The organism is Ruegeria sp. BB7 (genome assembly GCF_056539365.1).
The window spans coordinates 1-57,263 of sequence record NZ_JBQFUV010000004.1; the positions used below are offsets into that span (position 1 = coordinate 1).

A 57,263-nucleotide genomic window follows, 5' to 3' on the forward strand; every position below is an offset into this window, starting at 1 on the left:
GCCAGTGCGTGGCAGTGAAGCTTGATGTCATGCCAGGGTTGGTTCCGCCGGTCACACCGGCAATACGATGATCTTCGGCGGAAATCACAGAATCCGTTGAAATATAAGTCGCTACGGAAAACCAAGACACGTCCATATTGGATGCATCATGAATGACGTAGTCCATCTCGATCTTACCGCCGCCTTCAAGGTCAAGATCGGAATTGCCTCCGATTGTAGCGGATACCAACTGCAAATCAGCGGATGGAGCCTCAACCGTGATCTGAACCCATTCGGTTAAATTGTCCGCTTCATTCTCCTCGTTAAGGACGTCATTGCTGTCGACACGTGCGGCAATCCAATATGTTCCAGGCTCAAGCGTTGCCGGATCAAACGTAAATGTTGCTGAACCAGATGTACCGGTTGCCGTCGCGGTAAGACTTGTAGTGCCAACGGCATTCATGACCGCGGTTTCATCTGGCGCAGATGCAATCAATAGCGCTACCGTCGAGTCAGCTGCGTCGATCACGCCATTGGATGCGATACTTACGTTAACATTGGTCGTCTCGCCGGGGGAGAGGCTGATATCGTCCACCTGAATGGTTTCCGCCATCAGATTGGCGAAGCGGGGCATAACGACTTCAGCCGCAGTCTGCGTCATATCCGCAAATTCGAACAGTTCGACGCCAGAAATGGTGTCTGTACCTTCGGGGCCAGAAACTTGGATTTGCCCGTCGCTCAATACAACAACGTCATAGTCGTCACGAGCATAGGCAAACACAGCAGTGTCGACACCACTTCCGCCGTAAATCGTGTCATTGCCGCCGCCACCAATCAGCCTGTCATTTCCGCCTTTCCCGTCCAGGATTTCATCGGCGCTTGTACCGACCAATGTGTTATCCCGCTTGTTTCCGGAAATGACGTTGCTGTCACCGCCACCTTTGTTTGGTTTGGGCATCATATAACTCCTTGAATCAAAATCCTTGGAGATTGACTTGCAAAGAAATGCGTCAACAATTTGGCATTGAATTATCAGTCATTTATTTAACTTTGAGTTGTGTGCGAGGCCACATTTCAGTGAGATTTGGAGGTCCTCTCGCTTTCTGCTGTTTACGTTTCCCATTCCCACGCATAATCCATCGTTCAGCCAGAATCGCAGGCTCTTAGGTTACTTCTGCGGAACTTTCGGCCCTCTCGCCTCCACAGCGGCTCGATCACATCGGCAATCAACCGATCCTCATCTGCTTAAGCTTGATCTTGTAGACCTTTCTTGGCTCTCCGTTACGAATAACGTCGGCATTCCGCGATACTCTAACCACAGAAAAGCACATCGCTGCCTATCGGATGGTGTGGGCAAGTTTCCGCGTCGGTGACAAATCCCCAAAAGTATGATAAGAATAGACTGTATTTTTCTACTTTTACGCTTAATGCCCAACAATTCGTTCTTACAAACGCATTGTTTTCAAACCAACATTAGAGATCGTGATGGCGGATAATTCTATTCAAATTCCATCTATTTCTGAAGCGCAATTATACGAAATGCTGCGGGATCCCGAATTTCCTGACGAAGAAATTGCGCCCTATTTAACCGAAAACTCCCATGCGAGCACGCCGTTTGCGCCGGTGATCCAGCCTAATCCTGCTACAGTCGAACCAAGCCTCGAGCAAGGTGCGGTCCTTCTAAGCAATGCCAACTCCTTGGCCCGGTGGCGGCGTAATCAACGCTACAAAACCCGAATAAAAAATTGGGACGGTCCCAGGCTGGTCAGCGAAGGGGACAGCTGGTTTCAGTATCCCATCTTGTTGAAAGATGTGATCGATCAACTGGAACCGGACTACGCGATCCGTAGCCTTGGGGCGGCGGGCGATCTGGTGTCCGACATGGTGACCCAGAACGAACTTATTGCAACGGTAATGGCAGAAAAGCCTGACGGTGTTTTGCTTTCAGGGGGAGGGAACGACCTCTTGGGTGAGGGCCGCCTGGTGCGGGCGCTGAAGCATTTTGACCCGACCTTAACTGTGCAAGATTATGTAACACAGGATTTTGAGAATACACTGAATGAAACAATTCAGAACTACAGAACCCTTCTGACCCGACTGGTGCGGGGCTTTCCGGGCATGCCGGTCTTTTGCCATTCATATGATCACGCGATCCCCGACAAGGGACGCTGGTTGGGCAAACCAATGGAAAAACTGGAAATCCGTGACCCTGAATTGCAGCGGGACCTTGTCGCGCATTTGGTGAACAGATTTCACGCCGCAATGACGGCTTTGGTTGCCGAGCCTGCGCTTGGTGGCTCGGTTCATCTTGTGGATTGCCGCAGTTCCGTCCAAGGAGATTGGTTCGATGAACTGCACCCCAAGAATGCGGGGTTTAAACGAGTCGGTAATCTGTTCCGTGAGGCCTTGTCCAACAACCTGACAGGCGGTCACGCAATGACCGCGTCCCCGCTCCTGAGCCTACCATCCGGAGCCACCGAGGCAGCAGACGAAGTCGTATTGCTGGCATCCGCCCTGAGCGACGACGCGCTAATTGCCGAAATCGGTCGGCGGTCAATGCTGTTGTCTGCTGAACCCGAGCTGAACCTGGTCGGATCTGAGGCGGCGATTTCCGTGGCAGCATCCGGTGTTGAACCAGGTTTCAAAACACTGGGGCGGCGCATCCTGCGCCGTTTGTCTCGTGAATTGCACGGCTTGATCTGTGGCGACAATCCGGATGACGAGGGGGAACGTAAGAAAATCCTAGATGCATTGGGAATCGGAGGATCGGCCCTTGCTGGCGCGTTGGTACAACTACTGGTTGGCGCGTTTGGGTTGGCTCCGGCAGTCGCAACCGTGCTTGCAGCCTTCCTGATCCGTCGAGTGTTGCGCCCGACGCTTGCGGAAACCTGTGCTGTCTGGGGGGATGCACTGAGCTGACGGGCGGAAAGGAACAACCCTGGAAATCGGAGGCAACAATGACAAAATCGAACATAGGCCACGTTGACCGCCGCACCTCATTAGGGGTGCTAGCCGGGGCTCTCGTTTTGCCACTGACTGCAACTATTCCGGTCGCCACCACGGCCCAGCCCATTTCGAAAACCAGAATCTCACTGGCTGCGTTTATGCAAGATACAGGTCGCATGAATAGCCTTATGCAAGGCATCGCAGTCATGAAGCAGCGACCGCCCTCTGACCCGACAAGCTGGTTCTTCCAGGCTGCGGTACATGGAGTGACCACTGACGCAGTTCAGCAGGCGCTGGCTATGGATTCGAATGTGGCCACTGTTGATCAGGGACGGTTTTGGAACCAATGCCCGCATTTCGGCCAGACGTCCGCGAATTTCTTAATCTGGCATCGGGCTTATCTGCATTATTTTGAGCAGATATTGGCGCAGGCCGCCGGCGACCCATCGCTGGCTCTCCCTTACTGGGATTACACAGATCCGGGGCAGCGAATGTTCCCTCAGCCATTTGCCGCACCATTTCTAGACGCCGCGCAAACTATTCCCAATCCCTTACATCATGAAGAACGTGACCTGCCATTTGCTTTCGGATTGTTCGAACTCAGCCAGGGTGCAGTTGACGCGCAGACAGCTCTTTCAGAAACAAGCTTTTTCGGGGTGCAGGACAATCAAGGCTTCGCCGGTGGAAACGCTGATACCGAGCCCGGAACTCAGGGCCTGATCGAGCGCAGCCCGCACAATATGATTCACTTTGCCGTCGGTGGCAGCACTGGATCAGCAGCCGGGGCGATGGGCAGCGTTCGAACTGCAGCATTCGATCCGATTTTCTGGATACATCATGCGATGATCGACAAGCTGTGGGCAGACTGGATGTGCTTGGCGGGTCGAGATTGGGGCGCGCTGCCGGATGATGCGTGGTTTGACGCCCAGCCTTGGGCCTTCCACGACGCCAGTGGTGCGGTAGTTGAAGACACACGCCGTAGCTTGATGGATCACCGTGCCCTTGGCTACGCATATGACAGCGATGATCCCACGTGTACGCCCTTGCAATTGCCTGTTTCTCCGATACTCACGGCGGGGACTTCAGCCGACACTGCCACAACAGAACCAGAGACATTGATCCAGATCGATGGGTCAACCACAGTGGCACAAGACGCTTTTGAGATAGCGATCGCCGAAGATCTCGACCTCTCGGTCTTCGAATCTCCTACGGCTTCTACAGAAAGTTTCTCGATTGAAATTAGTGGACTGCACATCAACGATACACCGTTAATGGGGTATGATCTGTACCTTACCGATCCGGATTTGTTTGCTGGCCCTGATCGATCGGCTCCAGGGTATTTGGGGGCTTTGGCCCTGTTTGGATTGGATCATGGAGACGAGGCGCATGATGGCGCGGGGTCTCAAAAATTCGATGCCACGCGCGCATTGGCGGCTCTTCCCGACCCATCGCGGGCAAGCCTGATCGTGCTGCCTTTTGATCTTTTGGTCCCATCTGCGAACCCAGCAGCTGGCGTTGACCCTTCGCTTGCCACCGACCGAGCCGAAAAATTGGGGTCCATAACCTTTTCAACCTTGCGGCTGGTTAAGAATTGAAAGGAGTGAAAACATGCAAGTTCCCGTAATCATGTATTTGCCCCGTCAGGAGGCACTTGAAGCTTCGGCTGCAAGCGCCCGAGCTGGCAATCCGCTTGGAATCCTTGACGGAACCAGATCCCCATCCGGCGTCGAAGTGGACCGACAATTTTCGGCAATACCCGTCGGCTCAGGCCAGTTTGATATCGAGACCATGGACAGCTTGACGCCAGAAAGCTCCGAGAATTTTGCTGTGCGCGGGACGGTTCAGGTCGACAATATCAAAGATGTCCCCGAGACGGCAGAAGGTGTTCCGCTGTTCGCCGATCCCGAGATCGCTCCGTTCCTGACCTGTATCGGCAATCCGCCGGTCGGGACGGCAAGCGACGTTGCCACCAAGCTCAACGTTGCCTCATTGCACAGCGACGGCTTGGATGGGGATGGTGTTGCGGTCGCAATCCTAGATACCGGGATCAACCTAAGTCATCTGAATACTCAGTTTGGAGCACCCGCGCGGGTCGATCCGGCAAACTCGTGGACACCCCCCGGCATGACTGTGCAGCCGTTTCAACACACAGTTGGACATGGCACCATGTGTGCCTATGACACGCTAATAGCGGCGCCAAAGGCAACCTTGCTTGATTTCCCCATCTTGTTGGGAACGGCCCCTGGAGCCTCGGCAATGGGGCGTAGATTGAGCATAGCTTTGCTTGGGTTTTCCCAACTTCTTGCTTTCTGGGCGATCGCTTTTGCCCCCAGTGGGGCAGGCCGCTACAAGGCGCTTGTGGTAAACAACAGTTGGGGCATGTTTCATCCTAGTTGGGATTTCCCTCCTGGGCATGCGGGCCGTTATTCGGACAACCCCAACCACCCGTTCAATGTCGTGGTATCGACTTTGGCGCGTTCCAATGCTGACATCATTTTTGCGGCAGGTAACTGCGGCGCAGACTGTCCTGACGGGCGTTGTCAGGGCCTGTCGACCGACGTGATAAACGGCGCCAATGCGTTGCAAGAGGTCTTTACGGTCGCCGGGTGCGACATCGATGACGACCGGGTCGGATATTCTTCGCAGGGGCCAGCTATTAGTGGAATGGCCGCCAATAAGCCGAACATAACCGGTTACACGCATTTTTTAGGGTCTGAGGCGTCCGGGGCTGGCCAACCCGACGGCGGGACATCAGCCGCCTGCCCGGTTGTCGCAGGATGTGTTGCAGCGCTGCGCACGTCGGCGGATCCTACGGCTATCCCGCCAACGTCGTTGTTCTCGCAACTGCAGCTATCGGCAAAGCAGGTTCAGGGAACGGGTTGGAATGCCGACTACGGCTTTGGAATCATCAACCCGGTTGCAGCCGCAGCCGGCATGGGATTGGTCTGAGCGGAGGTTCTGAGGCGATGGGTGAAGCCCAAGACAGGTTCGTTTTGGTTCAAGTCTTTCTGCCGCGCGAACTCGGGTTGAACCCGACCATTGATAGCGTTGCCGCAACTCTAAATCTTTCGCCAGAACACATAGATCAAAGGTTTGGCCTAGCCCTTATCAACCCTGAACGCGGGCAGTTTGCGATGCGACTGACGCCGCAGGGTCTGTCCCTGGCAAAGGAAGTTTTGGGCGATGCAATTAAAGGGCCTTACGAAGACCCTGAAATCGGGCCGTTGAATGACTAGTACAGCATTTCAAAGAACGGATTGATGCGATGAATGAAATTTTAACCAACACCAACCGACGAATTCGTGTCTTCGCGTTTGATCCCAGTTTGGGGCGCAGGCTGGAAACCCTGAAAATCAATGAAATCAGCCTGACCATTCCAGTAGAAATGGATGGAAAACGGTTGGAAGATACCGGTCCGGGCCCGGTTGGAGAGTATCTGGAAGTCGTCGACATCGACCCCGCCAGCAATTTGGCATACCCGCCCATCGATCTGAACGACTCGATGCTATTGGCGCGGGACGGGCTTCGCCCGGATGAAGCCAACCCAAATTTTCACCAGCAGATGGTCTATGCCGTCGCCATGACCACGATCGCGCACTTCGAGAAAGCCCTGGGCCGCGTCGCTTTGTGGGCACCAAGGATTCATTTTGAACATGGGCGGATAACTGAAGAATACGTGCAGCGGCTGCGGATATATCCACATGCGCTGCGTGAGGCTAACGCCTTTTACAGCCCGGCCAAAAAAGCGTTGCTGTTTGGGTATTTTGAGGCCGATGACCAGCATCCGCTGATCGTTCCGGGCTCTATCATTTTTACGTGCCTTTCTTACGATGTCATTGCCCACGAAGTGACCCATGCCTTGCTGGATGGTCTGCATCCCAGATTTTCGCAGGGCAGCAACCCGGACATGCTGGCGCTGCACGAGGCGTTCGCCGACATCGTCGCGCTGTTCCAGCATTTTTCACATCCTGAGGTGTTGCGGGACCAGATCGCCAGAGCCCGCGGTGATCTGGAGACAGAAACCTTGCTGGGACAGTTGGCACAGGAATTTGGATTGGCCCTCGGGCGCGGCGGCGCGTTGCGTGACGCGTTGGGGGAAAGTGATGTGGCGGGCAATTGGCGACTGCGAATTCCAGACCGCAACGCCATCAACCGGGCAAAAGGACCGCATGCGCGGGGTGCAATTTTGGTTGCCGCCGTTTTTCAGGCCTTTGTGAACATCTACAAGACTCGCACGGCCGATATGTTCCGGATCGCTTCTAACGGAACGGGTATCATGCCACCCGGCGCACTGCACCCGGATATGATCAACCGCCTTGCAAATGAGGCCGCAAAGGCCGCTAAACACATCCTGCAAATATGTATCCGGGCACTGGACTACTGCCCGCCCGTGGATGTCACCTTCGGCCAGTACCTCAAGGCCATAATCACTGCAGACCATGACCTGTACCCCGACGATGAACGCGGCTATCGCGTTGCCATCCTTGAGGCATTCATCGCCTGGGGTCTTGTGCCCGAGGCCAAAACATACTCGCCCAGATCACTGGTTTGGCCCACATTATCCGAGCTTGTCGCCGACCAAATTGATGACGGCATGCAAGACATCAAGGATGAGTTGGAAACGGCATTTGGCATTCTGGTTATGGACCCCCAAAGTGTTCGCAAAGTTCTGGTGGATCGGGCTGATGTCAGCACCGACATAACCGACGCGCTGGACCGACACGCCTATCGCATAATGGATCTGTGGAACGAGAAACACGATATTCACAAGATGTCTGCACAACAAAGCGCACGTCGGCAGAGGTCGCTAAGCAAACTGAATTCGAAATTCAAACTGGAAGCTCGCCAAAGCCGCTTTACCCTGGAGAACGTATTGGCATTGGACCTTTTGACCAAGGGTCTGGGGATTGATCGTGAAATCGTATGGAACGCGCAGAACTTTTATTGCCGTTTGTTCTGGGGCCTTTTGAGCGACCCCCAGAATGGACGACTTCTGGAATATCTGGGTTTGGATTGTTCGAAGAATGCACCGGGAACGGTCTATCGCAGTGAATTGACGGAATTGCCCTCCTTTGAGGTCCACTCGGTACGTATGGCCAATCGCCGTGATGCCCGAGGTCAGGTTGAACGAGAATATGTGGTCGAAGTCATGCAACGTCGGCGGGGTTATTTCGACCCCGAGAAACAGCGGGAGATGGATGCCCGAACCAATTTGCCCGCCTCGGAACGTGGTGATTTCACTTTCCGTCGGGGCTGCACATTGCTGATAGATGCGGGGCCCTACCGGATTCGGAGGGTGATCCGTACCGAAGGCAATATCTCTGACTCTGAGGCTTTGGAGCGTATGAGGGTCTTTCTTGTAGAACGCGATGAAACTCCGCGCAACGCTTTCGCAGGAGACACACGCTCGGATGGGCGGGAAACATTCGCGAAGCTGCATCAGCAATGTGGGGAGTATTGAGATATGCCACGTATGAATCCCCCCGCCTCTGGAATGACAGTTCGTATGTATCGACATGGACACGGCGACTGTTTTCTTCTGTGCACCCCAAAAGCCAACGGCGATCCGTTCTACATGCTGATCGACTGTGGGATGAAAAAGAAATCCGAGATAAAGCCAGCGAACACCATAGATGTCATCATTAAGGATATCGAGACCGCAACCGGTGGGAAGCTCGACATCGTGCTGATCACTCATGAACATGAGGATCACGTGAATGGGTTTTTGGCAAAGCCACCCAGGGCCAGAACACGCACGTATTGGAGCGATGTCGACGTCGACATCCTTTGGTTGGCGTGGACCGAAGATGGTGACGACGATTTTGCCAATGAATTGCGCGACAGGTTCGACGATACTCTTTTGGGTCTTGTCGGTTTGACCGAAAAGCTGACCGGCCAGCAGGGTTTTGAGAAATCGGTAGGCGAAATTGACGGGTTGCTTGGCTTTGAAATTGCCGAGGAAGATCCAAGGGGGTTTTTGAAGGCCGCCGCAGATAAGTTGCAGGCCGGCCGCCCCGAACTTAGTCGCGATCAGGCCATGCGCCTTGCCTTGCGTGGGCGAAAAAATAAGGAAGCAATTCGCGCCATGCGCGACAAGGCCGGTGGGCGCATTGAGTTTCTACGGCCTGACAAGGGACCATACACCCTGAAAGATGTAGATGGCGTACGCGTGTTTTGCTTCGGCCCGCCGCGTTCTGAGGCGTTGTTGATGTCTCTGGACCCCAAAAGCCACGAAGAATTTAAGATGGCGGCGGGTCTGGACGGTGCCGCACGATGCCTCTTTGCGGCGACGGCGACAGGTGCAGGCGACATGAACGGTAACCCGTTCCCCGGGCGGCATGGCATCCAGCTAGACGCGTCCGGAAACCCGGGTTGTTATCCGGGCGGTAGCCCGGAAATCTGGGAATTCTTTGAGCAGACTTATGGGGACTCACCCGAACAATCAAATGATTGGCGCCGCATAGACGGAGACTGGTTGGGACAGGGTCAGGAACTGGCTCTTCGGCTGAACAGCGAAGTTAACAACACCAGCCTTGTGGTCGCGATCGAATTGATCAACAGCGGCAAAGTTCTGTTGCTCACCGGTGATGCACAGCGCGGAAGCTGGGTTTCTTGGGCCAATCTGACGTGGGACCTCGGGTCCGGACAGCATGTGACGTCACGCGAATTGTTGGCCCGCACTGTTCTGTACAAAGTCGGCCATCATGGCAGTCACAATGCCACGCTAAAGGGAACACCTCAGGACGATCATCCAAACCTGGATTGGATGGCTCAGGGATCCTTTGCTGATGAGTTCATCGCAATGATTCCGGCAAATGAGGATTGGGCCATGAAACGGCGACCGTGGCCGTGGAAACACCCGTTAAAAGCCATTCGCGAAGCGCTGGACCACAAGGCGCGTGGCAAGGTGTTTCAATCTGACATCAACGATGTTGAAAGGCCAGCCCATGTCACCGAGGCCGAATGGAAGCGGTTCACAGACCGACGTAAAATCACGGACATTTTCTTTGAATGCACAGTTCTGGACGAGTGATGTCCGGTTAAGGGCCTGAAAATAGCATCAGGCCGGGTTTGGCGCGAAAAGTTTTGCCGCAAGCTAGGGCTCAGCGATGCGAGAATCAATAAGTGGCGATCCCGGAAGGACTCGAACCCTCAACCTGCTGATTAGAAGTCAGCTGCTCTATCCAGTTGAGCTACGGGACCGCTGCGCCCTTCTTGCGGTTTTTACGGGCGGGGTTCAAGACCCAAGCGCATGAAGGCGCTGTTTAGATCGGCCTCGTATCCGCAGATCGGCCCGCAATAGGAATATCCAAGCGTCTCATAGAGTTTGCGCGCCGCGTCATACTCTGGCAGATGCGCGGCGCCTGTTTCCAAAACCAAGGCGGAAATCCCTTCGGATCGCGCCAGATCGGCCAGATACCCCATCATCGCCCGTGCTAGGCCACGCCCGCGGGCCTGAGACAAGATATGCACCGATTTAACTTCTGCCGTGCCATCCGGCAGCGTTTTGAGAGCACCACACCCGATTGGCTGATCGGCTTCATACATGGCCCAGAACCGAATCTCCGGCCACGCCAGCGCCTTGGCATCCATGGTGTGATTGCTTTCCGCAGGACCCGCGGTTTCGCTATGGGCAAAATGCGCCTCGACCACCGGGCGCAGCGCGTCCGAGGTCGGATCGGCCTCGCGGATGTCGATCAATTCAGTGGGTCCAAGGCGCGCGCCGGTCGGTGGCGAAGTTTTCGCCATAGCCACGGGCACGCAGGTTGGGCTTGCGCTTGTGCGGTTCGCTGACCTGCGCGTCGATCCCGTTGTCTTTGGCGTAGTCCAGCGCCTCTTCCTTGGTGTCGAACTTCAGGCGCACCTGGGTTTGCGTGTCGCTGGACGACGTCCAGCCCATCAGCGGATCAACCTCACGCGCAGATGCAGGGGCGTATTCCAGAACCCACTTGCGGGTCTTGGCCATCCCCGAGGTCATCGCGTTTCGCGAAGGCTGGTAAATCCGTGCGCGCATGTCGCCTCTCCGTACTCACTTGGCTGGGCATGTTTATGCGCCAGACGCACGGCGTGGACAAGTCCACAATTGTCGCAATTAAAGGCTTTGGAAATGCCCCCTTGAACAAGAACAAAAACAGATCAAAATCAGGTGCGAAAGGAATCTCCCCTGATGGCTTACGCTCATTCCGACAAGACCCAGCTGACCGCCGAAGATGTCCGCGCCCGCCTGAAACTTGAGGGCGGAAAGGCATTCGTCATGCACACCGAGTTCTCCCCCGCGGGCGACCAGCCAACCGCGATCAAGGAACTGGCAGGCGGTGTTCTGGACGGTGAACGCGATCAGGTTCTGCTGGGCGCGACGGGTACAGGTAAGACCTTCACCATGGCCAAGGTGATCGAGGAAACGCAGCGCCCCGCCATCATCCTTGCGCCCAACAAGACACTGGCGGCGCAGCTTTATGGCGAGTTCAAGGGCTTCTTCCCCGAAAACTCGGTCGAGTATTTCGTCTCCTACTACGACTATTACCAGCCCGAGGCCTATGTGCCGCGCAGCGATACCTACATAGAAAAGGAATCGCAGATCAACGAACAGATCGACCGGATGCGCCACTCGGCCACGCGGGCGCTGCTGGAGCGGGACGATGTGATCATCGTCGCCTCGGTCTCCTGCATCTACGGTATCGGTTCCGTGGAAACTTACGGAGCGATGACGCAGGACCTGAAGGTCGGCAAGGACTATGACCAACGGCAGGTGATGGCCGATCTGGTGGCCCAGCAATACCGCCGCAATGATCAGGCGTTTCAGCGCGGCTCGTTCCGGGTGCGCGGAGATTCCCTTGAAATCTGGCCCGCCCACCTTGAGGATCGCGCGTGGAAACTGTCCTTCTTCGGTGAGGAACTGGAACAGATCACCGAATTCGACCCGCTGACGGGCGAAAAGACCGACACGATGGAGCAGATCCGGGTCTACGCGAACTCGCACTACGTGACGCCGAAACCGACCATGCAACAGGCGATCATCGGCATCAAAAAGGAACTGCGCATCCGGCTGGACCAGTTGGTCGGTGAAGGCAAACTGCTGGAAGCCCAACGTCTGGAACAGCGCACGAATTTCGATCTGGAAATGCTTGAGGCCACCGGCGTCTGCAACGGGATCGAGAACTATTCGCGCTACCTCACGGGCCGCGCACCGGGCGAACCGCCCCCAACCCTGTTCGAATTCATCCCCGACAACGCCATTGTCTTCGCCGATGAATCCCACGTCTCCGTCCCGCAGATCGGCGGCATGTATCGGGGCGACTACCGGCGCAAGTTCACGCTGGCCGAACACGGGTTCCGCCTGCCGTCCTGCATGGACAACCGCCCCCTCAAGTTCGAGGAATGGGACGCCATGCGCCCGCAATCCGTCTTTGTCTCGGCCACACCTGCCAAGTGGGAAATCGAACAGACCGGCGGCGTCTTCACCGAACAGGTGATCCGTCCCACTGGCCTGCTGGATCCCGAGGTCGAAATCCGCCCCGTATCCATGCAGGTGGACGATCTACTGGACGAGGTGCGCAAGGTTGCCGCCGATGGCTACCGCACGCTGGTCACGACATTGACCAAACGCATGGCCGAGGACCTGACCGAATACCTGCACGAACAGGGCATCAAAGTCCGCTACATGCATTCCGACATCGACACACTGGAACGTATCGAAATCCTGCGCGACCTGCGGCTGGGGGCGTTCGACGTGCTGGTCGGGATCAACCTGCTGCGCGAAGGCCTCGATATCCCCGAATGCGGGCTGGTCGCCATTCTGGACGCGGATAAAGAAGGCTTCCTGCGCTCGGAAACCTCGCTGATCCAAACCATCGGCCGCGCCGCGCGGAATGCTGATGGCCGGGTGATCATGTATGCCGACAAGATCACCGGCAGCATGGAACGCGCCCTGAACGAAACCAACCGCCGCCGCTCAAGGCAACTTGCCTATAACGAGGAACACGGCATCACGCCTGAGACGGTGAAAAAGAATGTCGAGGACGTTCTGGCCGGTCTCTACGAAGGCGACGTCGACATGAACCGCGTCACCGCCACCATCGACAAACCGATGCACGGCGCAAATTTGGAGGCCCATCTGGACGGGTTGCGCGACCAAATGCGCAAAGCTGCCGAGAACCTGGAATTCGAAGAGGCCGCCAACATCCGGGATGAGATCAAACGTCTGGAAGCGGTTGATCTCGCCGTCGCCGACGACCCCATGGCACGCCAATGGGCGGTCGAGAAAGCCTCGGAAGACGCGGTGAAATCTCGCGGACGGTCAACGGCTGGAAGGCCGGGGCAGCGGGGTGGGAATGTGAAGAGAAGAAAGAGATAAAATGCCTGACGTTCGTCTACAACTTCATTAAATACAGTAGCTTATAATTCGGAGGGATATTTGGCGCCCTTTGCACAGCCACAGGATGCACATGCAAATTAGTGGTGAAAGTAGCGTCATCTGGGCCTTGGTGTGTTCCTTGTAACAATCCTCCGTCCGCATGTTTGGAGCTTGTTTTGGCAACACTCGCACTGTGCGTATGAGTATCTGTTCCATTTGGGTCGACCCCCACTTCAGAAACTGTCCCGACACCGCGAATGAACATGCCTCGTAGATCGGGTGTACCATTGTCACCATTGCAAATGGCCCAACCATCGGGAACTTTTCCAGAGCCATGCCATGCTATAATGCTTCCAGGCGGAATTGCATTGTTCCAAGGTGCCGCGATGCTGAGGTTTTCCATCTCAGAAATTGACTGTTGCGTGACACTTCCGAGTGCCTCAACCTGCCTCGATAACTGCTCAAGACAACTAATCAACGCGTCTCTACGTGCCTCGCTAGTGTCGCCATTAACTATGTCGTCACTGCACATGCTGTTTAGAGTTTGAGCGTTAGCTAGTGGCGCTACGAAGTAAATTAATAAGGCTGCAAAAACATATTTCATCTAAAATCCTCCTATCCCTTCGAAATACTCACAGTATGACGAGCCAATTCCGGCTTTTTCAACAAGCTTGCAGTATGTCACTAAGAACCAATCAGTCTCTTTTGAAGCAGCAACGATAGCCATTCCCAAAGATATTATTGCCATCACGCTTACGAATTTAAAGTTATGAAGGTTCTTTCGAGAGGTCTTAAAAAACACGTTAAGGTAGTTGGAACTGGTTCTCACTTGTTCCTTTGAGCCAAAATTCTCGGGAGCAAGCCGTTCAGTTGGTTTCTCATCTTCAGGATGAACAACCGAACTAAATTCATCAGACTCCTCTTGGGCTACCTCAACAGTATGATTGAGATTTTGGTCGCGTGATGTGCTAGGCGAGACTAGTTTCTTTGCTAGCACTTCTGCCATTGTAGAAAAGAAGCTCATTAAAAACCATATTACGACCGCAACCAACCCAACTATTAGTGCGGACCACGGTTCGGTTTTCACGAACTCAACGAAGCTACGAATATCGTCAAACAATTCTTCTTCTCGTGAAATTCTTCGAATTAGGCTACCAATTGGTCTGGCGTCTGTCCAATGTTAGTTAGAAACTGTAAGGGCGGCTGGGAGCTTATTGCAACCGCCGTTCACTCTCGAACAATGCACGCACACTTCAACCTTGCAGTCCAGCGCGCACTCCGCCACGTTTAAAATCACAAATTGTGATTCCAAACGGTTGCCATGACGAACCCGAACACCCTGCCCAGCACGCATGAGGTCCAGAGCGCCAATCACAAGGTGCGCGGCACCCGCGTGGTGCTGGCCGAAGATCTGGCGCAGTTCTATGGAAAATCCGTCAGCGCCTTCAATCAGGCCTGAGGGGCTAAACCCCCAACTCCGCCCGTATCTTCTTGGTCAGCTTGGCCACAACCAGATCATAAGACGTAACAATATGATCCCGCAGTGAGGCGTCGCTCATCCCGCGTTCCTCATAGACCTGCAGCCATTTCATCCCCCGCGAGGCCAGATAAGGCGCGGGGCGGATGCCGGGCTCATCGCTCAGCACCTCAAAGGCCAGATCGGTGGCTTTAAAGGTGAAGGCATCGCGCCCGTCGTTCCAGCCACAGATCGCAAAGACCTTACCGCCGACTTTCCACACATCCGCATTGCCCCATTGCACCACATGGCTGGTGGCCTTGAGGCTTCCACAAAATGCGTTGAATTCTTCTCGGGTCATGCTCCGATTTTGGCTTTCAATCCTAGCCAGGGCAACCTGTTACGGTTGCCCAAATCTCAAGACCTTAACCCGTGTGCCAATGCGCTACCACGTCATACCCGACAGGCGATGGCGGGCCCTCCAAATACTCTGCAAATTGTCCCCAAATCTCTGCCACTTTGGGCGCGTTTGCATTCGAGGTTTCTTCACTTTCCACCACGGAGACTACAAAGCCACTGCCATCCTCGTTCATCACATTGGTAAAGCAATGCATGCCCGGCATGCCCATAATCTCGGCTTTCAGGTCATTCAGCTTTGCCGTGGCCTCGTCGCGCGTGCCAGGCTTCATTTTATATTGGGTAACGCGTGCAAACATAATTTTCCTCGCTATCTGGGCGATGTCCCCCCAAAGACGGCCAAAACGGCGCGTCGGGCGCAGTGTATCACAGTCATGTGGATTCTCTTAGAAACAGGTCAGGGGCGCACGAACTTGGCGCCACCCACCGATCGGGACCGCGAGGTTTCCGGCTGTTGTTCTGTCGTATTTGATTGAAGCGGCGCAGCGACCGTACCACAGGCTACCCCATCACCATCTGGATCATTGCGCGGGTGATAGCCGGGCTCTCCGACCAAAAAAGGGCCTGGGGCGATGGGGGCAATGGCCTCGCACCCTGCCAGCGCAATCAGATGAATCACGGCCTCTTCCCGCTCAAACTCAGAGGTACGAATGAACACGCCCATGGCAATGACCGCAGTTGTTACCGGCAGCATCATGATCATCAAAATAATACGCAGCGGTGACAGGGCGCGTTTGCGCACGACCTCGGCCCGTTTATGGCGGTCTGAAGCGCTAAAGTCTTTAAAAAGGGGGCTCAGAGAAGGCTTCCGGGACGACATACAGCCATATTACCCCAAATCTTTGGCGAACACGAGGCTACGCGACAACACAGCTTGTTCGAAGCGCGGGATAGGGCTTTCTCTATGAAAGCCAATTTACCCGGTTCCACACATATCAATGCCATTCCCGGCCGTTTCCGTCCGCGCAGTGGCTTGCAGGCTGATCAGCGTACCACATGAACCGCGCAGGCCGCGTGACGGACCACATGGTTCGTAGTCGATCCCAGCAGAAGATCCTGCATACCGGGTCGGTGCGACGCCATGATGATCAGATCAGGCTTGTGGGTGTCAGCCCAATCCAGAATCGTACGCCCGGAATGCCCTTCGATCACCACACCGGTGGCATTTGGCAGCTTGGACGCCAGATCATCCAACTCGGCCTGTAGTGCCTTGCGGGCTTCGGTCAGGTATTCAGGTGGCATATAGGAAATCGCATAGTTCGGAATATGCTCAACCACATGCAACAGGGTCACCTGAGCGTCTGGTGTTGCCAGAATCTCGGCCAGTTTCAGCGGGCCGGAAATATCCCGTTCAGCATCAAAAGAAATTGGAACAAGTATGTTGTGATACATGACACGCACCTCTGTTTAGCCGGACAATCATCGGCGGACCCGCGCAGCGTGGCCTTGATCCAGGTCAGGAACTGCCGAAAGTTTCTGCCACGTCGTACATCACCGGCTCAAAGCTCTTGCACAACTCGTTGATCTTGCGGTTACGGTCGCGCATCTCGGGGGTGCGCAGCATGGCCAAAAAGTCCTCGCGACGCTCCCATTGCGAGTAGTTGGCAATCCGCGTCTGCGCGTCATTCACATGCAACCCGGCTGAAATGAAGCCAGGCTGTTTTGAGATAAACTCGGCATAGGCATCGGTCAGCGCCTCTAAAAGATCGTGGCAAGTGCCCGGAGTCATTTCGAATGTGGTGATGACAGTCTGGACACTCGCATTCTTGGAAATTTTCGGCATCTGGATTCTCCCTTATTTTCTGCAAGCCTAACACAGGATTTGCAAAGGTCTCGCGTTTCCTTTCCGCATTCGGGATCTTTTATTGGGCTTTAAATAGTGAGCAGAAAACTAACCATTGGTTAACCATGCTGGTTGATGCTGCGCGCATGAACCGGGTCATCTGTCTTTTTATTCTGCTGCTCGCCGCGTCCCCGGTTTGGCCGGGCGCTTGGCTGCGCGAGAAGGATCAGGCATTCACCGCAGCCTCGGTAACCGCGTTTAAAGACCCCAATGGCATGTATGATTACAAAACTGCCTTCTATGCAGAATTTGGGTACAGGCCCGGCCTGACAATTGGGCTGGATATCGAGGAGAACCGAGACCTCTATGGCCATGCGCTTATGTTTGCCCGCCTCCCTGTCGCCGATTTCGGCAACAGGGGGCGTTTTACCGTTGAGTTCGGGGCTGGTGCTCATCACAGGTATCGAAACGCCTGGGCGCTGTACAAGGTGACCCTATCTTATGGCAAAGGGTTCCAGACCGGCTGGGGAAATGGCTGGGTGGCAGTAGATACTGCCGTTGAAAATCGCACACATGATGCGGTGTTTCGCAAGCTGGACTTCACGGCGGGTTTGTCTGCAGATCGGCTGCTGAATCCTCTGATTCAAGTCGAAACAGCTTATACTCCTGACAGACCGCTATTTTGGAAAGCACGCCCTTCAATCATGATCCGCCCACAAGACAGTAGGATCACATGGGTTCTGGGCCTTGAACGCAATCAGGCCCGCACTGATACGGGCCTGAAACTTGCGCTGTGGAGTGAATTCTGAACAAAGCGAACCAATTACGTCAAGTACGGCTCGCCAACATTTGGTTAGCGCTCCATTCGGATTATTGCTGAGACTTCGCCGCTTACAGACTCGGGCCAGCGTAGGTTGATGGCATCCTTTTCCGCACCCTTTTCCAACTCTGCGTAAGGGGTGCCAAATGTGGTCGAACCAAAGACCGTTTTCAAAGGTCCTAAAACGGAGACCGCATCGCAACTGCGCGCAAAGCCGTTGAAGGGTAATCCACCAGCAGTCTGAACCGCCCAAACACTGGAGGCCGAGCTTTGCGTGTGCCGAACGCGCAATGGGTTGGCAACCTTCGTTGTGACCCCGTGGAAGGTGTTGTTCTCAAACGTCACGTCCCGGTGTGCAAGTTGGTTAAGATCAGCAAAAGTGGTGTCCACCCGTTCCGCACGATCAATATTTCCGCTCGTTGAGCGGAACTTGTTCCCGGTCACCACGACGCCGTTCAGGAAATGCCCAGCCCCGTGCGGACGGATGACGAGACAGCTAAACCAAGGGGCAACCTCGCTCGAGTAGAAGATATTGTCGGTGATAGCCATTGAGCTGAACGAGAACCCGGCAGTGTAAACTGGGTCAGCATCCCGTTCATTGGTCCATTCCACAAAACAGTTATCGACGTAATTCTCAGAGATGGTCGAGCTGTTGTACGTCCCGATCATGATCAGGCCAGCGCTGCGAACACCTTGCGGGATGCTGTCACCTTGGAAAAAGTGATTGCCCAGGATCATATTGTTCGTCCCGCCCAGAACAGCAAAGTGCAGGAACCGGACCGCTCGATTGTGGCGCAGCTTTACGTCATTGGCCGTGGTGTTCAGAGCAATGGACTTACGATCCGAAACGTTGAAACTTTCTTCTGTCGACAGGAATTGGCAATTGTCGATCAACATACCCTGACAGCCTGTCCCGATCGAGGTGATCCCGCGGTCCTTGGGGCGGCTGATGAAACAATTCGAAATCGCAAAGGTGCTGCCTGACGGGGCCAACCGGATACCGCTGCTTCGGCCATTGCACTGAAACTCGATCTCTTCCATCCCGAATTTTCGCAGCGTGCTGAAACCGCTGAAATCCAGCAGGTATTTGAAGGACTGAAAGGTGAAGGTCTGTGTACCAGAGGCATCATAGATCGGCGCATTCAGCGTGATCTCACCCGCGCCTTCGTTTTTGGAGAGGACATAGATCTCGCGTCCAACCCCGCTACCCTGCACCAGCGCACCAACCGGAATGTTGGCTACGTTGGCTACGTTGGTCAAACGGGTTGGATCGGACGGGTTATAGGTTGCGACCGAAGTGAATGTCTCGGTATCCCAGGCTGGGCTACTTTTGACGTCGAACTGTCCATTGCGGATCACGCGCCGAGTGGAAAAGCCGCTTTGTCGGTTTGGGGCGGCCGCGGCCATGTCGATAGGCTCTGAGACCGACACTTTGCGTCCGCCCATGTCCAACGACTCGTGGTCCGAGTTATTCAGCAGCGCCTGAAACGCCTTTTTGAACGCCAGCATTTCATCACCGAAGGCGTTGATATAGGTTGGTAGGTCAAAATTCTTGGTCAGCAGCAACATCTTGTCGTCGGGCATTGTAACGGTGCCCTCAAAATCCATCTCGGATGTCATCGACGTGTTTTCCGCCAGAAAATATGTGCCATACGGCACAAAGACGCGTCGTCCATTCGCGGCCTGATCCGCTGCCTCAAACGCGGTCGAGTCATCTGTGACGCCGTCGCCAACAGCTCCGAAATCACGTACATCGACCAAACTGATCAAGTTGCGCAGGAATACTCCGGTGACGTCTGTGATCTCGATATCGTCGACCCGGATCACCGCCCCGTTCGCGCCGTCGACATCCAGACCAAAATGCCCATACAGTGCGTCGACACCCCATGGCATATCCACGCCGGGGCGCTGACCAGTACCCACAATGGCCGTGATCTCATGCACCGTGCCATAACCGGAAAGTTGCGTTGCAGGGCCCTGTTCGACCACACCCACGACCTGCACGTCTCCGGCGCCGCCAGCCCAACCGGCAATGCGTACTTCGGGCAACGGACCGCTGATGGCTTTCACCCGCGCCTTGATCTGCAAATAGCACCCCGGCAGCAGCGGCGTCTGCCCCATATAGCGAAGATGTTGGGTGGCTTCGACCTTCAGGATTTCAAGGCACCCACCGAAATCCGCATCGGCCGGAACGAAAGCGCCAGTACCCGATCCGTCATAGGTGGGCGAGCCCGGTGTCCCGTCGCTGCTGGACCACACATTCAGGCCATTTGCAAAAGCAGGCGGCATGAAAACGATGCCGTCGGTGATTGCCTTGTTCATGTAAAATCCCTTTCCCAATCGCGCCGCATCAGCGCGCATAAACGCAGTGCCCAGAGACGCCGCCCCAAACGCAAAAGCCTGAGTACCGAAAAGGAATTAACCGCCGCTCATGTCACCGTGACGGTGGTGTTGCATCAGGCGGTCGGATCAGAGTTGCCCAGCAGCTGCACTCCGTTGATTTTCCATCCGTTTTCCAACGGCACCATCTGATAGTCGAGTATATGCACCCGGCCCGTACCGTCGGTGATCATGACCTTCTGCCACAGCGAGCCCGCCACTTCACGCAGTTCCAGAAACCGCACATCTGCGGGCCGCCAGACCATCGGATAGCCGCGTTTGACCATCACCCCAAAGGTCTCGGGCGTCTGGAAAAGGCGTTGGATATTGGGGCTGGCAAAGGTGAAAGCGGTGTCAAAATCATCCACCTTGAAGGCTTGTATCTGCGCCGAAATATTCGCCTCAATCTCATCACTCTGGGCAAACGCGCCCGAGGCCAAACCGACGCTCAGGGATAAAGCAAGCAATAAACGACGCATGGGGCTACCTCCTGTTGAAAGAGTAGCCCCACGCGGCATCAGATCAAATCAGACCAGTTCTCCGGCCAGTGCCTTGTCGATCAATGCGATGGTCTCAGGCACGCCATAGAGCGCGATGAAACCACCGAACCGCGGGCCTTGCGAAGCGCCCAGCAGCACCTCGTAAAGAGCAGTGAACCAGCCGCGCATCGGGTCGAACCGCTCGCGTCCAATGGAGTAGACCACCGATTGTAGCGCCTCATCCTCGACCGGGCCGTCATAGGCCTCAAGCGCGGCTTTCAGTGCCTCCAGCGCCTCGCGCTCTTGGTCGGTCGGAGCGCGATGCTGACGGGTCGGTTTGACGAAATCGTTGAAGTAACGCACAGCGAATCCCGCAGCCTGATCCAGATCTGGATGCGTCTCAGCCGTGGCCTCTGGGGCGTAACGGCGGATGAAGCCCCACAGCGCCTCTTTGTCCTCGGCACCCGAAACCGAGGCCAGGTTCAGCAACATCGCAAATGGCACCATCAGCGTGGACTCGGGTACTTTGCCGCCATGGATGTGCCAGACCGGATTGTTCAACTGGGCCTTCAATTCCTGCCCCGGATAGGCACGCAACTGCTGATGGTACTCATCATACGCTTTGGGGATCACGTCGAAATGCATCCGCTTGGCCGTCTTAGGCTTTTGATACATGAAATAGGACAGGCTCTCGGTCGGAGCATAGGTCAGCCATTCGTCGATCGAGACGCCATTGCCCGACGACTTCGAGATCTTTTGCCCGTTCTCATCCAGAAACAACTCGTACGAGAAATGCTCGGGCGCTCGGCCACCCAAGGCCCGGCAGATCGCATCATAGATCTTTTCGTTGGTGGCGTGTTCTTTGCCGTACATCTCGAAATCAACACCCAGCGCCGCCCAGCGAGCCCCGAAATCCGGCTTCCACTGCAGCTTGACGTTGCCGCCGGTGACGGGAACGGTCCACTCCTTGCCCGTCTCATCGTCAAAGGTCACGGTGTAGGTCTCGGCACAGACCTTTTTCATCGGTACATACATCACCCGTCCGCTTTCGGGGTGCAGCGGCAGGAAGATCGAATAAGTCTGCTGGCGCTCTTCCCGCAGGCTTTTGAGCATGATCGCCATGATCTCTTCATAGCGTTCGACCGCACGTTTTAGAACCTCATCAAACTGCCCGGACTCATAAAATTCTTTGGCCGAGTAGAACTCATACTCAAACCCAAACGTGTCTAGAAACCGCCGCAGCATCGCGTTGTTGTGCTCACCGAAGCTGTCGTATTCACCAAACGGATCAGGCACCGATGTCAGCGGGCGTTGCAAATGCTGCTCCAGAATTTCCGGGTTCGGCACGTTGGTCGGTACTTTCCGCATACCGTCCAGATCGTCCGAGAAACAGATCAGCTTGGTCGGAATATCCGACAGCGCCTCAAACGCACGCTTGACCATCGTGGTGCGAGCAACTTCGCCAAAGGTGCCGATATGCGGCAAGCCCGAGGGGCCATAGCCGGTTTCGAACAGCACATAGCCTTTCTCCGGAGCGCCCTTTTGATAGCGTTTGAGCAACCGGCGCGCCTCTTCAAAAGGCCAGGCCTTGGACGACATCGCGGTTTCACGCAGTTCAGACATCAGATTTGCTCCATCGGGAAAAACAGCGCCGGCCGCCCTTTGCAGCCGACCGGCCCCTCCTATTGTGCCGGTGCAGCATGAGTCAATAAACTGCGGGGTTTTTCCTTATGGGAAGGCCGATTTACGCGGTCAACTGGTCCAGTTTGGCGGCCCAGATGAAGTCATTCTCGCTGAGGCCGCCGATTTCATGGGTGGTCAGTTTAACGTCCACATAACCCCAGCCGAACGACACATCCGGATGATGCCCCTGCTGATCGGCCAGCCAGGCGCAGAGATTGGCCAGATAGGTTGCCTTGGCGAACCCTTTGAACTTGTAGTGACGGCTGAGTTCTTTAGCCCCTGCGTCCAGCTTCCAGTCGGACGAAAGCTCGGCCATGTGGGTGTTTGCCTCGTCCCGGGTCAAGGCCGGCACTCCTCCGGAACAGGGCACGCAGGTGCGGTCTGAAAGGCTGCAGGTTTCTCCTGATGTGGTCATGATCCGCTCACTCCGCTGCAGTTGCTTTTTCGGGGAACTTGTTTGGCAGCAACCCAAGGGACTGTGCTTGGCGCACATCCGCCAGCAGATCACGATCCGCAGCTGCAAACAGTTCCTCGGGCGAGTTTAGCACGAAATAGCCCATCTGTTGCATATCGATCCGATAGGGCGTACGCAGGATCGTCAGGATATCGAACGGATCACGGTCAGGAATGTCGCTTTCCACCGCATAGACAAGTTCGGTTGGCGAAGATGCAAGCCCGGACCCCAGCGCCTTGATCTTTCCGTCCTGCCGACGCAGCCCGAACTCGATCGAGAACCAATAGAGACGGATCAGCCAGGAATAATCCTTGTCGCCCGCCTGTACCCCGGCCTTGCCAATGGCATGGCTGAAGGCTGCAAAACGCGGATCGCTCAGCAAGGGCGTGTGGCCGAAGATTTCATGAAAGATGTCGGGCTCCTCAATGTAATCGAAATCCTCGCGCGATCGGATGAAGGATGCAGCTGGAAATACCCGGTCGGCCAACATGCCAAAGAAAGTTTTGAACCCGATCAGCGCAGGCACCGGCTGCACACGCCAGCCGGTCATGTCCATCAGCCGCTCGGAAATATCCGCACAGGAGGGCACGCAGGTTTTCGGCAATTCCAAGCGCTCCAATCCGGCCAGATAGTCCCGTGCCATGTAACGCTGTACATTTTTCTCTTGGGCAGCATAGAGATCAGCCCAAACTGCATCCTCTTCAGGTGTATAGGCAATATGGCCGCGTTCATCCGCCAATTTGGCGACATATTTGGTCGACTTTGGCATATCCATTCCTCCTTAGAGAAAAGTATAGCCCGCGTCTCCTGATGATTTTGCTTTGGATCATCATCGCTTTTAGAGTAATTTGGCAAATATATCTCGCAGGATCATCTTTTGTGAAACAAACTCTTCAACCCGCTGACATCTCCATCCTTCAGGAACTTCAGACAGATGGCCGCTTGTCGATGCAAGAGCTTGCAGACCGCACCGGCCTGTCAGCATCGCAATGCTGGCGGCGTGTGCGCGATTTGGAAGCGTCCGGAGTGGTGTCCGGCTACATTGCGCAGGTTCGCGCCAAATCCGTGGGGTTGGACGCTATCGCATACGTCCACGTGGCGCTACGCGACCATCAAGAGGACAGCATCACCTCATTCCTGCGCTTGGTTGAGACCGAACCACAGATCGTCGAATGTGCCTCGATCACCGGAGATCACGACTTCATCCTGAAGGTCTACGCCAAAACGCCCGAAGACCTGGAACATTTCATTATGCAGCGGTTGCTCAAATCGGGGCTTGTTCGCGACACGCGCAGCAATTTTGTGCTGCGTCAGACCAAAACGCGCGGGCCGTTGCCGATTCTATGACCAGGCATCTGGAAAATCCGTTGAACCTGCCCGCCAGCCCTCCTATCGTGCCGGTGCAGAAAAGCCCAATCAGGACAAAACCATGACCGAACAAGTACCCCACCCGATGTCCCCACAGGATTGCCTTGTCGCGATCATGGTTGCGGTTTCTGCGTCGGATGAAACCATCCGCACGGCCGAACTGGTCAAGATCGAAGGCGCGGTCAACATGCTGCCGGTCTTTGCCGAATACGACATCGACCGCACACGTCGAGTGTCGCAGACTGTGTTTGACCTATTCGAGCAAGAGGACGGGCTGGACGCCCTGTTCGGCCTGATCCGTGATAACCTGCCCGAACGGTTGAACGAGACCGCCTACGCATTGGCTTGCGACGTGGCGGCCGCAGACGGTTCCCTAGCAGAAACTGAACTGCGTCTGCTGGAAGAAATCCGCTATGAACTGAACATCGACCGCCTGCACGCCGCAGCTATTGAACGCGGCGCTCGGGCACGTCACACGACCTAATCCTAGCTACCCTGTAACGTTCCCCAGCGTTCGATCAACGCGCGTTGCAGCTTGCGCGACCTACTGTTCCAACTGCGCGCGCCCTCCGGACGTTCGCGCAGTGCGCGGGGGATGGTCGCGCGATGATCCACATCGGCGGTAAAGATGGCAAAGGCCAATTCCGAGCCATCAGGCGCGGTTATGAATCCGCCAAGTCCCGACACGAAATTCAGCGTCCCGGTCTTGGCGTCCACCTTTATAGGATGATCTTTGACCGGGCGGCCCTGACTATCAACCAGAGTGAATTTTTTCAGCAGCGGCCGCAATGCCCCATCCTTCCGCGCTGCAACCAGCACAGTCACAAAATCCTCCGGAGCCACACGCGAAGCATCCCCGAGCCCCGAGTGGTCCACCATCGCAATTCCGGTCGCCCCATAGGTCTCACTCGCCCAACGGTTCATTTCCGCTGCGGACTCTGAAAGGTTCTGAATGTCCGCAGCACGCACTTTCGACGCCATCATCCCGACCATTTCCGCCGTCACATTCGTCGAGTATTTCAGCATTCCGCGGAGGATGCTCTCAAGTGGGTCGCTTTGGTGCACCACCAGAACAGTCCCCTGCGGCGCTTCCCGCGTGATCTGCACGCGGCCCAGTACGATACCGTTAGACCGGGCCAAAGTCCGGAAAACATCACCCGCATAAAGCGCGGGCTTGCGCACCGGCAACCATCGTGCGCCGCCCTTGCCCAACGCACCCCTCGCCACTGTCCAACGATCCTGCCGCGCGCTCCGCTGGTATGTGTAGATTGGCAAACTCCGTTTTTCGACCCGCATAGACGCCATATCGACCGACGGTGTGTATCGGGCAGTACGAGCATCCATAGAAACGTTGTAATCGGTTCCCGCACGTTTCCATTCGAAATGCACGCGATTGAAATTCAACGCGATGCCGCTGATGGCCGGGCTGTAACCCAGATGATCCGGTTGCCCCGGATCAATGCTGAATACATATGGCAACGCCCCGTCATAAACCTTGAACGACCCGCGTACCTCGGTAATGCCCGCCTCGCGCAAGTTGGCGGCCATCGTCGCCAGATCATCGGTGTCCAGTAGAGGGTCTCCGCCCCCCACAAGGATCAGATCACCCTCCAGAATACCGTTCACAATCGGACCATCCGCCATCAACGCGGTTTCGAACCGATAATCCGCCCCAAGAACATCCAGCGCATAAAGCGCGGTCAGCGCCTTTGCCACACTTGCAGGCGGCAGGCCTTGATCACCGCCAAATGCCTCAAGCTGAGCACCGGATTTCACATCTGCGACCGCAAAGGCAACCTCGCCTCGTAATCCTGCTGCGTGGATTAAGCGCTCGGCCCCGCTTGGAATATCCCCACGCAGCTGCGGACGCAACGATTGCAACGGTGCATCTGCCAAGGCCGCGCGTGACACAACCGAAGCCCCAAGACCTGCAAGAAACAAACGACGCGAAACAAGATCAACCATGGGTCAATTAAAATCCCAGAGATCACAGGCAAACAACCATCGAATGGGATTATGCGCCCATGGGGGCTATTCAGGCAACACCTCATCGCCCCATCCGCCGCGCGTCCTGATCTCGGTCGAGCTGACATCAACCATCGGTACATTCACAAAACACCAGGCCGGAGCATGCGCCCGCCCAAGCAGATGCCGTGCATGTCCATCGATGCGGTATTTGCCGTATAACCGCGCCGCAGGCGACATCCGCGCCGAAATCCGGTCCCCCGGCCGCGCCACCACGCCTACCGGCACGCTGTCCATGATCAACCGCCAGTCTTTCCACTTGTGAAATTGTGCCAGATTGTCGGCCCCCATCAACCAGACAAACCGCACCTGCGGGTACAACCGCTGTAAGATTGCCAACGTATCCGCCGTTGCACGCGTTCCCGTCTGCCTCTCGATATCCGTAATTTCGACCCGAGGATGACGCATCACTTCACCTGCCGCACGCAGACGCTTCGCCAACGGAGCAGGCCCCTTCACCTTGAGCGGGTTTCCCGGTGACACCAGCCACCAAACCTGATCCAGCCCAAATGCCTTCATCGCTTCCGACGTGACATGCACGTGCCCCTGATGCGGTGGGTCAAATGACCCGCCGAACAAACCAATGACTTGTCCAGGTCTTGCATAAGGGATCGCGCTTCGAAACATCCTTTGCTGATGTTCAAAGAAATTAACGCTTGTCAATCACATAGGAACGGTGATCACGCCACAGCAGGTAACATGTTTAACTGATCAGACACTTCTCACAGTACATCCCGCCTGGTTCAATCGGTTCCGTTTGGGGGCCCCAAGGCCAATCTCAACCCCGAGGTCAACGAATAGGCCAAAAGGCAGCAAAAACCGAACAATTTCAGCCCGTCCTCGATAACTACGCGATACTCGCCAAAATGGTGCTCAAAAACTGTATCAATCACGATGGAGCCAACAAAGAACAGGGCCGTTGCCGCCAAGAAATTATTTTCGAACCAACGCTGCCAATACCAACTGAGGCATGCGATCGCGCCTAGGCTGGTCGCATAGAAGACGACAAACTTCCTTTGATGGGACTCATGCAATCGGAACAGATCGTCCAGCGTTATGACAGTTGCAAAGCAGAATCCAAGCAAACACAAAAGCACGCCGCCATCCAGTTTCCCAACGGTCAAAGCACGTTGAATGGCTGCAAAACCAAAGATTGCAGCGGCGGCCATAGTTATCAAATTACCCAATAACGACACTGCGCCGACTTCAGAACCGCAACAATCGGCGATACTACCGGTCCTGTTTATCCTCCGAGTTACAATATTGAGCGGGTCGCGCAAAAGATCACCCGGCTCCCACCATGGCTGCGCGACGGTTGCAATCATCACGACGAGAGGCAGCCCAAACGCGATTGTGGCGAGGCACGCAATCAACCATCGTGGATGTGCATTTCTGCTAGGCTCTACGACTTCATTCGGAACGAAATCCCGTTCGACCAGGCGCCAGAAAAAGACGACGCACACAGCCGAAATCGACACATACAGCCAAGTCCTTGGGGAGAAATTTAATAAAGGCAAGCCCTGCTTTGACAGGATCGCTGCCAACATTAACAACACAGGAATTCCAATTAACGACGATTGTAGGATACGCTTCACTCATTACTCCTTGAACAAAACCGAACTCCAAAAGTCTCAAAATACCAAGCGGACTTTGGCCAAGTATATCACCAAGAGTTAAAAGCACTACTTTGTTTGTCTGCAGCTTGCGGCGACCCTGGCCCCTTCATATTCTAAAGCATCTCAGACACGTGCCCTGATGTAGCTGATCAGAAGATCAGCGTAACAGCCCGATGACTTACCCAGGCAGTGCTCATGGGGTGTTGCAACTCTCTGTCCAATTCTGACTTGCGGAACCGAGCGTCGTTATCGATCAATAGGACGGACCGCATCGCGCAATCGAACGCGCCCCGGCCTGACGACTTCAGCGCACCATCCGCCATGTCCACGCACGGCGGAATACCCTCCCTTGCCCAGCGCCTCCTCCATCCGGCTGCAGGGCGCACAAATGACGGTAAAACGCAAAATAGCTTCGCCCACCTGCACCTCGCGTCCTTTGAGCGCTGCCAGATTGATCCCCGAAACCACCAAGTTACGCCGCAGGATTTCAGGCGCGACCGGTCCCCGCCCCAGATAGCTCCCAATCGCGGTCAAATGCTCCTGCTGAATCAAAGTCACCGCCCGCTTGCCCGCACGACTACGGTCGCCTTCAAGGCCGTCTGCGGAGATCATGGCTTCCTCTGTAACCTCAATCCCAGCCCGCCGGTCCGGCCGCAAGCCGATCCACGCTACCCGCCCGGGCTGCGCCCAGCCTGCAATCAACTCTGACAATGTGGGCAAACCGTCCCCCTTATCCGACACATACAATTTACCCCGTGCGGGCCGCCTGTAAAAATCACAAATCCACCAGCTTGCCCCGACCGTCCCGCTCGGATATCCAGCGTTTCAACCCAATTTCCCGACCCAGAGGACGCGACATGGCCGCCTATCAATATGTCTACCACATGCAGGGTGTCTCCAAGACCTATCCCGGTGGCAAGAAATGCTTTGAAAACATCCACCTGAGCTTTCTGCCCGGCGTGAAAATCGGTGTCGTAGGCGTCAACGGCGCGGGTAAATCGACGCTGATGAAGATCATGGCGGGCCTCGACACTGACTTCACTGGTGAGGCATGGGCAGCCGAAGGTGCCAAAGTCGGCTATCTGCCACAGGAGCCGCAGTTAGATGAATCGCTGACCGTCCGTGAGAACGTCATGCTGGGCGTGGCCGCGAAAAAGGCCAAGGTCGACCGGTTCAACGAAATCGCCATGGAGATCGCCGAGAACTACTCCGACGAGTTGATGGAGGAGATGACCACCCTGCAGGACGCGATCGATGCCGAAAACCTGTGGGACCTCGACAGCCAGATCGATGTCTCGATGGAGGCGCTGCGCTGCCCGCCGGACGATGCCAACATCGCCAACCTCTCGGGGGGTGAGAAACGCCGCGTGGCGCTCTGCAAACTGCTGCTCGAAGCGCCCGACATGCTGCTGCTCGACGAACCGACCAACCACCTTGACGCCGAGACCATCGCTTGGCTGCAACAGCACCTGATCGACTACAAGGGCACCATCCTGATCGTCACCCACGACCGGTATTTCCTGGATGACATCACTGGCTGGATCCTCGAACTCGACCGGGGCCGCGGCATTCCTTACGAAGGCAACTATTCCGCATGGCTGGAACAAAAAGCCAAACGGCTTGAGCAGGAAGCGCGCGAGGACAAGTCCAAGCAGAAGACCCTGCAGCGCGAACTGGAATGGATGCGTCAGGGTCAGAAGGCCCGTCAGGCCAAATCCAAGGCCCGGATCAACGCCTATAACGAGCTGGCCGAGCAGTCCGAGCGCGAAAAGCTGACCCGCGCCCAGATCGTCATCCCCAACGGCCAGCGCCTCGGCGGCAAGGTGATCGAGGTCGAGGGCCTGTCGAAACACATGGGCGACAAGCAACTGATCGAAGGGCTGGATTTCGCCCTGCCCCCCGGCGGCATTGTCGGTGTCATCGGTCCCAACGGTGCCGGTAAATCGACCCTGTTCAAGATGCTGACCGGTCAGGAACAGCCCGACAGCGGCACCATCACGCTGGGCGACACGGTCGAGCTGTCCTATGTCGACCAGTCCCGCGACGACCTCAAAGACAACGACACCGTGTGGGAGGCGATCACCGGCGGCGCTGAGATCATCCAGCTGGGCGACGCTCAGGTCAATTCCCGCGCCTATTGCTCCTCCTTCAACTTCAAGGGCGGCGACCAGCAGAAGAAGGTCTCGCTGCTGTCAGGTGGTGAGCGCAACCGCGTCCACATGGCCCGCCTGCTGAAAGAGGGCGGCAACGTCCTGCTGCTCGACGAACCAACCAACGATCTGGACGTCGAAACCCTGCGCGCGCTGGAAGACGCCCTGGTCGATTTCGCCGGCTGCGCCGTCGTCATCTCACACGACCGCTTCTTCCTAGACCGGATTTGCACGCATATTCTGGCCTTCGAAGGCGACGCGCATGTGGAGTGGTTCGAGGGCAACTTCGAGGATTACGAAGAGGACAAAAAGCGCCGTCTGGGACCAGACGCGCTGGAGCCCAAGCGGTTAAAGCATAAGAAGTTTGCGCGGTGAGTGATTGGGTCACCATTATCGGTGCACTAGGCCTTGGATCACTGGCAACAGTGATTACTCAATGGATTCTCACTCGTACGGATAGTCGTAGGAAGTTAAGGTTTCAGGAACGCAAGGATGCGTATGTAGGCTTGTGGCAGGCGATGCATCGGTCCGAGATTGAGCGCACCGAAGAAGCCGCTCTACATGTGGGGCACTGGGTTGCTCGATGCGAACTCGTGGCTCCACATCCGGTACGCCTAGCGGTTAGCACGCTGGTTGGCACAGACCCCGGATCACCTGAACGCACGGCCGCCGTGCAAAATGTACTGCATGTTATGCGAAAGGACTTAGGAATCTCCGAGTAGCAAGCGTAGGATGGGTGCTCGCACCCATCACCCCTCAATTCTCCAACATCCAACCGTCCAAATGATGGGTGGAATCACCCATCCTACGGCTCTCCGAATTTCCCTACGGTGACACCACCACTCCACTCCGGATCAACTCGACCCGCGCGGATATCGCGGTGGATTGACGAATACGGCCAATCGGTAGGATGCTCCACCAACCCATGTTTAACCGGATTACCCCAACAATATGCCATGTGATTGCGGTAATCCCGTTCGTCCCGAATGCAATGCTCCCAAAACCTGCGTTGCCAAATCCCGCGCTCCCGTTTGACAATCTTCGACCCGCTTCGCGGACCAATCTCTCCCGTGATCCGTACAAATCGGCTTTTGATCAATCGCCAACGAGTCGAATAATCCGCGTCCCCCGGTGGCATAGTCCAAACCGCGTGCAGGTGGTCAGGTAACACAACGAAAGCATCGCACCAAAATGGCCGCTCCCGCTGTGTCGCCGCAAAGGCAGAGCGCAGGTGCGCGACTTCTCGTATCAACAGATCTGACGAGCGGTCGGCCAATGAAACCGTGAAGAAGTACTTGGCACCCGGAATTCGAACACGAAGATAGTTTGTCATGTGAGCAATAATCCGCAGGTACGGTTACCAATTCATTTACAACACCATTGGATGTGCTGCCGGATCACACACTGCCCCTTGCCACATCCCCACCCCAATGCCATATCTACAGCGCTAACGTTTTTCTATTTCGACCTACTGTCTCCTTCTACGGCGCTCAGTCTATCGATCCAGACAACGACGCCGGGCTGCCGCATCTACGTGGGCAGCACTAAACAGGAGACAACGGATATGCCCGCAGGCACCGTAAAATGGTTTAACACCACCAAAGGCTACGGCTTTATCGCGCCCGAAGATGGCGGCAAAGACATCTTCGTACACATCTCGGCTGTCGAGCGTTCGGGCCTGACCGGCCTGGCCGACAACCAGAAAGTCACGTACGAGCTGCGCTCGGGTCGTGACGGCCGCGAAAGCGCCGACAATATCGAGCTGGCCTAAGCTTTTGAAAGGGCCAAGCATTCCTTGGCCCTTTCCTTTCCCACGCCTCAGAAGGGCGCCCATGTCCGGCCCGATAGTGTGGCCCGGCGATGACATCAAACTTTCGTTATTTTTGCCCGGCGATTGACCAAATCAGCTATCATTCCGACATTAGAGTTAAGTTTTTACTGTTTTGTTGAAGAGAGCTGCCATGTTCACGCGCCGTATATTCCTGACATCAACTGCCGCCGCTAGCCTAGTGCCCGGCGTTGCAATGGCTAAGAAAAAAGCTGTTGAATACGATCCCACGCCGCAATTCGTTCGGATCAAGAAACAGTTCCAACCCGGTCAACTGCTGGTCGCGCCTCGGTCTTTCTACCTGTACTACGTGACCGAGCCACGTAAGGCGATCCGCTATGGCGTCGGGGTCGGCAAGGCCGGATTGGAGTTTACAGGCACCGCCACCATCGACGTCAAGAAAGAGTGGCCGACCTGGCGCCCGACCGACGAGATGATCGAGCGCGAGCCCATCACTTACGCCCGGTTCAAGGACAATGACTATGTCCAACCCGGCGGCGGCGACAATCCGCTGGGTGCGCGGGCGCTGTACTTGTTTCAGAACGGCGTCGATACCTATTTCCGCATTCACGGCACCACGCAGCCGCAGACCATTGGTCACGCGGTTTCAAACGGGTGCATCCGCATGCTGAACGAGCATGTGATCGACCTGTATGAGCGTGTGCCGATCGGAACCGTCGTCACCGTCGTCTAATCACTTCTGGGTGGCGTTAACCAACTCCAGAACATACGGGCCGAGGCTTTCAACGATCAAAGTGACGCCCTCGGCATTCGGGTGAATGCCGTCCGGCTGCATATAGCGGCGGGCGGCATCCGGGTCGCTTTCGGCGGTCAGACCGGTGAAGAAACTGGGGGCATATGCCGTGCCATACGCCGCGGCCAAATCGGGATAGATCGCGTCGAAAGCTGCTTTGTATTCAGCCCCGTAATTCCCAGGCGCCCGCATCCCTACCAACAGCACGTCGACACCCGAGGCCTCTGCCGCCTGAACAATCGCCTCAAGGTTGGTGCGCGACACAGCCGGGTCGATCCCCCGCAACAGGTCGTTTCCACCCAGCGCCACGATCATCGCGTCCACATCCGGCGTCAGCGTCCAATCCACCCGCGCAGCGCCACCTGCCGTGGTATCACCGGACACACCCGCATTGATCAGGCGCACCTCAGCACCTTGTGCCCGCAGCCACCGATCCAGCTGAGGCACGAAACCATCCTGCTCGGGCAGCCCGTAACCTTGGGTCAGAGAATCCCCCAATGCGGCAATCACCACCTGCTCAGCTGTGGCCGCAAAGCCGCAGCAGACAAACACCACCAGCATCAAAACCTTGCGCAACATCCGAACTGCTCCATATCCGAATAGACTGATCCCACTTGGAAAGACCTATGACGACACCTGTCCTTGCGCTCCAAAATGCCGCTTTGTCGCTGGATGGCAATGCCGGGCGGGTGAATATCCTGCGTGACATCACTCTGTCCGTCGCGCGGGGGGAAACGTTGGGGCTGATTGGACCTTCCGGATCTGGCAAATCCTCACTGTTGATGCTTATGGGCGGTCTAGAGCAGGCAACGGCTGGCAAGATCACTGCCCTTGGCCACGATCTGACCGACATGGGCGAAGATGCATTGGCCCGCTTCCGGCGCGATACGATGGGGGTGGTGTTTCAGAACTTCCACTTAATTCCTACCATGACCGCACTGGAGAACGTGGCGACACCGCTGGAATTAGCCGGGCACCGCGATGCGTTTGACCGGGCCGAGGCGGAACTGGATGCGGTTGGCCTCTCGCATCGTCGCGATCACTATCCGGCACAGTTGTCGGGCGGCGAGCAACAGCGGGTAGCGCTGGCGCGGGCTTCTGCTCCGCGACCACAGATCCTGTTGGCGGACGAACCTACCGGCAATCTGGACGAAACAAACGGGGCGGCCATTGTCGACCTGCTGTTCGGCCTGCGCGACAGGCACGGTGCAACGCTGGTTCTGGTGACCCATAGCCACAGCTTGGCCCGAAAATGCGATCGGGTGGTGCGCCTGAGGGACGGAACCATCGCCGAAGACGTTCAGCAAGAGGCCGCGGAATGAGCTTGCGGCTGGCCGCTCGTCTGGCGCGTCGAGAACTGCGCGGCGGGGTGCGTGGATTTCGCGTGTTCATCGCCTGTCTGGCGTTAGGTGTTGCCGCCATTGCAGCCGTTGGGTCTGTACGATCCGCGATTGAGGCCGGGCTGGCGCAGGAAGGCGCGACGATGCTGGGTGGCGATGCGCAGATGGAATTCACCTATCGCTTCGCTAGTGAGGGCGAAAGACAATGGATGGAACAAGCCGCGACAGACGTATCCGAAGTGGTCGATTTCCGATCTATGGCCGTTGTTCGGCAGGGGGAGGAAGCGCAACGCGCGCTAACGCAGGTAAAGTCTGTTGACGCGGTCTACCCGTTGCTGGGCACCCCCGTTTTGGAGCCGGACCAACCCCTGTCGACGGCTCTGGGTGGCAAACAAGGCCTGCCCGGTGCGGTCATGGACCCTGTATTGATTGACCGGCTGGGCCTGTCTGTCGGAGATCGGTTCGCCCTCGGCACCCAGGAATTTATCCTGACCGCAGCACTCGTCCACGAACCGGACGGGGCCGCTGATGGGTTTGGGCTGGGGCCACGTACGCTGGTCCGCACCGAAGACCTGCGGGCTTCGGGCCTGCTGGCGGCGGGCACGTTGTTTGCAACCAAGTACCGGCTGAATTTACCACCCGAAACCGACCTCTCTACCCTGTCAGCCGTAGCCCGGCAGAGTTTCGACGGCACAGGAATGCGCTGGACTGATGCCCGTAACGGTGCGCCGGGTATTGCCGAATTCGTCGCTCGCCTCAGCGCCTTTCTGGTTCTGGTCGGGCTGTCAGGGCTGGCCGTTGGCGGCATTGGCGTATCGGCTGCTGTTCGCGCTTATCTGGCGCAGAAAACCGAAACAGTCGCCACTCTGCGCACGTTGGGCGCGGATCGCGCGACGATCTTTCAGACTTATATGATCCAGATTGGCGTTCTGTCCGGCATCGGCATCATTCTGGGCCTTGCACTGGGCAGAGTGTTGCCCCTTTTGCTCGCCCCAGTGATCGAGGCTCGCCTTCCCGTTCCGGCGGTTTTCACGCTGTACCTTCGCCCACTGGCCGAGGCCATGCTGTATGGCGTGCTCACCGCCTTTCTGTTCACGCTCTGGCCCCTGGCCCGGACCGAGGAAGTCCGTGCAGCGACCCTTTTCCGCGACGCGCTAACTTCGACACGCGCCCTGCCCCGTCCGGTGTTCATCGTGGCGACAGCTATCGGGCTGGCATTGTTGATTGCAGCGGCGGCTTGGTTCAGCGGTTCAAGCCGCCTGACGCTGTGGACCAGCGGCGGGTTGGTGGGCGCGCTGCTCCTTTTATCCCTATCCGCGCTGGCAATCCGAAAACTGGCCCGTGTCGGCACCACTATGGCTCGTGGCCGTCCGGCCTTGCGATGGGCGTTGTCGGCCATCTCTGACCCTCGTGAAGGAGCGGCTTCAGTGGTGCTGTCATTAGGGCTGGGCCTGTCCGTCCTGGCCGCCGTCGGCCAGATCGACGGTACCTTGCGCAGTGCAATCTCGGTGAATTTGCCGGACGTGGCCCCATCCTATTTCTTTGTCGACATCCAAAAAGATCAAATGGCCGGGTTCACCGACCGGCTGGACTCCGATCCTGCCGTCACCCGCGTCGAAAGCGCGCCGATGCTGCGCGGGATCATCACCCAGATCAACGGACAGGCCGCGCGAGAGGTGGCCGGTGACCACTGGGTGTTGGATGGCGATCGAGGTGTCACCTATTCCATCATCCCCCCAAAAAACGCTCGTATCACCGCCGGGGAATGGTGGGCCAAAGATTACACGGGCACACCACAAGTCAGCTTTGCCGCGGAAGAGGCAGAGGAAATGGGCCTAACCTTAGGCGACCATCTGACAGTGAATATCCTGGGCCGCGATATCACTGCCGAGATCACGTCACTGCGCGAAGTCGACTTTTCGACCGCTGGTATGGGCTTTGTCATGTCGATGAACCCTTCTGCTCTGGCCGGAGCCCCACATAGCTTTATCGCCACGGTCTATGCCGAGGAACAGGCCGAGGCCGCCATTTTGCGCGATCTTGCAGGCCAGTTTCCCAACATCACCGCAATCCGGGTGCGCGATGCAATCGACCGAGTCTCAGGTCTGCTGGCCGGGCTGGCAGCAGCAACGTCCTATGGCGCAGGCGTGTCCCTGCTGACCGGATTTCTGGTTTTGATAGGGGCAGCCGCAGCAGGGGAAGCCTCACGCAACTATGAATCCGCGATCCTCAAGACATTGAGCGCGGACCGTCAACGGATATTGCTCAGCTTCGCCCTGCGCTCGGTCTTTTTGGGCGCGGCAGCAGGTAGCGTTGCCTTGCTGGCTGGCATATTAGGAGGTTGGGCCGTAGCCACTTACATATTCGATATCGGGTTCACGGTTATCTGGACCTCGGCCCTGAGCATCATTCTGGCCGGAATCCTTGTGACACTGGGCGCGGGTCTTGTCTTTGCCCTGCGTGCACTGGCCGCCCGTCCGGCCCGCATCCTGCGCGCCGCCGACTAGCGGACGCAGGCCACGGGTTGCAGGATTTGCAAAAGCCGATCATTGTCGCAAACCAGCGCGTCTAGCGTAATCTCGTCCAGCGAGGCATAGAACACCTCAGCCGCGTCCTGAAGGGCCAGCCGCAACCGGCAAGCATCCGTCAGGGGGCAAGTGTTGTCAGCATCAGCAAAACATTCAGCTATTGGCAGGTTGCCCTCGACATGGCGGAATACCGATCCGATACGGATCTGATCCGCCGCGCGTGCCAAAGTCATGCCGCCGTTACGGCCCCGCTGAGTGCTCAGATAGTTCAACTGGCTCAACTGGTTGATCACCTGCGCCAGATGGTTCTCCGAAATATTGCATACATCCGCAATCTCGGCTTTTGTCACCAACCGATCCTGATGGGCGGCGCAGTACATCAACAGGCGCACCGCTATGTTTGTCCGTTTGGTAATCCGCATAGTGACCTCCCTAACTTGAACACGCGACCTTATTGCATGTCCGGCAAAAAAGCGGTTTGACATACATCAATCGCTCTCAAAGGATTTGAACCCCATGGCTGACCCCTATTTCTTTGGCTATGGCAGCCTCGTGAACCTTGCGACCCACGATTTTCCCGATCCTCATCCGGCCCGGCTGAAAGGTTGGCGCCGCGCCTGGCGACACACCGACCTACGCCCGGTGGCTTTTCTGACCGCGGTGCCGGACCCGGATTGCGAGATCGAAGGGATGATCGCCCACGTTCCCAAAAACGACTGGGCGGCGCTGGATGAACGGGAATGGGCCTATGATCGGGTTCCAACCACGCAATCGATCACACATCCCCTGACCCATGATGTCGAAATTGCTGTCTATGCTGTGCCGCGCGATCGCCAGAACGACCCGACCAACCGCCATCCCTTGCTGCTCAGCTATATCGACGTGGTTGTGCAGGGCTATCTGCGCGCCTTCGGAGAGGACGGTGCGGATCGTTTTTTTGCCACAACAGACGGATGGGATGCACCAATCCTGAACGACCGGGCCGAGCCACGATACCCCCGCCACCAACAGCTGAAACCCACCGAGACCCAGTTCGTGGATGACCGCCTGAAGCGCCTGTCCGCGCCAATCGTTCAGACCGCATGAAAAAGGCGGGGCCACCTGACCCCGCCTCAATGAATTGGTATTCCTGCGATCAGCCGCGCGCGCGGATCACCTGAAGCAGCGGCAGCAGGGTCGCCATTTCCGGACCACGCTCCATGCCGGTCAGCGCCTTACGCAATGGCATGAACAGGCCCTTGCCTTTACGCCCCGTGGCTTCCTTTACGGCTTTGGTCCAGGTGCCCCAGGTTTCACCATCAAACGGGCCTTCGGGCAGCAGAGCGACCGCCTCTGCGATAAACTCACGATCCTCATCAGCGATCAGTGGCTCTGCCCCATCCCGGCAAAGCTCCCACCAACCTTTGAGATCACCCAAAGTGGTGATGTTCTCGCGCGCCATCTCCCAGAAGGATTCCGCTAGCTCTGCCGGAACGCCCGCGTCAGCCACCGCATCAGCAACATCGGCAAGCGGCAGCGACTGGAGGTGCTTCGCAGTCAGCGGGAACAGATCCTGCACGTCGAACTTGGTTGGCGCCGCGCCAAAACGGTTCACATCGAAGCCTTCGATCAGTTCGGCCATATCCGAGCGCAGCTCGACCGGATCAGAAGACCCCAGACGCGCCATCAGGCTCAGCAGCGCCATCGGCTGCACGCCCTGTTCGCGCAGATCGCGCAGGGCCAGAGTGCCCAGACGTTTCGACAGCGCCTCGCCCTGTGGGCCGGTCAACAGCGAATGATGGGCAAAACGTGGGCACTGACCGCCCAGCGCTTCGATGATCTGAATCTGCGTCGCGGTATTGGTCACGTGGTCCGAGCCCCGCACCACGTCGGTCACACCCATCTCGGTATCGTCGACAACTGACGCAATCGTATAGAGAACCTGACCGTCACCACGGATCAGAACCGGATCGGAAACCGAGGCCGCATCGATTGAGATGTCGCCCAGAATTCCGTCAGTCCAATCGATCCGCTCATGATCCAGCTTAAAGCGCCAGACGCCATTGCCACGCTCGGCCCGCAGCTTCTCTTTCTCGGCATCCGAAAGGTTCAGAGCGGCACGATCATAGACCGGCGGCTTACCCATGTTCAGCTGCTTCTTGCGCTTCAGATCCAGCTCGGTGGGTGTTTCGAACGCCTCATAGAACCGGCCCATTTCACGCAGCTTATCGGCAGCATCGGCATAGCGATCCAGACGCTCCGACTGCCGCTCGATCCGATCCCAATGCAGGCCCAGCCATTCCATGTCCTGCTTGATGGCATCGACATATTCTTCTTTCGACCGCTCGGGGTCGGTATCATCAATACGCAGGATGAACGTACCGCCGGCCTTGCGGGCGATCAGATAATTCATCAAGGCGGTGCGCAGGTTGCCCACATGGATATAACCGGTGGGCGACGGAGCAAAACGGGTCGTGGTCATGGAGTTCTCCTGTTGGCGCGGCTCATGTCATATGAGCGCGTTTTTGTCCAGCAGGGGTTTCTGACCGAAACGCAAACCCAAGCTGCTCTGCCCTATGCCAGAAGATTGTGAACTTAACAAAAACTCACACGCAATGTTCATCCACGCAGACCATATCCCCAGGGTATACACTTGCAGGAGACTCGCACCGGGCTATTTCATCCAATGGTGTTCTGACAGGGAGAACCAAAATGACCATTAAACTCACACGCCGCGCGGCACTGGGATCAGCGGCAGCCTTGCCCTTTGCCGCCGCCACGACCCCGGTTTTGGCTGCAGGGGCTGAGACCAAAACCAACTCGACCATCGCCAAGTCCTTTACGCTGGGCGATTTTACCGTCACCACATTGCTGGACGGCAGCCTGCCCCGTGACGGTGCCAAGGAAATCTTCGGCGGAGGTGCCTCGGATGAGGATTTCACCAAGGTGTCAGCCGACAACTTCATATCACCCGAGGTGGCACAGTTCTTCTTCACCCCCACACTAGTCAATACTGGAACCGAGCTGGTTCTGTTCGACACGGGCCTCGGCCAGGGTGGCATTCAGGCCGCGCTCGCGGATGCTGGTGTTACGCCAGACCAGATCGACGTTGTTGTCATCACCCACATGCACCCCGATCATATCGGCGGCATGACCACGAATGACGCGCCAACCTTCCCCAATGCGCGCTATGTCACCGCATCGCCCGAGTATAATTTCTGGGCTGCACAGGACGCAGGCAATCGCGTTGGCGACCTGGTCGCAGCCAAGGTGACGCCCTTGGCCGAAAAGATGTCTTTCCTTGAGGATGGTGGTGAGGTGACGTCGGGCATCACCGCAGTGGCTGCTTACGGTCATACGCCCGGCCACACGGTGTACCATCTGGAAAGCAACGGCCAGCGGCTGGTGCTAACGGCGGACTTGGCCAATCACTATGTCTGGTCCTTTGCCCATCCGGAATGGGAGGTTCGCTTTGACATGGACAAAGCAGCAGCCACAGCATCGCGCCGGAACGTTCTGGGAATGCTGGCGGCAGATAAGGTGCCGATGATCGGCTATCACATGCCGTTCCCCGCAGCAGGATTTGTTGAAACCCGTGGTGACGGGTTCCGCTTTGTGCCCGTCAGCTATCAGATGATGGGATAGTTCAAAATCCTGGGTCGGACCAAACTAATTAGCCACCTGCGAACCGTGAGAGGCGCAAGGCAACCGTAACACCGCAAGGCTGGCGCCTGTGGCCAAGGCCAAAACGTAAAAGCAGCGCGAACAACTCGCGCTGCTTCGATTGAAATATCCTGATTGTTAAGCCGCGCCGCGCAGCTCTGCCCATTTCTGAAGCAAAACGGCCGTCAGGCCAGCCTCCTGCGGCGAGGCTTGGCTATCGAACTGCGACTGATCGGGCAGTTCAGGAAAGGTAGCTTGGACCTTAACTGGATTCAAAGCTTCGCTGTCGTCTTTCTGAAGAAGATCGGCAATCGCAGTATCCAGCGTAGTTTCGTCCAGAACCCGCGCCTCCGACTCCATTGATTTGTATTTCAGCGGAGGGTGGAGAGACTTGTCATATTCCTCGTACATAGCAACACCAAATCATTAACTCAGACATCCAACACCATTTGCGCCACTAGTTGGTATTCGGCACCAAACCACCTGCCAATGACCCAACTGAAATGTGTCGCGGCGCCCCATGTGAGGCGCCAATTAAGCAAAAATGTGACGAAAAAATGTCGCAATTTCAAGGCGCCAGTCGCCTGGCGCTCTTAAAAGTTAATATAGTGTTCATTATTGGGAAACTATCGAACAGCTTGCGCTGCAACTGAACCCCAGTTGGAAACAGAGAATTTGAACCAAGGCGCCGTGGACAAGTCAGCTACGGTCGCGCCAGCGATTCACAATCGGATATCTGCGATCCAACCAGAACGCCCGGCTGGTCAGCCGAGTTCCGGGAGCGGACTGAAAGCGTTTGTATTCGCTGATATATATAAGGTGCTCAACCCGGCGCGCATCAGCCTCTTCGAATCCGGCTGCCACGCAATCGGCGACCGAGCCATCTTGGTCGACCAGAATATCCAGCAACGCGTCCAGAACCGGATAGTCCGGCAGGCTGTCGCTGTCCTTCTGATCTTCGCGCAGCTCCGCGCTGGGGGGCTTGTCGATGACAGACGGGCGGATCACCTCGCCTTCGGGGCCCATCATCCATTCGCGGTGATTGGCATTCCGCCAGCGGCAAGTCTCGAACACCCGCGTCTTATAGAGATCCTTGATCGGGTTATAGCCGCCATTCATATCGCCATAGATGGTGGCATAGCCCACCGCGACCTCAGATTTATTACCGGTGGTCAACAACATTTCGCCAAACTTGTTCGAGATCGCCATCAGCAACAGACCACGTAGGCGGGATTGAATGTTCTCTTCGGTCAAATCGGCTTCGCGTCCGGCAAACAGCGGCGCCAAAGTATCCGTCACCGCCGCCCGACTGTCCGAAATAGGCATATAGTCGTAGTGAACGCCCAACGCTTTGGCGACCGCCTCGGCATCACCCAGTGATGCCTGACTGGTGTATTCGGACGGCAGCATCACGCAGCGCACATTTTCTGCCCCGATGGCGTCTACGGCAATCGCCGCAACCAGCGCGGAATCAACCCCGCCCGACAGACCCAACAATGCCTTTTTGAAGCCTGTCTTTCCCATGTAATCACGCAGGGATTGCACCATTGCGCGATAATCCTGCTCCCACTCATCAGGTTGAGGCACAATCTCGGCTGGTGTGATACGCCAACCTTCATCGCTACGCTCAAGATCTACATGGGCCACGGTCTCATCAAAAACGGGCATTCGGAACGCCAGTTCGCCGCCGGGGTTCAAACCGAACGTGGCTCCGTCAAACACCTGATCGTCCTGACCGCCCACCATGTTCAGATAGATCAGCGGCAGCCCCGTCTCGACAACACGTGCCACCATGTGGTTCAGGCGCACATCGTATTTGTTGCGGAAGTAAGGCGAGCCGTTGGGGATCAGCAGGAACTCGGCCCCAGTCTCCTCAAGTGTTTCGGCCACATCCGGGTGCCAGCTGTCTTCGCAAATAGGGCTGCCGATACGCGTATTGCCAACCGAGTAAGGCCCGCCCAAAGGTCCGGCATCATAAAGCCGCACCTCGTCAAATACGGTCTCATTGGGCAAGTGGTGTTTCAATGCCTTGCTGCTGATCCGGCCGCCTTTGAGGATCAGATAGGCGTTGAACAGGCTATCGCCTTCGACCCAAGGCCCGCCGATCGCAATCGCCGGACCGTCGGCGCATTGCACAGCCAGTTCTTCGACCTTAGCCATCGCAGCCTGATGAAAGGCGGGCTTCATCACAAGATCCTGCGTATTGTAGCCGGTCACGAACATCTCGGGGAACGCCACCAGATCAGCCCCGGCCGCGCGCCCCTGCTCCCATGCGGCCAAAGCCTTGGAAGCATTACCTTCGATATCCCCCACAGTGGGGTTGAGTTGCGCAAGCGTGATGCGGAAACGGTCGGCCATTGTGCCCTCATACCCTCGTCAGTTCTATTGCCATTTAACAGATCATTGCGCGAGTGAAAGGCAAATGCGGCAAAACCCGTTGCTCTGCCCCTAAGGGTACCTTAGTTTTGCGCGGAAAGATGAATTCCGGGCAGACAGGACCGAACATGAACGCTTTCCGCATTTCCCTAGCCGCTTCAGCGATGGCACTGATCGCCGCAGGCGTCACCGCACAAAGCGGTGATGTGATCGTCGCTGATGACGATGTCGGTGGCGTCTACGAGGGTACGTTCGAAAACGGACTTCGCCACGGAACCGGCACCTACCGCCTGCCCGACGGGTTTGAGTACCAAGGCGAATGGGTAGAGGGCGAAATTCAGGGCAAGGGCACTGCACGTTATGCCAATGGCTCGGTCTACGAAGGCGATTTCGTCAAAGGCCAGCCCGAAGGGCGTGGCAAAATCATCTATCCCGATGGCGGTACCTATGACGGCGAATGGTCCAACGGCACCATAAACGGCGAAGGCATGGTCAGCTATGCCAACGGCGCGCGCTATGAAGGTGGCTTTCGGAACGCACTCCATCACGGCAAAGGTGTACTGACTGATCCCAGCGGGTACAGCTATGACGGGGATTGGGAGGATGGTGTCAAGCAAGGCATAGGCAAGATCACCTATGCCAAGGGCGGTGTTTACGAAGGTGAGATTCAGGATGGCCAACGCCAAGGTCAGGGAACCCATACATCACCGGACGGCCAAGTATATACAGGCGCATGGGTCAATGATCAGGCCACCGGGAAAGGCCGGTTGCTGCAGGCAAACGGGGATTTGTACGAAGGCGACCTGGTAAACTGGCGCCGCCAAGGGCGAGGCAAGGCAACCTACGCTAATGGCGCGACATACGAAGGGGATTATTCTGACGACCGCCGCCACGGCAAAGGCCGCTTTCTGGGAACAGACGGGTTTGACTACACCGGCGAATGGGCCGACGGCCAGATCGAGGGATTCGGCGAACTGACATATCCCGACGGGTCCACCTATATCGGCGATTTCAGCGCTGACTTGCCGCATGGCAAGGGTATGCACACTTTCTCGGGTGGTATCATCTACGATGGGGAATGGATTGCCGGAGTATTCGAAGGCACCGGCAAGGCTACATACCCGAATGGAGTCGTCTATACTGGGCAGTTCCAAAACGGCCTGAGTCATGGCACAGGCGTTCTGACATTTGCCAATGGATACCGCTATGAAGGTGAATGGTCGGAAGGCGTCAGGCAGGGCAAGGGCAAAGCCACTTTTCCCGACGGCACCGTCTATGACGGGGACTTTGTGAACGGACAGCGTCACGGTCAGGGAACCATCACCATGCCAAGCGGATACACTTACACCGGCGATTGGGCCGAAGGTAAGATCAGCGGAAACGGCATTGCAACCTTTGCGACCGGTGACGTCTATGAAGGCGGTTTCCTTGACAACAAACGCCACGGTGACGGCACGATGCGCTATGCCAATGGCGAAGAAGAATCCGGCGTCTGGGAAAACGATGCGCTCGCGACACCCAGCGAGGCAGAGACCGACCCAGCCCCCGAAACCGCCCCTGCGGAAACCAGCATTTCCGACGGCTGAACCCTGTTTGCTACCATGGCACGGGTTTTCCTGCCCAATCATAAAAGCCACCGGTATCCTCTGGGGTCAGCCTTTGAATCACAGACGTTAGATTCTCAGCAGCGGTGCTCGACGAGACGGCAGGGTGACGGCCAAAGTATTTCCGGGTGAACTCGGTTTTGACCGTGCCTGGATGTAAGGCTACGCAGATCGCCTGCTTGTGCGTTCGGGCAAGTTCAATTGCACCTGTGTGGACAATCTGGTTCACAGCCGCCTTGGACGCGCGATAACTGACCCATCCGCCCAGACGATTGTCTCCGATCGATCCGACCCGAGCCGACAGCACCGCAAAAACAGCGCGCCTATCACGGGGCAACAGGCGCGAAGCGTGACTCAGGATCAACGCGGGGCCAACAGCGTTTAACGCAAATTGGTCCATCATCGCCTGTGCCGCGAGGGTTCGGAGGGTCTTTTCAGGCTCCACCCCGTTGATCTCAAGCGCACCAGACGCAACGAAGATCAGATCGTATGGTCCCGAGATCTTATCTAGCGTGCGGTAAACGCCGTCAGGGTCGGTAAGATCAAACCCGTCGGTTGAGCGCGACAAGGTGGTTACATCCGCCCCCTGTCCTTTTAAGTACTTACAAACCGCCTGCCCGATTCCCCCCGACGCGCCAATGATCAATGCTTTTTCCATGGCGTTTCACCTAGCTGTTGGCGCGTTCGCATCAATGCCTTACCGAAAAGAAAACACCGCTTCTGCGGTTACATCGCAAATGGGTCTTTTCATTCCGCGCGAGCGATGTATAAATTCCGCCATGATCAACCGCGCAGATATCCTTGTTGCCGACACCGCCATTCGCGGTGCGTCTCTGCGTGGCCTACTGATCCTAATCCGCCTCTGAGCGTGCCATCCGGCGCGCCCGCTCAGAGGAGGACGCCCGCGCGCCAAGAGGCTTTAGGACAGAAGAAGAAAGAGATTCCCATGACCAACGTGACCGACCAAGACCGCGTCTTGATCTTCGATACCACTTTGCGCGACGGCGAGCAGAGCCCTGGCGCAACCATGACCCATAACGAAAAGCTCGAGATTGCCGAGCTGCTGGACGAGATGGGTGTAGACATCATCGAAGCTGGCTTTCCGATTGCATCGGAGGGTGACTTCAAGGCAGTCTCAGAGATTGCCCAACGGTCCAAGAACAGCCGCATCTGTGGGCTGGCCCGTGCCAATTTTGCGGATATCGACCGCTGCTGGGAAGCAGTGAAACACGCCGAGCAAAACCGGATTCACACGTTCATCGGCACCTCTCCGTTGCACCGCGCCATTCCGAACCTGACAATGGATGAGATGGCCGACAAAATCCACGAAACGGTCAGCCATGCGCGCAATCTTTGTGAAAACGTGCAGTGGTCACCAATGGACGCAACCCGAACCGAGTGGGACTACCTGTGCCGCGTGATCGAAATTGCGATCAAGGCGGGTGCTACGACCATCAACATCCCCGACACGGTGGGCTATACGGCACCGGTGGAAAGCGCTGACCTGATCAAGCGCCTGATTGAAACCGTGCCTGGCGCCGATGAGGTCGTTTTCGCCACGCATTGCCACAATGACTTGGGGATGGCGACCGCGAACTCTCTGGCCGCTGTCGCCGGGGGCGCGCGTCAGATTGAATGCACCATCAACGGCTTGGGCGAACGCGCGGGCAACACGGCTTTGGAAGAAGTCGTCATGGCCCTGCGCACCCGCAACGATATCATGCCGTGGCACACGGGCATCGACACCACCAAGATCATGCATATCTCGCGCCGCGTTGCGACGGTGTCGGGCTTCAACGTTCAGTTCAACAAGGCCATCGTCGGCAAGAATGCCTTCGCGCATGAAAGCGGCATCCATCAGGACGGCATGCTGAAGAACCGCGAAAACTTTGAAATCATGCGCCCCGAAGACATTGGCCTGTCCGGCACATCCTTGCCGCTGGGCAAGCACTCGGGCCGAGCAGCCTTGCGCGACAAGCTCGAAACGTTGGGCTATGAGGTCGGAGACAATCAACTCAAGGATATCTTTGTGCGGTTCAAGGATTTGGCCGACCGCAAGAAAGAAGTATTCGACGACGATCTGATAGCGCTGATGACGTTGGACGATAGCGATGATTACTTGCAACTGGTGTCAATGAAAGTCACGTGCGGCACCGGCGGTCAGGCCGAATCCACGGTCGAGCTTGAAATGGATGGCAAGGACATCATAGCGACCGAGCACGGCGACGGCCCGGTGGATGCAACCTTCAAGGCCATCCGGGCAATCTATCCGAACCAGGCGCACCTGCAGCTCTATCAGGTGCATGCGGTGACCGAGGGCACGGATGCACAGGCCACAGTCTCGGTGCGCTTGGAAGAGGACGGCATGATCGCAACTGGCCAATCCGCCAATACAGATACAGTCGTGGCGTCTGCGAAGGCGTATATTCATGCGTTGAACCGCCTGATCATGCGACGCGAGAAAACCGGCCCTGGTGCCGATGCGCGTGAGATCAGCTACAAAGACCTGACCTGACAAATGTGGCGGCCTGTGATTGCAGGCCGCCATTTTTACTCAATGGGTCAGGACAAACCGGCCTTTTCCACACCCTGCACGAAATGCTTCAGGTCTTCGTCCCGCGCGTAATGCAGCGTGGCGACAAGGTCATTGATCCCGATATCCGCCTGCTCTGCGCGAATAGCATCCACGTGCGACCGGGCGCGGGCCTCATTCCCCAGCCAAGCGTGGCTTGCGGCGACAAAAGCGTTTTGTACAAGATCCAGCGTTGGCAAGCGGGCGAAGTCGTCAATCGCCTGCTCATAATGCTTGCCACCAAACCGTGCCTTTCCCAGATGGCTCCAGAACCGAGCGGGATGATGCGGATTCAGGCGCATGGCTTTCTGTATCCACTCTGCTCCTTCATCGGGACGACCGGTCCACGTCAGCAGTTCACCCATCTGTACAACAACCAGATCGTAGTTCGGGTTCAGAGAAAACGCGCGCTCCTGATGATAACGCGCGCGCGCCAGGTTGTTCCGCATTATCTCGACCGCGGCCATCAAACGATGAACATCCGCGTCGTTGTCATCCATCGAGGCCGCCTTAAGGATCGCCTCTTCGCAAGAAGCCAGCATTGCATCACGATCGTCACACCAGCTGTAACCCCAGGCCTGACCCCGGATACAGCCGCTCCAAGCATGAGCATGGGCGTAGTCGGGATCAAGTTCTAAGGCCCGATCAATGAGTTTCGTCGCCTCGATATTATCTTCCCGAGTGCTGCGATGGTGCAAAACCTTTGCGGCTAGAACGCACTCATAGGCGGCAAAACTCGAAGGCTTCTTGCGTGTCAGCCCTTCTTGCTGCGACGCCTCGATCCGGCCGGGCAGAGTGGCAACCACTGCTGATATCACCTCGTCCTGAATTGTGAAAATATCGTCCAGATCGCGGTCATATTTCTCGGCCCATATATGGCCGTCGCTTTCGCTGTCGATCAATTGAACGGTCACGCGCACCCGGTTTCCCGCCTTGCGCACGCTGCCTTCCACAATGTACCGCGCGCCCAGTTTTTCACCCACGTCACGAACATTTACAGCCTGCCCCTTGTAGACAAAGCAAGAGTTGCGGGAAATCACGAACAGCTCATGCCTGCGGCTGAGTTCGGTCAGAAGGTCTTCGGTCAGCCCATCGGCAAAGAACTCCTGCTCCGTGTCCCCACTCATGTTTTCAAAAGGCAGAACAGCGATCGAAGGCTTCACAACCCTTGTCGCCTCCTGCCCGGTTGTGTTCTGTTCAAGCTCACCGGCTGGCCGCTCCAACTCGACCCGGTAGGTATGAACGGGTTGCGACAGATTCTTGAGCTTCAGATCCCCCAAATCCTGAAACTGCAATTCCAACCGGCTGAAAACCTGTTCGTGGACGGCTCCGGAAATCAGCACATCGCCTGCCTCGGCCGATTGTTCCAGTCGGGCTGCAATGTTCACACCGCTGCCAAAAATGTCTCCGTCTTCAAATATGATTTCGTCCAGATTTATACCCATGCGGAACTGAATGCGCTGTTCGTGCGGAACGTCCGCATTCCTGCGCAGCATTCGGTTTTGAACTTCGACCGCACACGTCACGGCGTCGCTGGCGCTGGGAAATTCGACCAGCATCCCGTCGCCAGTTGTTTTGATAATCGTGCCACGGTTTTTTTCGATCGAAGGGTCGATCAACTCGATCCGGTGCGTGCGCAGCCGCGCCAGCGTGCCTTGCTCGTCAATTTCCATCAAGCGGCTGTAGCCCACCATGTCGGCGGCCAGAACCGTAGCAAGTCGGCGATTCATGGCGCCCCTCCTTGCCACAATTCTAGGGCTGGGCGGTCACTTCTAACAAGGAATTTTGCAACCACATCCGATGCGCGCAATCAGCTCATCTGAATACGCCCCTAACTTGTGCTCACAGGCTCGCTAATCTTAAGAACATCGCATCTAACCTACTGGTTTCTTCGATGAAACCATACGGAGCGTTCACGACAAACATGCCTGACCCGATCATACGATGGCCTTCTCGCGCAGCAGGAAATCGCACTTCGTGGCATTCTGACTTGGGAAGATCCTGCTTTTTCAACGCTTCAATCATGGGTTCGTGCCGCCCATCAGAAAGTATGGGATACCACAAAGCCAATACGCCCACGTTCCACTTACGATGCAATTTAGCAATTGCTCCGGGCAGCCGGTCGTATTCCGATTTGACCTCATAGCTGGGATCAATCAAAAGCATTCCGCGTCGGGGGGTCGGCGGCAGCAGGGAATGCGCCAATTCATATCCGTCCTGCTTGTAAACCTTTGCGCCAAAAGGCGACATAGTCATGGACAGGGCCGCATGTTCCTGCGGATGCAGCTCGGCAAAATGCAGGCTATCCTGATCGCGCAGCAGGTTGGCCGCAATCATTGGCGACCCTGCATAGCTGTGTTCTCCGTACTGTGCCCGCACATTCTCAAGCGCTCTGGATAAAGGATGGTCTGCCGGAAACCATTTTTCGCGCAATACGCGTTCAATGCCTGCGGCGGCCTCACCGGTGCGCACCGCCTCTGCCGCGTCCAACTGGTACAGGCCGCGCCCTGAATGCGTTTCCAGATAGGTCAGCGGTTTATCTTTGCGGGTCAGATAATCCAGCACCCAAGCCAACAATGCGTGCTTTTGCACATCCGCCAGATTACCGGCGTGGTAAATATGTTGATAAGAGAGCATTTTGCCTTCTAAAGTCCCTGTCATAAAGGCGGAAAGGTGCTGATTGTCGCGGAATCAGCCCTTTTACCGGACGTGCTGGCACCCTATAAGTCATCCGTCCCGGAACCGTCGAGTCGCGGGCAGTAGAAAAACCGACATACAGGATCAGGGGAAACATGGGGATCTTTGGCAATCTGGGCGGCCTGTTCACAGCGGACATGGCCATCGACCTTGGGACAGCGAACACGCTGGTTTATGTCAAAGGGCGCGGTGTGATCCTGTCTGAGCCGTCTGTGGTGGCCTACCACGTCAAGGACGGCGTGAAAAAAGTTCTGGCCGTGGGTGAGGATGCCAAGCTGATGCTGGGCCGGACCCCCGGTTCCATCGAAGCGATCCGCCCGATGCGCGAAGGCGTGATTGCGGACTTCGACACCGCCGAGGAAATGATCAAGCATTTCATCCGCAAGGTGCACAAACGCTCGACCTTCTCGAAGCCGAAGATCATCGTCTGTGTTCCTCACGGAGCGACACCTGTCGAAAAGCGCGCGATCCGTCAGTCGGTTCTGTCCGCAGGTGCGCGGCGTGCTGGCCTGATTGCCGAACCCATTGCTGCAGCCATTGGCGCGGGCATGCCGATTACCGACCCGACCGGCAACATGGTTGTCGACATTGGCGGCGGCACAACCGAAGTGGCCGTCCTGTCGCTGGGCGATATCGTCTACGCCCGCTCGGTCCGCGTAGGTGGCGACCGTATGGATGAAGCCATCATCTCGTACCTGCGTCGCCAACAGAACCTGCTGGTTGGTGAATCCACCGCAGAACGCATTAAGACCACCATCGGCACCGCTCGGATGCCTGACGACGGCCGCGGTCAGTCGATGCATATTCGTGGGCGCGACCTGCTGAATGGTGTGCCCAAGGAAATCGAAATCAGCCAAGCTCAGGTCGCCGAAGCCTTGTCAGAGCCGGTTCAGGCCATCTGCGAGGCAGTCATGACAGCGCTTGAGACCACGCCACCCGATCTGGCCGCCGACATCGTCGACCGTGGTGTGATGTTGACAGGTGGTGGCGCGCTGCTGGGTGATCTGGATCTGGCGCTGCGCGAACAGACCGGGCTGGCCGTATCAATTGCCGATGAAAGCCTGAACTGTGTGGCTTTGGGCACCGGCAAGGCACTGGAATACGAAAAACAGCTGCGCCACGCGATTGACTACGAAAGCTAAGGCGCGCACCCTCTAAGGGTCAACACTCGGGCACGAGCAGCACGGGAAGGTAACCTGTGGCAAAGGACCGATCACAGCGGGACGAATACACCACCCCATTACGCCGCCTGCTATTGGGGATCGTTGTGTTATTCCTGGTTGGCATTTTTCTGGTCTGGCGTATCGACAGCCCGCGTGTGGAACGGTTCCGCGCGCAAGTGGTGGATACGGTCGTCCCGTCGATGGAATGGGCGATGGTGCCAGTCACCGCGGTGGTCAATCTGGTGCGCGATTTCCAAAGCTATCAGCGCCTGAGCGAACAGAATCAGGAATTGCGGAGCGAGCTGCGCCTGATGCGCGCCTGGAAAGAGGCCGCATTGCAGTTGGAGCAGGAAAACGCCCGACTGCTGGACCTCAACAATGTACGCCTTGATCCACGCTTGACCTATATCACCGGAGTTGTGATGGCCGATAGCGGCTCGCCATTCCGGCAGTCGGTTCTGCTGAATGTGGGGGAACGTGACGGCATCACCGATGGCTGGGCCACGATGGACGGGATCGGTGTGGTCGGAAGAATCTCGGGTGTGGGCCCGGATACGGCACGGGTGATCCTGATGACCGATGCCTCAAGCGCGATCCCTGCGACCATCCAGCCCTCGGGCCAGACCGCTCTGATCACCGGTGACAATACACCCGCACCAGCGGTCGAGTTTTTGGAGAACCGCGAATTGGTCCGCCCCGGCGACCGAGTCGTAACCTCGGGTGATGGTGGCGTGTTTCCCGGCGGCTTGTTGATCGGCCAGATCACCGCCGACCCCGGTGGCCGTTTGCGGGTGCGTCTGTCCGCGGATTTCGAGCGGCTCGAATTTCTGCGGGTTCTGCGGTACCAGTCGGCCCCCCGCATTCAGGACCCCGGCGATATAGTAGGGCCCAGACAGCCCGCCGCCGCCCTTCCGCAGGTGGAGGTCGGTGATGGGTAGTCAGTCCTCACAGTTGTGGTCCAAGCGTGGCCTTTACCTGTTTCTGGCTATTCTCATCCTGTTCCTGCACCTTCTGCCGCTCGATACAAAACCGGATCGTTGGCCGTTTCCCGAACTGCTGATTGCCCTGACCTTTGCCTGGGTGCTTAGGCGACCCGAATTTGTGCCGACCCTTCTGGTGGCCGTTGTGATGCTGATGGCCGACCTGTTGCTGCAACGCCCACCCGGCCTATTGGCGGCGCTGGTGGTTCTCGCAACAGCCTATCTGCGTTCTTCGGCGTTCGGGCTGCGGGATTCGGGCTTCATCGGAGAATGGTCGACTGTTGCCGTGGTGATCACAGCAGTTTTCATGTTGAACCGCGTCATTCTTGCTATTCTGTCGGTGCAACAGGCGGCACTGGGGCCGGTAATGATACAAGTGTTTCTGACAATTGCGATTTATCCTTTGATCGTTCTGCTCAGTCAGAAGGGATTCGGTGTTCGCCGTGTATCCCCCGCAAATACCGGTGCATTGGGGGCGCAGTGATGAAACAGCGCAAAACCAAAGCCCAAGGCCTCGCCTATAAGCGCTTGCCTCGTAGGGCGTTGATCCTGGGCGGCCTGCAAGCCGCCTTTATCGGCGGACTTGCCGCCCGGATGCGATTCATGCAGGTGGATCAGGCCGACGAATACCGCCTGCTGGCCGAAGAAAACCGGATCAACATTCGGCTGATCCCTCCGACCCGAGGCCGAATCTATGACCGGAACGGGCAGATCATCGGCCAGAACTCACCCTCGTATCGCATCGTCATGGTGCGCGAGGATGCGGGTGACGTGGATGAGGTCATCACCAAACTCTCAGAGCTGATCCCACTAACCGAGGATGAAATCGAGCGCGCCAAAACGGAAATGCGCCGCTCGGCCCCGTTCTTGCCGGTCACACTGGCCGATCAGGTCACGTGGGAGGATATCTCAAAAGTTGCCGTCAACGCGCCTGCCCTTCCGGGCGTGATCCCCGAAGTGGGGCAAACCCGCCAATATCCAAGGTATGAGGATTTCGCCCATGTGGTCGGCTATGTCGGCCCGGTCAGCGATTATGACCTCAGCCAGATCGAAGACCCCGAACCGGTGTTGCGTATCCCGCGGTTCCAGATCGGCAAGGTCGGGCTTGAGGCAAAGCAGGAAATCAGTCTGCGCGGCAAAGCTGGCGCCAAACGGGTCGAGGTCAACGCCACCGGCAGGGTGATGCGCGAACTGGACCGGCAAGAAGGCGAGGCCGGTGCTGATCTGCAATTATCAGTCGACGCCGATCTGCAGCAATACGCTCAGGCTCGACTGGCCGGGGAAAGCGCCGCCGCGGTTGTGATCGACTGTGAAACCGGCGATATTCGCGCCATCAGTTCAGCCCCCAGTTTCGATCCAAACCTGTTTGTGCGCGGCATCTCGGTCGCTGATTATCGGGCGCTGACTCAGGACAATTACCGCCCGCTGGCCAACAAGACGGTGCAGGGCACCTACCCCCCAGGCTCGACCTTCAAGATGATCACCGCCATGGCGGCGCTTGAGGCCGGGGTGATCGGGCCGTCCAACACGGTGTATTGCCCCGGCCACCTAAAGGTGGGCAGCCGCCGCTTTCACTGCTGGAAACGCGGCGGGCATGGGACCGTTGATCTTAATCTGTCACTCAAACGCAGCTGCGACGTTTACTATTACGACGTGGCGCTGCGCACTGGGATCGATAAGATTTCTGAAATGGCGAACACCTTTGGGCTGGGCGTCAAACACGACATCCCGATGTCTGCCGTTGCAGCCGGGTTGGCCCCGAACCAGGAATGGAAAGAACGCGTCCACGGCGAAGGCTGGCTGGTCGGCGACACAGCGAATGCTTCGATTGGTCAGGGCTTCATGCTGGCCTCACCCCTGCAACTTGCTGTCATGACAGCGCGAATCGCCACGGGGCGCGCTGTTAAACCACGGTTGGTGCGGTCCGTGAACGGTGTTGAGCAACCTTCGGGCGCTGGTGAGCCATTGGCCGTCGACCCGAACAACCTGGAACACATTCGCAACGCGATGTTCTCGGTTTCAAACGACAGGGGCGGCACGGCTTATCGCAGCCGCATCATTGCGGATGACCTGCGCATGGCGGGCAAGACCGGCACCAGCCAGGTGCGCAACATCACCAAGGCCGAACGCGCCGCCGGTGTGATCCGCAATGAAGACCTGCCATGGGAACGTCGCGACCACGCGCTGTTCGTCAGCTTTGCCCCCTATGACAACCCGAAATACGCCGTGGCGGTGGTGGTGGAACATGGCGGCGGCGGATCTAAGGCCGCAGCCCCGGTCGCGCGCGATATCATGCTGCAGGCTCTGTACAACGGCACGCCTCCACTTGAAGCCTACCCCGTCGCCGATCGAGAGCGCATCAAAGAACAACAAAAACTGCTTGAGGGTGACCGCCGCCCCAAAGCGCGTCCGACCGAGAAAGACCGCGCATGAGCTATCTTGAATACGCCGTCAAATCCACGCCATCGGGGTTTCGCAAGTTCCTGTATATGAACTGGCCGTTGACCCTGTTGCTGATCAGCGTCGCCAGCGCCGGGTTCCTGATGCTGTATTCGGTGGCGGGCGGATCATGGACCCCTTGGGCCGAGCCGCAACTGGAACGTTTTGGTTTGGGCCTGACGGTCATGTTCATCATCGCGCTGGTGCCGATCTGGTTCTGGCGCAACATGTCTGTGGTTGCCTATCTCGGATCAATCGTTCTGCTGATTTTTGTGGAGTTATTCGGCACCATCGGCATGGGTGCCCAACGCTGGATCGACCTTGGGTTCATGCGCCTGCAACCGTCCGAAGTGATGAAGGTTGCACTGGTGATGGTGCTGGCCGCGTATTACGACTGGCTGCCGTCGCACAAGACGTCCCGCCCGCTATGGGTGTTGATCCCGGTGGCCCTGATCCTGATCCCCACGGCCATGGTTTTGAAACAACCTGATCTGGGCACCTCGATCCTGCTGCTGGCAGCGGGTGGAGGGCTGATGTTCCTGGCCGGTGTCCACTGGGCCTATTTCGCCGCTGTGATCGCCGCCGTGATTGGCCTGATCGCTACTGTTTTCAACAGCCGCGGGACCGAGTGGCAGTTGCTTAAGGATTACCAGTTCCGACGGATCGACACGTTTCTGGATCCTTCAACGGACCCTCTTGGTGCGGGCTACCACATCACGCAGTCCAAGATCGCGCTGGGATCAGGCGGCTGGAACGGGCGTGGGTTCATGCAGGGCACACAATCGCGGCTGAACTTCCTACCCGAGAAACACACCGATTTCATCTTTACAACGCTGGCCGAAGAGTTCGGCTTTGTTGGCGGTATTACCCTGCTGACCCTCTATGGCCTGATCCTGATCTTCTGTCTGGTTACGGCGCTTTCGACCAAAGATCGGTTTTCGTCGCTGGTTACGCTGGGCATCGCGCTGAACTTTTTCCTGTTCTTCGCGGTCAACATGTCAATGGTCATGGGCTTGGCCCCTGTGGTGGGTGTACCTCTGCCGATGGTCAGCTATGGCGGCTCAGCCATGCTGGTTCTGATGGCAGCCTTCGGGATTGTCCAAAGCGCCCATATCCATCGCCCCCGCTAATTTGAAAGGTCCGCCATGACCGTAAACATCCTGTTTTCCGCGCGCCCTGCACTGTGGCCAGTATACGAACCACTGCTGACCAAATACCTGACAGATGCGGGGCTGGAATTTCAACTCGGCACCGACGTCGACCCCGATCAGGTTGACTATATCGTCTATGCACCAAACGGAGGGCTGCTTGATTTCTCACCCTATACGCGTCTCAAGGCCGTACTGAGCCTTTGGGCGGGGGTTGAGAAAATCGCGGGCAACGAGACCCTGACCGTACCACTTGCGCGGATGGTAGACCACGGCCTGACGCAGGGCATGACCGAATGGGTTGTCGGCCACGTGTTGCGCTATCACCTTGGGATGGATCAGCACATTAAAGTTCAGGATGGTGTCTGGAACCCCGAAATTCCGCCGCTGGCGACCGAGCGCAAGGTTTGCATTCTGGGTCTCGGAGCGCTTGGCAAGGCTGCCGCCCGCACGTTGGCCGCCCTGAACTTTGACGTCACGGGCTGGAGCCGTTCGGCCAAAGATATTCCCGGCGTCACATGTGTGCATGGCGCAGACGGGCTGCGTGCCGCCCTGTCACAGGCCGAGATCGTGGTACTGCTATTGCCGGGCACGCCCGCCACTGAAAACACACTGAATGCCGAAACACTGGCGCTGATGCCCAAGGGCGCGCGCATCATCAACCCCGGGCGTGGCCCTCTAATTGACGATGATGCCCTGTTGGCGGCACTGAACTCTGGCCAGATCGGCCACGCGACGCTGGATGTCTTCCGGGTGGAACCTCTGCCCGCGGATCACCCCTATTGGACGCATCCGAACGTAACGGTCACCCCGCATATCGCATCAGAAACCCGGCCAGAAACAGCGGCACAGGTGATCTGCGAGAACATCCGACGAGGTGAGGCAGGTGAACCGTTCCTGCACCTCGTCGATCGCAATTTGGGATACTAGGCCGCGATCAGGCCGCGCCCTTTCAGCAGCGCCTCAACCCCCGGCAACCGGCCACGGAAAGCAAGGTACAACTCCTCGGCTTCGCGCGAGCCACCGGTGGACAGAATATTTTCTTCCAGCGCCTTGGCGCGTTCGGGGTCGAATGCGCCGCCCGCCTCTTCAAAGGCGGCAAAGGCGTCGGCATCCATGACCTCGGACCACATGTAGCTGTAATAGCCCGAGCTATAGCCGTCACCCGCGAACACATGCGCGAAATGTGGGGTCGCGTGGCGCATGCCGATCGCATTTGGCATCCCGATGCTTGTAAGAACCTCGGCCTGTTTCGCCATCGGATCGGCCGGCGCGTCGCCATCATGGAAGGCCAGATCCACCAGCGCCGAGGCGACATATTCCACCGTCTGGAACCCCTGATCGAAATTGGCCGCCATCAGCACCTTCTCCAGCATCTCTTGCGGCATCGGCTCACCGGTATCGGCATGAGTGGCGAATTCGGCCAGAACCTCGGGGACCTCCAGCCAATGTTCGTAGAGCTGGCTGGGCAGTTCGACGAAATCACGCGCAACGCTGGTACCTGAAATGCTTTCATAGGTCACATTGGACAACATCTGATGCAAGGCGTGGCCGAACTCGTGGAACAGGGTCCGGGCGTCGTCATAAGACAGCAACGCCGGGTCGCCTTTGGCGAAATTGCAGACATTGATCACGACCGGCGCCTGCACCTTGGGAAACTTGGCCTGCGACCGCATCGCACTGCACCACGCACCAGACCGTTTTGAGCTTCGCGCGAAATAGTCCCCTATGAACACCGAGATATGCTGCCTATTACGCGTCACCTCCCACGCGCGGCAATCGGGGTGATAGAGTGGGACATCCAACGGTGCAAACTCTAGCCCGAACAGACGGTGCGCGCAGGCAAAGGCAGCCTCAATCATCCGGTCCAACTGCAGGTAGGGCTTCAGCACTGCGTCATCCAGATCGTGCTCGGCCTTTCGCCGTTTCTCAGCATAATAGCGCCAATCCCACGCTTCCAATGGGCCGCTGACGCCATCCGTCTGCATCAACTGAGCCAGAATTTCAGCGTCCGCATCGGCCCGTGATTTGGCAGGCTCCCACACTTGCATCAGCAGATCGCGCACCTTGTCAGGCGTGCGCGCCATTTCGGTTTCCAGTTTGAAAGCAGCAAAGCTGTCATAGCCCAGCAACTTGGCCCGCTCTTCGCGCAGCTGCAGGATTTCGGATGCAATCTCGCGGTTGTCGGTCTCGCCGCCATTGGCCCCACGCGCGGTCCAGGCTCGGTAGGCCTTTTCGCGCAAGTCTCTGCGTGGCGAGAATTGCAGGAACGGCACAATTAAC

General features: G+C 57.0%; 55 protein-coding genes and 1 tRNA gene (1 of these 56 running past the window's edge). 26 read left to right on the forward strand and 30 right to left on the reverse strand.

What is annotated here, in order from left to right; all coding sequences use genetic code 11:
* A partial coding sequence (locus ACR0D7_RS09185; RefSeq protein ID WP_480678753.1) for a CARDB domain-containing protein occupies window positions 1-937 on the reverse strand: 937 nt, incomplete at its 3' end.
* A 527-nt stretch (window positions 938-1,464) separates the two neighbouring features.
* Between ACR0D7_RS09185 and ACR0D7_RS09190 the strand changes: the two genes are divergently transcribed.
* Genes ACR0D7_RS09190 through ACR0D7_RS09215 form a run of 6 tightly spaced genes read left to right on the forward strand, consistent with a single transcriptional unit; the run spans window position 1,465 to window position 9,958 of the window.
* Entirely contained in the window at window positions 1,465-2,898 is a 1,434-nt protein-coding gene (locus tag ACR0D7_RS09190; protein ID WP_480678754.1) for an SGNH/GDSL hydrolase family protein, read from the forward strand.
* Window positions 2,899-2,936: 38 nt separating this feature from the next.
* Window positions 2,937-4,520: a tyrosinase family protein gene (locus tag ACR0D7_RS09195; RefSeq protein ID WP_480678755.1), complete on the forward strand. Its 1,584-nt coding sequence runs from the start codon at window positions 2,937-2,939 to the stop codon at window positions 4,518-4,520.
* Window positions 4,521-4,533: 13 nt separating this feature from the next.
* The gene (locus ACR0D7_RS09200; protein ID WP_480678756.1) at window positions 4,534-5,874 is read left to right on the forward strand and encodes a S8 family serine peptidase; all 1,341 of its coding nucleotides are present in this window, start codon (window positions 4,534-4,536) and stop codon (window positions 5,872-5,874) included.
* Window positions 5,875-5,891: 17 nt separating this feature from the next.
* Window positions 5,892-6,161 carry a hypothetical protein gene (locus ACR0D7_RS09205; protein WP_480678757.1) on the forward strand — a complete coding sequence of 90 codons (270 nt, stop codon included), beginning with the start codon at window positions 5,892-5,894 and terminating at the stop codon, window positions 6,159-6,161.
* A 29-nt stretch (window positions 6,162-6,190) separates the two neighbouring features.
* Window positions 6,191-8,386, forward strand: coding sequence for a hypothetical protein (locus tag ACR0D7_RS09210; RefSeq protein WP_480678758.1), 2,196 nt, complete (start codon window positions 6,191-6,193; stop codon window positions 8,384-8,386).
* A 45-nt stretch (window positions 8,387-8,431) separates the two neighbouring features.
* A complete protein-coding gene (locus ACR0D7_RS09215) occupies window positions 8,432-9,958 on the forward strand; it encodes a hypothetical protein (protein WP_480678759.1) in 1,527 nt (508 codons plus the stop codon).
* Between the two features lie 93 nt (window positions 9,959-10,051).
* Here ACR0D7_RS09215 and ACR0D7_RS09220 read toward each other — a convergent pair.
* The 3 genes from ACR0D7_RS09220 to ACR0D7_RS09230 all read right to left on the reverse strand — a co-directional run bounded on the left by ACR0D7_RS09220 (window position 10,052) and on the right by ACR0D7_RS09230 (window position 10,939).
* Window positions 10,052-10,128: transfer RNA gene (locus ACR0D7_RS09220), tRNA-Arg, on the reverse strand.
* A gap of 21 nt (window positions 10,129-10,149) precedes the next feature.
* Window positions 10,150-10,674 carry a GNAT family N-acetyltransferase gene (locus ACR0D7_RS09225; RefSeq protein WP_480678760.1) on the reverse strand — a complete coding sequence of 175 codons (525 nt, stop codon included), beginning with the start codon at window positions 10,672-10,674 and terminating at the stop codon, window positions 10,150-10,152.
* Window positions 10,628-10,939, reverse strand: a complete 312-nt coding sequence (locus tag ACR0D7_RS09230) for an ETC complex I subunit (protein ID WP_170488963.1) — start codon at window positions 10,937-10,939, stop codon at window positions 10,628-10,630. Before ACR0D7_RS09230 ends, ACR0D7_RS09225 begins: the two co-directional genes overlap by 47 nt.
* 153 nt (window positions 10,940-11,092) lie before the next feature.
* On the opposite strand from ACR0D7_RS09230, the gene uvrB reads away from it, so the two are divergent.
* Window positions 11,093-13,279 carry an excinuclease ABC subunit UvrB gene (gene uvrB / locus ACR0D7_RS09235; protein WP_480678761.1) on the forward strand — a complete coding sequence of 729 codons (2,187 nt, stop codon included), beginning with the start codon at window positions 11,093-11,095 and terminating at the stop codon, window positions 13,277-13,279.
* Between the two features lie 16 nt (window positions 13,280-13,295).
* Here the strand turns inward: uvrB and ACR0D7_RS09240 are convergent, their stop codons facing one another.
* Window positions 13,296-13,883, reverse strand: coding sequence for a hypothetical protein (locus tag ACR0D7_RS09240; protein WP_480678762.1), 588 nt, complete (start codon window positions 13,881-13,883; stop codon window positions 13,296-13,298).
* Complete coding sequence (locus tag ACR0D7_RS09245) at window positions 13,884-14,399, reverse strand: hypothetical protein (protein WP_480678763.1); 516 nt, start codon at window positions 14,397-14,399, stop codon at window positions 13,884-13,886.
* A gap of 201 nt (window positions 14,400-14,600) precedes the next feature.
* On the opposite strand from ACR0D7_RS09245, the gene ACR0D7_RS09250 reads away from it, so the two are divergent.
* Window positions 14,601-14,738, forward strand: coding sequence for a hypothetical protein (locus ACR0D7_RS09250; protein WP_480678764.1), 138 nt, complete (start codon window positions 14,601-14,603; stop codon window positions 14,736-14,738).
* A 4-nt stretch (window positions 14,739-14,742) separates the two neighbouring features.
* Here the strand turns inward: ACR0D7_RS09250 and ACR0D7_RS09255 are convergent, their stop codons facing one another.
* The 5 genes from ACR0D7_RS09255 to ACR0D7_RS09275 form a co-directional block, all read right to left on the reverse strand.
* Window positions 14,743-15,096 (reverse strand): MmcQ/YjbR family DNA-binding protein, encoded by a 354-nt coding sequence (locus ACR0D7_RS09255; RefSeq protein ID WP_480678765.1) that lies wholly within the window; start codon window positions 15,094-15,096, stop codon window positions 14,743-14,745.
* Window positions 15,097-15,160: 64 nt separating this feature from the next.
* A complete protein-coding gene (locus tag ACR0D7_RS09260; protein ID WP_170386063.1) occupies window positions 15,161-15,451 on the reverse strand; it encodes a hypothetical protein in 291 nt (96 codons plus the stop codon).
* 98 nt (window positions 15,452-15,549) lie between these two features.
* Entirely contained in the window at window positions 15,550-15,894 is a 345-nt protein-coding gene (locus tag ACR0D7_RS09265; RefSeq protein ID WP_480678766.1) for an excalibur calcium-binding domain-containing protein, read from the reverse strand.
* A gap of 242 nt (window positions 15,895-16,136) precedes the next feature.
* A complete protein-coding gene (locus ACR0D7_RS09270) occupies window positions 16,137-16,544 on the reverse strand; it encodes a universal stress protein (RefSeq protein ID WP_170573997.1) in 408 nt (135 codons plus the stop codon).
* Between the two features lie 64 nt (window positions 16,545-16,608).
* A complete protein-coding gene (locus tag ACR0D7_RS09275) occupies window positions 16,609-16,935 on the reverse strand; it encodes an antibiotic biosynthesis monooxygenase family protein (RefSeq protein WP_170386054.1) in 327 nt (108 codons plus the stop codon).
* Window positions 16,936-17,060: 125 nt separating this feature from the next.
* Between ACR0D7_RS09275 and ACR0D7_RS09280 the strand changes: the two genes are divergently transcribed.
* On the forward strand, window positions 17,061-17,744 hold the full coding sequence (locus ACR0D7_RS09280; RefSeq protein WP_480678767.1) for a hypothetical protein: 684 nt from the start codon (window positions 17,061-17,063) through the stop codon (window positions 17,742-17,744).
* 44 nt (window positions 17,745-17,788) lie between these two features.
* On the opposite strand, the gene ACR0D7_RS09285 is transcribed toward ACR0D7_RS09280, so the two are convergent.
* From ACR0D7_RS09285 to phhA, 5 genes are all read right to left on the reverse strand, one after another.
* The gene (locus ACR0D7_RS09285) at window positions 17,789-20,077 is read right to left on the reverse strand and encodes a glycosyl hydrolase family 28-related protein (RefSeq protein WP_480678768.1); all 2,289 of its coding nucleotides are present in this window, start codon (window positions 20,075-20,077) and stop codon (window positions 17,789-17,791) included.
* 134 nt (window positions 20,078-20,211) lie between these two features.
* Window positions 20,212-20,613 carry a DUF4864 domain-containing protein gene (locus ACR0D7_RS09290; RefSeq protein ID WP_480678769.1) on the reverse strand — a complete coding sequence of 134 codons (402 nt, stop codon included), beginning with the start codon at window positions 20,611-20,613 and terminating at the stop codon, window positions 20,212-20,214.
* A 48-nt stretch (window positions 20,614-20,661) separates the two neighbouring features.
* Window positions 20,662-22,236 (reverse strand): lysine--tRNA ligase, encoded by a 1,575-nt coding sequence (locus ACR0D7_RS09295; protein ID WP_480678770.1) that lies wholly within the window; start codon window positions 22,234-22,236, stop codon window positions 20,662-20,664.
* A 121-nt stretch (window positions 22,237-22,357) separates the two neighbouring features.
* Window positions 22,358-22,711 (reverse strand): 4a-hydroxytetrahydrobiopterin dehydratase, encoded by a 354-nt coding sequence (locus ACR0D7_RS09300; RefSeq protein WP_480678771.1) that lies wholly within the window; start codon window positions 22,709-22,711, stop codon window positions 22,358-22,360.
* 7 nt (window positions 22,712-22,718) lie between these two features.
* Window positions 22,719-23,519 (reverse strand): phenylalanine 4-monooxygenase, encoded by an 801-nt coding sequence (phhA, locus tag ACR0D7_RS09305; protein WP_480678772.1) that lies wholly within the window; start codon window positions 23,517-23,519, stop codon window positions 22,719-22,721.
* Window positions 23,520-23,629: 110 nt separating this feature from the next.
* Between phhA and ACR0D7_RS09310 the strand changes: the two genes are divergently transcribed.
* Both ACR0D7_RS09310 and ACR0D7_RS09315 read left to right on the forward strand, forming a co-directional pair.
* Window positions 23,630-24,097: an Lrp/AsnC family transcriptional regulator gene (locus ACR0D7_RS09310; protein ID WP_480678773.1), complete on the forward strand. Its 468-nt coding sequence runs from the start codon at window positions 23,630-23,632 to the stop codon at window positions 24,095-24,097.
* A gap of 82 nt (window positions 24,098-24,179) precedes the next feature.
* The gene (locus ACR0D7_RS09315) at window positions 24,180-24,602 is read left to right on the forward strand and encodes a tellurite resistance TerB family protein (protein WP_170386033.1); all 423 of its coding nucleotides are present in this window, start codon (window positions 24,180-24,182) and stop codon (window positions 24,600-24,602) included.
* 2 nt (window positions 24,603-24,604) lie between these two features.
* Here ACR0D7_RS09315 and dacB read toward each other — a convergent pair whose 3' ends face one another.
* From dacB to ACR0D7_RS09335, 4 genes are all read right to left on the reverse strand, one after another.
* Entirely contained in the window at window positions 24,605-26,083 is a 1,479-nt protein-coding gene (gene dacB / locus ACR0D7_RS09320; protein WP_480678774.1) for a D-alanyl-D-alanine carboxypeptidase/D-alanyl-D-alanine endopeptidase, read from the reverse strand.
* Between the two features lie 66 nt (window positions 26,084-26,149).
* Window positions 26,150-26,770, reverse strand: a complete 621-nt coding sequence (locus ACR0D7_RS09325; protein WP_480678775.1) for a nicotinate-nucleotide adenylyltransferase — start codon at window positions 26,768-26,770, stop codon at window positions 26,150-26,152.
* A 116-nt stretch (window positions 26,771-26,886) separates the two neighbouring features.
* The gene (locus tag ACR0D7_RS09330) at window positions 26,887-27,738 is read right to left on the reverse strand and encodes a hypothetical protein (RefSeq protein WP_480678776.1); all 852 of its coding nucleotides are present in this window, start codon (window positions 27,736-27,738) and stop codon (window positions 26,887-26,889) included.
* Window positions 27,739-28,005: 267 nt separating this feature from the next.
* Window positions 28,006-28,479, reverse strand: a complete 474-nt coding sequence (locus ACR0D7_RS09335) for an MOSC domain-containing protein (protein ID WP_480678777.1) — start codon at window positions 28,477-28,479, stop codon at window positions 28,006-28,008.
* A gap of 137 nt (window positions 28,480-28,616) precedes the next feature.
* Between ACR0D7_RS09335 and ettA the strand changes: the two genes are divergently transcribed.
* Window positions 28,617-30,284 (forward strand): energy-dependent translational throttle protein EttA, encoded by a 1,668-nt coding sequence (gene ettA / locus ACR0D7_RS09340; RefSeq protein ID WP_010442471.1) that lies wholly within the window; start codon window positions 28,617-28,619, stop codon window positions 30,282-30,284.
* 430 nt (window positions 30,285-30,714) lie between these two features.
* Here the strand turns inward: ettA and ACR0D7_RS09345 are convergent, their stop codons facing one another.
* Window positions 30,715-31,242 carry an REP-associated tyrosine transposase gene (locus ACR0D7_RS09345; protein ID WP_480678778.1) on the reverse strand — a complete coding sequence of 176 codons (528 nt, stop codon included), beginning with the start codon at window positions 31,240-31,242 and terminating at the stop codon, window positions 30,715-30,717.
* Window positions 31,243-31,473: 231 nt separating this feature from the next.
* Between ACR0D7_RS09345 and ACR0D7_RS09350 the strand changes: the two genes are divergently transcribed.
* Both ACR0D7_RS09350 and ACR0D7_RS09355 read left to right on the forward strand, forming a co-directional pair.
* The gene (locus tag ACR0D7_RS09350) at window positions 31,474-31,680 is read left to right on the forward strand and encodes a cold-shock protein (protein ID WP_170378838.1); all 207 of its coding nucleotides are present in this window, start codon (window positions 31,474-31,476) and stop codon (window positions 31,678-31,680) included.
* Window positions 31,681-31,870: 190 nt separating this feature from the next.
* Entirely contained in the window at window positions 31,871-32,431 is a 561-nt protein-coding gene (locus ACR0D7_RS09355; RefSeq protein WP_480678779.1) for a L,D-transpeptidase, read from the forward strand.
* Here ACR0D7_RS09355 and ACR0D7_RS09360 read toward each other — a convergent pair whose 3' ends face one another.
* Window positions 32,432-33,070 (reverse strand): arylesterase, encoded by a 639-nt coding sequence (locus ACR0D7_RS09360; RefSeq protein WP_480678780.1) that lies wholly within the window; start codon window positions 33,068-33,070, stop codon window positions 32,432-32,434.
* A 47-nt stretch (window positions 33,071-33,117) separates the two neighbouring features.
* Between ACR0D7_RS09360 and ACR0D7_RS09365 the strand changes: the two genes are divergently transcribed.
* Together ACR0D7_RS09365 and ACR0D7_RS09370 are read left to right on the forward strand one after the other, a co-directional pair.
* A complete protein-coding gene (locus tag ACR0D7_RS09365; protein ID WP_480678781.1) occupies window positions 33,118-33,813 on the forward strand; it encodes an ABC transporter ATP-binding protein in 696 nt (231 codons plus the stop codon).
* Window positions 33,810-36,338: an ABC transporter permease gene (locus ACR0D7_RS09370; protein WP_480678782.1), complete on the forward strand. Its 2,529-nt coding sequence runs from the start codon at window positions 33,810-33,812 to the stop codon at window positions 36,336-36,338. Before ACR0D7_RS09365 ends, ACR0D7_RS09370 begins: the two co-directional genes overlap by 4 nt.
* On the opposite strand, the gene ACR0D7_RS09375 is transcribed toward ACR0D7_RS09370, so the two are convergent.
* Window positions 36,335-36,781 carry an RrF2 family transcriptional regulator gene (locus tag ACR0D7_RS09375; RefSeq protein ID WP_480678783.1) on the reverse strand — a complete coding sequence of 149 codons (447 nt, stop codon included), beginning with the start codon at window positions 36,779-36,781 and terminating at the stop codon, window positions 36,335-36,337. The genes ACR0D7_RS09370 and ACR0D7_RS09375 overlap by 4 nt on opposite strands.
* A gap of 94 nt (window positions 36,782-36,875) precedes the next feature.
* Between ACR0D7_RS09375 and ACR0D7_RS09380 the strand changes: the two genes are divergently transcribed.
* Complete coding sequence (locus ACR0D7_RS09380) at window positions 36,876-37,445, forward strand: gamma-glutamylcyclotransferase family protein (RefSeq protein ID WP_480678784.1); 570 nt, start codon at window positions 36,876-36,878, stop codon at window positions 37,443-37,445.
* 49 nt (window positions 37,446-37,494) lie between these two features.
* Here ACR0D7_RS09380 and gltX read toward each other — a convergent pair whose 3' ends face one another.
* Window positions 37,495-38,820, reverse strand: coding sequence for a glutamate--tRNA ligase (gene gltX / locus ACR0D7_RS09385; protein ID WP_480678785.1), 1,326 nt, complete (start codon window positions 38,818-38,820; stop codon window positions 37,495-37,497).
* A 230-nt stretch (window positions 38,821-39,050) separates the two neighbouring features.
* Here gltX and ACR0D7_RS09390 point away from each other — a divergent pair, with 230 nt between their 5' ends.
* Entirely contained in the window at window positions 39,051-39,983 is a 933-nt protein-coding gene (locus tag ACR0D7_RS09390; RefSeq protein WP_480678786.1) for an MBL fold metallo-hydrolase, read from the forward strand.
* 156 nt (window positions 39,984-40,139) lie between these two features.
* Here ACR0D7_RS09390 and ACR0D7_RS09395 read toward each other — a convergent pair whose 3' ends face one another.
* Window positions 40,140-40,412 (reverse strand): hypothetical protein, encoded by a 273-nt coding sequence (locus ACR0D7_RS09395; RefSeq protein ID WP_480678787.1) that lies wholly within the window; start codon window positions 40,410-40,412, stop codon window positions 40,140-40,142.
* A 288-nt stretch (window positions 40,413-40,700) separates the two neighbouring features.
* Complete coding sequence (locus ACR0D7_RS09400) at window positions 40,701-42,359, reverse strand: NAD+ synthase (protein ID WP_480678788.1); 1,659 nt, start codon at window positions 42,357-42,359, stop codon at window positions 40,701-40,703.
* Window positions 42,360-42,505: 146 nt separating this feature from the next.
* On the opposite strand from ACR0D7_RS09400, the gene ACR0D7_RS09405 reads away from it, so the two are divergent.
* Window positions 42,506-43,963, forward strand: coding sequence for an MORN repeat-containing protein (locus ACR0D7_RS09405; RefSeq protein WP_480678789.1), 1,458 nt, complete (start codon window positions 42,506-42,508; stop codon window positions 43,961-43,963).
* Between the two features lie 10 nt (window positions 43,964-43,973).
* On the opposite strand, the gene ACR0D7_RS09410 is transcribed toward ACR0D7_RS09405, so the two are convergent.
* On the reverse strand, window positions 43,974-44,639 hold the full coding sequence (locus ACR0D7_RS09410; RefSeq protein ID WP_480678790.1) for an SDR family NAD(P)-dependent oxidoreductase: 666 nt from the start codon (window positions 44,637-44,639) through the stop codon (window positions 43,974-43,976).
* 288 nt (window positions 44,640-44,927) lie between these two features.
* On the opposite strand from ACR0D7_RS09410, the gene ACR0D7_RS09415 reads away from it, so the two are divergent.
* On the forward strand, window positions 44,928-46,496 hold the full coding sequence (locus ACR0D7_RS09415) for a 2-isopropylmalate synthase (protein WP_170385978.1): 1,569 nt from the start codon (window positions 44,928-44,930) through the stop codon (window positions 46,494-46,496).
* A 47-nt stretch (window positions 46,497-46,543) separates the two neighbouring features.
* Here ACR0D7_RS09415 and ACR0D7_RS09420 read toward each other — a convergent pair whose 3' ends face one another.
* Window positions 46,544-48,283, reverse strand: a complete 1,740-nt coding sequence (locus ACR0D7_RS09420) for an adenylate/guanylate cyclase domain-containing protein (RefSeq protein WP_480678791.1) — start codon at window positions 48,281-48,283, stop codon at window positions 46,544-46,546.
* Between the two features lie 112 nt (window positions 48,284-48,395).
* Complete coding sequence (locus tag ACR0D7_RS09425; protein ID WP_480678792.1) at window positions 48,396-49,190, reverse strand: 23S rRNA (adenine(2030)-N(6))-methyltransferase RlmJ; 795 nt, start codon at window positions 49,188-49,190, stop codon at window positions 48,396-48,398.
* A 155-nt stretch (window positions 49,191-49,345) separates the two neighbouring features.
* On the opposite strand from ACR0D7_RS09425, the gene ACR0D7_RS09430 reads away from it, so the two are divergent.
* From ACR0D7_RS09430 to ACR0D7_RS09455, 6 genes are read left to right on the forward strand one after another with little or no spacing between them, the layout of a single operon-like run.
* Complete coding sequence (locus ACR0D7_RS09430; RefSeq protein ID WP_008756832.1) at window positions 49,346-50,392, forward strand: rod shape-determining protein; 1,047 nt, start codon at window positions 49,346-49,348, stop codon at window positions 50,390-50,392.
* A gap of 56 nt (window positions 50,393-50,448) precedes the next feature.
* On the forward strand, window positions 50,449-51,351 hold the full coding sequence (gene mreC / locus ACR0D7_RS09435; protein ID WP_480678793.1) for a rod shape-determining protein MreC: 903 nt from the start codon (window positions 50,449-50,451) through the stop codon (window positions 51,349-51,351).
* A complete protein-coding gene (locus ACR0D7_RS09440; RefSeq protein ID WP_480678794.1) occupies window positions 51,344-51,877 on the forward strand; it encodes a rod shape-determining protein MreD in 534 nt (177 codons plus the stop codon). The genes mreC and ACR0D7_RS09440 overlap by 8 nt, the downstream gene beginning before the upstream one ends.
* Window positions 51,877-53,826 carry a penicillin-binding protein 2 gene (gene mrdA, locus ACR0D7_RS09445; protein WP_480678795.1) on the forward strand — a complete coding sequence of 650 codons (1,950 nt, stop codon included), beginning with the start codon at window positions 51,877-51,879 and terminating at the stop codon, window positions 53,824-53,826. Before ACR0D7_RS09440 ends, mrdA begins: the two co-directional genes overlap by 1 nt.
* Complete coding sequence (gene rodA / locus ACR0D7_RS09450; protein WP_170573939.1) at window positions 53,823-54,962, forward strand: rod shape-determining protein RodA; 1,140 nt, start codon at window positions 53,823-53,825, stop codon at window positions 54,960-54,962. Before mrdA ends, rodA begins: the two co-directional genes overlap by 4 nt.
* Before the next feature lie 15 nt (window positions 54,963-54,977).
* Complete coding sequence (locus tag ACR0D7_RS09455) at window positions 54,978-55,910, forward strand: 2-hydroxyacid dehydrogenase (protein WP_480678796.1); 933 nt, start codon at window positions 54,978-54,980, stop codon at window positions 55,908-55,910.
* Here ACR0D7_RS09455 and ACR0D7_RS09460 read toward each other — a convergent pair.
* Window positions 55,907-57,263, reverse strand: partial view of a M3 family metallopeptidase gene (locus ACR0D7_RS09460; protein WP_480678797.1) — the 3' portion only. It continues 659 nt past the right edge of the window; 1,357 of the gene's 2,016 nt are visible here — the last part of the coding sequence; its start codon lies off the right edge, out of view — the gene reads right to left on this strand; it ends in the stop codon at window positions 55,907-55,909. The genes ACR0D7_RS09455 and ACR0D7_RS09460 overlap by 4 nt on opposite strands.

Coding starts and splice junctions, on each gene's coding strand:
- ACR0D7_RS09190 (WP_480678754.1), top strand. CDS start 1,465: ATGGCGGATAATTCTATTCAAATTCCATCTATTTCTGAAGCGCAATTA.
- ACR0D7_RS09195 (WP_480678755.1), top strand. CDS start 2,937: ATGACAAAATCGAACATAGGCCACGTTGACCGCCGCACCTCATTAGGG.
- ACR0D7_RS09200 (WP_480678756.1), top strand. CDS start 4,534: ATGCAAGTTCCCGTAATCATGTATTTGCCCCGTCAGGAGGCACTTGAA.
- ACR0D7_RS09205 (WP_480678757.1), top strand. CDS start 5,892: ATGGGTGAAGCCCAAGACAGGTTCGTTTTGGTTCAAGTCTTTCTGCCG.
- ACR0D7_RS09210 (WP_480678758.1), top strand. CDS start 6,191: ATGAATGAAATTTTAACCAACACCAACCGACGAATTCGTGTCTTCGCG.
- ACR0D7_RS09215 (WP_480678759.1), top strand. CDS start 8,432: ATGTATCGACATGGACACGGCGACTGTTTTCTTCTGTGCACCCCAAAA.
- ACR0D7_RS09225 (WP_480678760.1), bottom strand. CDS start 10,674: ATGGCGAAAACTTCGCCACCGACCGGCGCGCGCCTTGGACCCACTGAA.
- ACR0D7_RS09230 (WP_170488963.1), bottom strand. CDS start 10,939: ATGCGCGCACGGATTTACCAGCCTTCGCGAAACGCGATGACCTCGGGG.
- uvrB (WP_480678761.1), top strand. CDS start 11,093: ATGGCTTACGCTCATTCCGACAAGACCCAGCTGACCGCCGAAGATGTC.
- ACR0D7_RS09240 (WP_480678762.1), bottom strand. CDS start 13,883: ATGAAATATGTTTTTGCAGCCTTATTAATTTACTTCGTAGCGCCACTA.
- ACR0D7_RS09250 (WP_480678764.1), top strand. CDS start 14,601: ATGACGAACCCGAACACCCTGCCCAGCACGCATGAGGTCCAGAGCGCC.
- ACR0D7_RS09255 (WP_480678765.1), bottom strand. CDS start 15,096: ATGACCCGAGAAGAATTCAACGCATTTTGTGGAAGCCTCAAGGCCACC.
- ACR0D7_RS09260 (WP_170386063.1), bottom strand. CDS start 15,451: ATGTTTGCACGCGTTACCCAATATAAAATGAAGCCTGGCACGCGCGAC.
- ACR0D7_RS09270 (WP_170573997.1), bottom strand. CDS start 16,544: ATGTATCACAACATACTTGTTCCAATTTCTTTTGATGCTGAACGGGAT.
- ACR0D7_RS09275 (WP_170386054.1), bottom strand. CDS start 16,935: ATGCCGAAAATTTCCAAGAATGCGAGTGTCCAGACTGTCATCACCACA.
- ACR0D7_RS09280 (WP_480678767.1), top strand. CDS start 17,061: ATGCTGGTTGATGCTGCGCGCATGAACCGGGTCATCTGTCTTTTTATT.
- ACR0D7_RS09285 (WP_480678768.1), bottom strand. CDS start 20,077: ATGAACAAGGCAATCACCGACGGCATCGTTTTCATGCCGCCTGCTTTT.
- ACR0D7_RS09290 (WP_480678769.1), bottom strand. CDS start 20,613: ATGCGTCGTTTATTGCTTGCTTTATCCCTGAGCGTCGGTTTGGCCTCG.
- ACR0D7_RS09295 (WP_480678770.1), bottom strand. CDS start 22,236: ATGTCTGAACTGCGTGAAACCGCGATGTCGTCCAAGGCCTGGCCTTTT.
- ACR0D7_RS09300 (WP_480678771.1), bottom strand. CDS start 22,711: ATGACCACATCAGGAGAAACCTGCAGCCTTTCAGACCGCACCTGCGTG.
- phhA (WP_480678772.1), bottom strand. CDS start 23,519: ATGCCAAAGTCGACCAAATATGTCGCCAAATTGGCGGATGAACGCGGC.
- ACR0D7_RS09315 (WP_170386033.1), top strand. CDS start 24,180: ATGACCGAACAAGTACCCCACCCGATGTCCCCACAGGATTGCCTTGTC.
- dacB (WP_480678774.1), bottom strand. CDS start 26,083: ATGGTTGATCTTGTTTCGCGTCGTTTGTTTCTTGCAGGTCTTGGGGCT.
- ACR0D7_RS09325 (WP_480678775.1), bottom strand. CDS start 26,770: ATGTTTCGAAGCGCGATCCCTTATGCAAGACCTGGACAAGTCATTGGT.
- ettA (WP_010442471.1), top strand. CDS start 28,617: ATGGCCGCCTATCAATATGTCTACCACATGCAGGGTGTCTCCAAGACC.
- ACR0D7_RS09345 (WP_480678778.1), bottom strand. CDS start 31,242: ATGACAAACTATCTTCGTGTTCGAATTCCGGGTGCCAAGTACTTCTTC.
- ACR0D7_RS09350 (WP_170378838.1), top strand. CDS start 31,474: ATGCCCGCAGGCACCGTAAAATGGTTTAACACCACCAAAGGCTACGGC.
- ACR0D7_RS09355 (WP_480678779.1), top strand. CDS start 31,871: ATGTTCACGCGCCGTATATTCCTGACATCAACTGCCGCCGCTAGCCTA.
- ACR0D7_RS09360 (WP_480678780.1), bottom strand. CDS start 33,070: ATGTTGCGCAAGGTTTTGATGCTGGTGGTGTTTGTCTGCTGCGGCTTT.
- ACR0D7_RS09365 (WP_480678781.1), top strand. CDS start 33,118: ATGACGACACCTGTCCTTGCGCTCCAAAATGCCGCTTTGTCGCTGGAT.
- ACR0D7_RS09370 (WP_480678782.1), top strand. CDS start 33,810: ATGAGCTTGCGGCTGGCCGCTCGTCTGGCGCGTCGAGAACTGCGCGGC.
- ACR0D7_RS09375 (WP_480678783.1), bottom strand. CDS start 36,781: ATGCGGATTACCAAACGGACAAACATAGCGGTGCGCCTGTTGATGTAC.
- ACR0D7_RS09380 (WP_480678784.1), top strand. CDS start 36,876: ATGGCTGACCCCTATTTCTTTGGCTATGGCAGCCTCGTGAACCTTGCG.
- gltX (WP_480678785.1), bottom strand. CDS start 38,820: ATGACCACGACCCGTTTTGCTCCGTCGCCCACCGGTTATATCCATGTG.
- ACR0D7_RS09390 (WP_480678786.1), top strand. CDS start 39,051: ATGACCATTAAACTCACACGCCGCGCGGCACTGGGATCAGCGGCAGCC.
- ACR0D7_RS09395 (WP_480678787.1), bottom strand. CDS start 40,412: ATGTACGAGGAATATGACAAGTCTCTCCACCCTCCGCTGAAATACAAA.
- ACR0D7_RS09400 (WP_480678788.1), bottom strand. CDS start 42,359: ATGGCCGACCGTTTCCGCATCACGCTTGCGCAACTCAACCCCACTGTG.
- ACR0D7_RS09405 (WP_480678789.1), top strand. CDS start 42,506: ATGAACGCTTTCCGCATTTCCCTAGCCGCTTCAGCGATGGCACTGATC.
- ACR0D7_RS09410 (WP_480678790.1), bottom strand. CDS start 44,639: ATGGAAAAAGCATTGATCATTGGCGCGTCGGGGGGAATCGGGCAGGCG.
- ACR0D7_RS09415 (WP_170385978.1), top strand. CDS start 44,928: ATGACCAACGTGACCGACCAAGACCGCGTCTTGATCTTCGATACCACT.
- ACR0D7_RS09420 (WP_480678791.1), bottom strand. CDS start 48,283: ATGAATCGCCGACTTGCTACGGTTCTGGCCGCCGACATGGTGGGCTAC.
- ACR0D7_RS09425 (WP_480678792.1), bottom strand. CDS start 49,190: ATGCTCTCTTATCAACATATTTACCACGCCGGTAATCTGGCGGATGTG.
- ACR0D7_RS09430 (WP_008756832.1), top strand. CDS start 49,346: ATGGGGATCTTTGGCAATCTGGGCGGCCTGTTCACAGCGGACATGGCC.
- ACR0D7_RS09440 (WP_480678794.1), top strand. CDS start 51,344: ATGGGTAGTCAGTCCTCACAGTTGTGGTCCAAGCGTGGCCTTTACCTG.
- mrdA (WP_480678795.1), top strand. CDS start 51,877: ATGAAACAGCGCAAAACCAAAGCCCAAGGCCTCGCCTATAAGCGCTTG.
- rodA (WP_170573939.1), top strand. CDS start 53,823: ATGAGCTATCTTGAATACGCCGTCAAATCCACGCCATCGGGGTTTCGC.
- ACR0D7_RS09455 (WP_480678796.1), top strand. CDS start 54,978: ATGACCGTAAACATCCTGTTTTCCGCGCGCCCTGCACTGTGGCCAGTA.